General features: G+C 65.5%; 57 protein-coding genes and 1 tRNA gene (1 of these 58 running past the window's edge). 19 read left to right on the forward strand and 39 right to left on the reverse strand.

Features of this window, described 5'->3' with window-relative positions; all coding sequences use genetic code 11:
* Positions 1–211 precede the first annotated feature (211 nt).
* The 7 genes from HNQ66_RS12795 to HNQ66_RS12825 all read right to left on the reverse strand — a co-directional run bounded on the left by HNQ66_RS12795 (position 212) and on the right by HNQ66_RS12825 (position 9,205).
* Positions 212–2,404 carry an esterase-like activity of phytase family protein gene (locus HNQ66_RS12795; protein ID WP_184144553.1) on the reverse strand — a complete coding sequence of 731 codons (2,193 nt, stop codon included), beginning with the start codon at positions 2,402–2,404 and terminating at the stop codon, positions 212–214.
* A gap of 270 nt (positions 2,405–2,674) precedes the next feature.
* Positions 2,675–2,950, reverse strand: a complete 276-nt coding sequence (hupB, locus tag HNQ66_RS12800; RefSeq protein ID WP_108001199.1) for a DNA-binding protein HupB — start codon at positions 2,948–2,950, stop codon at positions 2,675–2,677.
* Positions 2,951–3,151: 201 nt separating this feature from the next.
* Positions 3,152–5,575 (reverse strand): endopeptidase La, encoded by a 2,424-nt coding sequence (gene lon, locus HNQ66_RS12805; protein WP_184144554.1) that lies wholly within the window; start codon positions 5,573–5,575, stop codon positions 3,152–3,154.
* 571 nt (positions 5,576–6,146) lie between these two features.
* Positions 6,147–7,424: an ATP-dependent Clp protease ATP-binding subunit ClpX gene (gene clpX / locus HNQ66_RS12810; protein ID WP_184144555.1), complete on the reverse strand. Its 1,278-nt coding sequence runs from the start codon at positions 7,422–7,424 to the stop codon at positions 6,147–6,149.
* Between the two features lie 293 nt (positions 7,425–7,717).
* Positions 7,718–8,350, reverse strand: coding sequence for an ATP-dependent Clp endopeptidase proteolytic subunit ClpP (gene clpP / locus HNQ66_RS12815; RefSeq protein WP_184144556.1), 633 nt, complete (start codon positions 8,348–8,350; stop codon positions 7,718–7,720).
* Between the two features lie 223 nt (positions 8,351–8,573).
* A complete protein-coding gene (locus HNQ66_RS12820) occupies positions 8,574–8,960 on the reverse strand; it encodes a type II toxin-antitoxin system VapC family toxin (RefSeq protein ID WP_184144557.1) in 387 nt (128 codons plus the stop codon).
* Complete coding sequence (locus HNQ66_RS12825; RefSeq protein WP_184144558.1) at positions 8,957–9,205, reverse strand: type II toxin-antitoxin system prevent-host-death family antitoxin; 249 nt, start codon at positions 9,203–9,205, stop codon at positions 8,957–8,959. The genes HNQ66_RS12820 and HNQ66_RS12825 overlap by 4 nt, the downstream gene beginning before the upstream one ends.
* Positions 9,206–9,305: 100 nt before the next feature.
* Between HNQ66_RS12825 and HNQ66_RS12830 the strand changes: the two genes are divergently transcribed.
* Complete coding sequence (locus HNQ66_RS12830; protein ID WP_184144559.1) at positions 9,306–10,556, forward strand: cytochrome P450; 1,251 nt, start codon at positions 9,306–9,308, stop codon at positions 10,554–10,556.
* 18 nt (positions 10,557–10,574) lie between these two features.
* Here the strand turns inward: HNQ66_RS12830 and HNQ66_RS12835 are convergent, their stop codons facing one another.
* From HNQ66_RS12835 to HNQ66_RS12850, 4 genes are all read right to left on the reverse strand, one after another.
* A complete protein-coding gene (locus tag HNQ66_RS12835) occupies positions 10,575–10,919 on the reverse strand; it encodes a cupin domain-containing protein (protein WP_184144560.1) in 345 nt (114 codons plus the stop codon).
* Between the two features lie 200 nt (positions 10,920–11,119).
* Positions 11,120–12,403, reverse strand: coding sequence for an O-acetylhomoserine aminocarboxypropyltransferase (locus HNQ66_RS12840; RefSeq protein WP_184144561.1), 1,284 nt, complete (start codon positions 12,401–12,403; stop codon positions 11,120–11,122).
* A gap of 111 nt (positions 12,404–12,514) precedes the next feature.
* Positions 12,515–12,943 carry a CoA-binding protein gene (locus HNQ66_RS12845; protein WP_184144562.1) on the reverse strand — a complete coding sequence of 143 codons (429 nt, stop codon included), beginning with the start codon at positions 12,941–12,943 and terminating at the stop codon, positions 12,515–12,517.
* A 65-nt stretch (positions 12,944–13,008) separates the two neighbouring features.
* Entirely contained in the window at positions 13,009–13,446 is a 438-nt protein-coding gene (locus tag HNQ66_RS12850) for a CoA-binding protein (protein ID WP_184144563.1), read from the reverse strand.
* A 244-nt stretch (positions 13,447–13,690) separates the two neighbouring features.
* On the opposite strand from HNQ66_RS12850, the gene HNQ66_RS12855 reads away from it, so the two are divergent.
* Positions 13,691–14,527, forward strand: coding sequence for an EamA family transporter (locus HNQ66_RS12855; protein ID WP_184144564.1), 837 nt, complete (start codon positions 13,691–13,693; stop codon positions 14,525–14,527).
* A gap of 3 nt (positions 14,528–14,530) precedes the next feature.
* On the opposite strand, the gene HNQ66_RS12860 is transcribed toward HNQ66_RS12855, so the two are convergent.
* The 3 genes from HNQ66_RS12860 to HNQ66_RS12870 are packed head-to-tail and all read right to left on the reverse strand — an operon-like array spanning position 14,531 to position 15,960.
* Complete coding sequence (locus HNQ66_RS12860) at positions 14,531–14,809, reverse strand: HigA family addiction module antitoxin (protein WP_184144565.1); 279 nt, start codon at positions 14,807–14,809, stop codon at positions 14,531–14,533.
* A gap of 11 nt (positions 14,810–14,820) precedes the next feature.
* Complete coding sequence (locus HNQ66_RS12865; protein WP_184144566.1) at positions 14,821–15,099, reverse strand: type II toxin-antitoxin system RelE/ParE family toxin; 279 nt, start codon at positions 15,097–15,099, stop codon at positions 14,821–14,823.
* A 45-nt stretch (positions 15,100–15,144) separates the two neighbouring features.
* On the reverse strand, positions 15,145–15,960 hold the full coding sequence (locus HNQ66_RS12870; protein ID WP_184144567.1) for an enoyl-CoA hydratase: 816 nt from the start codon (positions 15,958–15,960) through the stop codon (positions 15,145–15,147).
* Between the two features lie 132 nt (positions 15,961–16,092).
* On the opposite strand from HNQ66_RS12870, the gene HNQ66_RS12875 reads away from it, so the two are divergent.
* The 5 genes from HNQ66_RS12875 to argC all read left to right on the forward strand — a co-directional run bounded on the left by HNQ66_RS12875 (position 16,093) and on the right by argC (position 19,967).
* Positions 16,093–16,524 (forward strand): PaaI family thioesterase, encoded by a 432-nt coding sequence (locus tag HNQ66_RS12875; protein WP_184144568.1) that lies wholly within the window; start codon positions 16,093–16,095, stop codon positions 16,522–16,524.
* A gap of 229 nt (positions 16,525–16,753) precedes the next feature.
* Positions 16,754–17,218: a 50S ribosomal protein L13 gene (gene rplM / locus HNQ66_RS12880; protein WP_023513729.1), complete on the forward strand. Its 465-nt coding sequence runs from the start codon at positions 16,754–16,756 to the stop codon at positions 17,216–17,218.
* 2 nt (positions 17,219–17,220) lie between these two features.
* A complete protein-coding gene (rpsI, locus tag HNQ66_RS12885; RefSeq protein ID WP_064329731.1) occupies positions 17,221–17,697 on the forward strand; it encodes a 30S ribosomal protein S9 in 477 nt (158 codons plus the stop codon).
* Between the two features lie 327 nt (positions 17,698–18,024).
* Positions 18,025–18,978 carry an agmatinase gene (gene speB, locus HNQ66_RS12890; RefSeq protein WP_184144569.1) on the forward strand — a complete coding sequence of 318 codons (954 nt, stop codon included), beginning with the start codon at positions 18,025–18,027 and terminating at the stop codon, positions 18,976–18,978.
* 56 nt (positions 18,979–19,034) lie between these two features.
* Positions 19,035–19,967 carry an N-acetyl-gamma-glutamyl-phosphate reductase gene (argC, locus tag HNQ66_RS12895; RefSeq protein ID WP_184144570.1) on the forward strand — a complete coding sequence of 311 codons (933 nt, stop codon included), beginning with the start codon at positions 19,035–19,037 and terminating at the stop codon, positions 19,965–19,967.
* A gap of 6 nt (positions 19,968–19,973) precedes the next feature.
* On the opposite strand, the gene HNQ66_RS12900 is transcribed toward argC, so the two are convergent.
* From HNQ66_RS12900 to HNQ66_RS12910, 3 genes are read right to left on the reverse strand one after another with little or no spacing between them, the layout of a single operon-like run.
* Positions 19,974–20,366 (reverse strand): type II toxin-antitoxin system VapC family toxin, encoded by a 393-nt coding sequence (locus HNQ66_RS12900; protein ID WP_184144749.1) that lies wholly within the window; start codon positions 20,364–20,366, stop codon positions 19,974–19,976.
* The gene (locus HNQ66_RS12905) at positions 20,366–20,620 is read right to left on the reverse strand and encodes a type II toxin-antitoxin system VapB family antitoxin (protein ID WP_184144571.1); all 255 of its coding nucleotides are present in this window, start codon (positions 20,618–20,620) and stop codon (positions 20,366–20,368) included. The genes HNQ66_RS12900 and HNQ66_RS12905 overlap by 1 nt, the downstream gene beginning before the upstream one ends.
* A 53-nt stretch (positions 20,621–20,673) precedes the next feature.
* A complete protein-coding gene (locus HNQ66_RS12910) occupies positions 20,674–21,753 on the reverse strand; it encodes a COX15/CtaA family protein (RefSeq protein ID WP_184144572.1) in 1,080 nt (359 codons plus the stop codon).
* A 182-nt stretch (positions 21,754–21,935) separates the two neighbouring features.
* Between HNQ66_RS12910 and HNQ66_RS12915 the strand changes: the two genes are divergently transcribed.
* Together HNQ66_RS12915 and HNQ66_RS12920 are read left to right on the forward strand one after the other, a co-directional pair.
* Positions 21,936–22,154, forward strand: a complete 219-nt coding sequence (locus HNQ66_RS12915) for a DUF2842 domain-containing protein (protein ID WP_184144573.1) — start codon at positions 21,936–21,938, stop codon at positions 22,152–22,154.
* A gap of 150 nt (positions 22,155–22,304) precedes the next feature.
* On the forward strand, positions 22,305–23,549 hold the full coding sequence (locus HNQ66_RS12920; RefSeq protein ID WP_184144574.1) for a GNAT family N-acetyltransferase: 1,245 nt from the start codon (positions 22,305–22,307) through the stop codon (positions 23,547–23,549).
* Between the two features lie 3 nt (positions 23,550–23,552).
* On the opposite strand, the gene HNQ66_RS12925 is transcribed toward HNQ66_RS12920, so the two are convergent.
* Positions 23,553–25,796 (reverse strand): GumC family protein, encoded by a 2,244-nt coding sequence (locus tag HNQ66_RS12925; protein ID WP_184144575.1) that lies wholly within the window; start codon positions 25,794–25,796, stop codon positions 23,553–23,555.
* A 200-nt stretch (positions 25,797–25,996) separates the two neighbouring features.
* On the opposite strand from HNQ66_RS12925, the gene HNQ66_RS12930 reads away from it, so the two are divergent.
* The 5 genes from HNQ66_RS12930 (at position 25,997) to HNQ66_RS12950 (ending at position 31,784) form a co-directional block, all read left to right on the forward strand.
* On the forward strand, positions 25,997–26,572 hold the full coding sequence (locus HNQ66_RS12930; RefSeq protein ID WP_184144576.1) for a polysaccharide biosynthesis/export family protein: 576 nt from the start codon (positions 25,997–25,999) through the stop codon (positions 26,570–26,572).
* Positions 26,573–26,577: 5 nt separating this feature from the next.
* Positions 26,578–27,744: a glycosyltransferase family 4 protein gene (locus HNQ66_RS12935; protein ID WP_184144577.1), complete on the forward strand. Its 1,167-nt coding sequence runs from the start codon at positions 26,578–26,580 to the stop codon at positions 27,742–27,744.
* 79 nt (positions 27,745–27,823) lie between these two features.
* The gene (locus tag HNQ66_RS12940; RefSeq protein ID WP_184144578.1) at positions 27,824–29,389 is read left to right on the forward strand and encodes an undecaprenyl-phosphate glucose phosphotransferase; all 1,566 of its coding nucleotides are present in this window, start codon (positions 27,824–27,826) and stop codon (positions 29,387–29,389) included.
* 5 nt (positions 29,390–29,394) lie between these two features.
* Positions 29,395–30,633, forward strand: coding sequence for an O-antigen ligase family protein (locus tag HNQ66_RS12945; protein WP_184144750.1), 1,239 nt, complete (start codon positions 29,395–29,397; stop codon positions 30,631–30,633).
* Positions 30,630–31,784 (forward strand): glycosyltransferase, encoded by a 1,155-nt coding sequence (locus HNQ66_RS12950; RefSeq protein ID WP_184144579.1) that lies wholly within the window; start codon positions 30,630–30,632, stop codon positions 31,782–31,784. Before HNQ66_RS12945 ends, HNQ66_RS12950 begins: the two co-directional genes overlap by 4 nt.
* Positions 31,785–31,836: 52 nt before the next feature.
* On the opposite strand, the gene HNQ66_RS12955 is transcribed toward HNQ66_RS12950, so the two are convergent.
* The 8 genes from HNQ66_RS12955 to HNQ66_RS12990 all read right to left on the reverse strand — a co-directional run bounded on the left by HNQ66_RS12955 (position 31,837) and on the right by HNQ66_RS12990 (position 36,753).
* Complete coding sequence (locus HNQ66_RS12955; protein ID WP_184144580.1) at positions 31,837–32,088, reverse strand: GlsB/YeaQ/YmgE family stress response membrane protein; 252 nt, start codon at positions 32,086–32,088, stop codon at positions 31,837–31,839.
* Between the two features lie 116 nt (positions 32,089–32,204).
* Positions 32,205–32,281 (reverse strand) — tRNA-Pro (locus HNQ66_RS12960).
* A gap of 103 nt (positions 32,282–32,384) precedes the next feature.
* On the reverse strand, positions 32,385–32,915 hold the full coding sequence (locus HNQ66_RS12965; RefSeq protein WP_184144581.1) for a MerR family transcriptional regulator: 531 nt from the start codon (positions 32,913–32,915) through the stop codon (positions 32,385–32,387).
* A 120-nt stretch (positions 32,916–33,035) separates the two neighbouring features.
* Complete coding sequence (locus HNQ66_RS12970) at positions 33,036–33,374, reverse strand: integration host factor subunit alpha (RefSeq protein ID WP_064329714.1); 339 nt, start codon at positions 33,372–33,374, stop codon at positions 33,036–33,038.
* 100 nt (positions 33,375–33,474) lie between these two features.
* Entirely contained in the window at positions 33,475–34,446 is a 972-nt protein-coding gene (locus HNQ66_RS12975) for a beta-ketoacyl-ACP synthase III (protein ID WP_184144582.1), read from the reverse strand.
* A gap of 5 nt (positions 34,447–34,451) precedes the next feature.
* On the reverse strand, positions 34,452–35,507 hold the full coding sequence (gene plsX / locus HNQ66_RS12980) for a phosphate acyltransferase PlsX (RefSeq protein ID WP_184144583.1): 1,056 nt from the start codon (positions 35,505–35,507) through the stop codon (positions 34,452–34,454).
* A 118-nt stretch (positions 35,508–35,625) separates the two neighbouring features.
* Entirely contained in the window at positions 35,626–36,180 is a 555-nt protein-coding gene (locus tag HNQ66_RS12985; protein WP_184144584.1) for a YceD family protein, read from the reverse strand.
* An 18-nt stretch (positions 36,181–36,198) separates the two neighbouring features.
* Positions 36,199–36,753: a ubiquinol-cytochrome C chaperone family protein gene (locus tag HNQ66_RS12990; protein WP_246434299.1), complete on the reverse strand. Its 555-nt coding sequence runs from the start codon at positions 36,751–36,753 to the stop codon at positions 36,199–36,201.
* A gap of 152 nt (positions 36,754–36,905) precedes the next feature.
* Between HNQ66_RS12990 and HNQ66_RS12995 the strand changes: the two genes are divergently transcribed.
* Positions 36,906–37,373, forward strand: coding sequence for an outer membrane protein assembly factor BamE (locus HNQ66_RS12995; RefSeq protein ID WP_184144751.1), 468 nt, complete (start codon positions 36,906–36,908; stop codon positions 37,371–37,373).
* A 73-nt stretch (positions 37,374–37,446) separates the two neighbouring features.
* Here the strand turns inward: HNQ66_RS12995 and HNQ66_RS13000 are convergent, their stop codons facing one another.
* From HNQ66_RS13000 to HNQ66_RS13055, 12 genes are all read right to left on the reverse strand, one after another.
* Positions 37,447–39,582, reverse strand: coding sequence for a sodium-translocating pyrophosphatase (locus HNQ66_RS13000; protein WP_184144586.1), 2,136 nt, complete (start codon positions 39,580–39,582; stop codon positions 37,447–37,449).
* Between the two features lie 171 nt (positions 39,583–39,753).
* Entirely contained in the window at positions 39,754–40,980 is a 1,227-nt protein-coding gene (locus tag HNQ66_RS13005) for an MFS transporter (RefSeq protein ID WP_184144587.1), read from the reverse strand.
* Between the two features lie 12 nt (positions 40,981–40,992).
* On the reverse strand, positions 40,993–41,475 hold the full coding sequence (nusB, locus tag HNQ66_RS13010) for a transcription antitermination factor NusB (protein ID WP_184144588.1): 483 nt from the start codon (positions 41,473–41,475) through the stop codon (positions 40,993–40,995).
* Positions 41,472–41,933 carry a 6,7-dimethyl-8-ribityllumazine synthase gene (ribH, locus tag HNQ66_RS13015; RefSeq protein WP_184144589.1) on the reverse strand — a complete coding sequence of 154 codons (462 nt, stop codon included), beginning with the start codon at positions 41,931–41,933 and terminating at the stop codon, positions 41,472–41,474. The genes nusB and ribH overlap by 4 nt, the downstream gene beginning before the upstream one ends.
* A 112-nt stretch (positions 41,934–42,045) precedes the next feature.
* Positions 42,046–43,182, reverse strand: a complete 1,137-nt coding sequence (locus HNQ66_RS13020; RefSeq protein WP_184144590.1) for a GGDEF domain-containing protein — start codon at positions 43,180–43,182, stop codon at positions 42,046–42,048.
* A gap of 131 nt (positions 43,183–43,313) precedes the next feature.
* The gene (locus tag HNQ66_RS13025; RefSeq protein ID WP_184144591.1) at positions 43,314–43,931 is read right to left on the reverse strand and encodes a riboflavin synthase; all 618 of its coding nucleotides are present in this window, start codon (positions 43,929–43,931) and stop codon (positions 43,314–43,316) included.
* Positions 43,931–45,235 carry a bifunctional diaminohydroxyphosphoribosylaminopyrimidine deaminase/5-amino-6-(5-phosphoribosylamino)uracil reductase RibD gene (gene ribD / locus HNQ66_RS13030; protein WP_184144592.1) on the reverse strand — a complete coding sequence of 435 codons (1,305 nt, stop codon included), beginning with the start codon at positions 45,233–45,235 and terminating at the stop codon, positions 43,931–43,933. The genes HNQ66_RS13025 and ribD overlap by 1 nt, the downstream gene beginning before the upstream one ends.
* A gap of 2 nt (positions 45,236–45,237) precedes the next feature.
* Positions 45,238–45,717, reverse strand: coding sequence for a transcriptional regulator NrdR (gene nrdR, locus HNQ66_RS13035; RefSeq protein ID WP_184144593.1), 480 nt, complete (start codon positions 45,715–45,717; stop codon positions 45,238–45,240).
* Between the two features lie 9 nt (positions 45,718–45,726).
* Entirely contained in the window at positions 45,727–47,025 is a 1,299-nt protein-coding gene (gene glyA / locus HNQ66_RS13040) for a serine hydroxymethyltransferase (RefSeq protein WP_184144594.1), read from the reverse strand.
* A gap of 199 nt (positions 47,026–47,224) precedes the next feature.
* Positions 47,225–48,550, reverse strand: coding sequence for a L,D-transpeptidase family protein (locus HNQ66_RS13045; RefSeq protein WP_184144595.1), 1,326 nt, complete (start codon positions 48,548–48,550; stop codon positions 47,225–47,227).
* A gap of 271 nt (positions 48,551–48,821) precedes the next feature.
* On the reverse strand, positions 48,822–49,334 hold the full coding sequence (gene ldtR, locus HNQ66_RS13050) for a transcriptional regulator LdtR (protein WP_184144596.1): 513 nt from the start codon (positions 49,332–49,334) through the stop codon (positions 48,822–48,824).
* Between the two features lie 129 nt (positions 49,335–49,463).
* Complete coding sequence (locus HNQ66_RS13055; RefSeq protein ID WP_184144597.1) at positions 49,464–49,901, reverse strand: DUF6163 family protein; 438 nt, start codon at positions 49,899–49,901, stop codon at positions 49,464–49,466.
* 154 nt (positions 49,902–50,055) lie between these two features.
* Between HNQ66_RS13055 and hemB the strand changes: the two genes are divergently transcribed.
* The 4 genes from hemB (at position 50,056) to HNQ66_RS13075 (ending at position 53,525) form a co-directional block, all read left to right on the forward strand.
* Positions 50,056–51,060, forward strand: a complete 1,005-nt coding sequence (gene hemB, locus HNQ66_RS13060; RefSeq protein WP_184144598.1) for a porphobilinogen synthase — start codon at positions 50,056–50,058, stop codon at positions 51,058–51,060.
* Positions 51,061–51,251: 191 nt separating this feature from the next.
* Positions 51,252–51,716, forward strand: a complete 465-nt coding sequence (locus tag HNQ66_RS13065; RefSeq protein ID WP_184144599.1) for an RDD family protein — start codon at positions 51,252–51,254, stop codon at positions 51,714–51,716.
* Between the two features lie 106 nt (positions 51,717–51,822).
* Positions 51,823–52,593 (forward strand): arginyltransferase, encoded by a 771-nt coding sequence (locus HNQ66_RS13070; RefSeq protein WP_184144600.1) that lies wholly within the window; start codon positions 51,823–51,825, stop codon positions 52,591–52,593.
* A gap of 68 nt (positions 52,594–52,661) precedes the next feature.
* On the forward strand, positions 52,662–53,525 hold the full coding sequence (locus HNQ66_RS13075; protein ID WP_380779453.1) for a DMT family transporter: 864 nt from the start codon (positions 52,662–52,664) through the stop codon (positions 53,523–53,525).
* A gap of 217 nt (positions 53,526–53,742) precedes the next feature.
* On the opposite strand, the gene parC is transcribed toward HNQ66_RS13075, so the two are convergent.
* On the reverse strand, positions 53,743–54,803 hold the 3' end of the coding sequence (gene parC, locus HNQ66_RS13080) for a DNA topoisomerase IV subunit A (RefSeq protein WP_184144602.1). It continues 1,192 nt past the right edge of the window; only the last 1,061 of its 2,253 coding nucleotides appear in the window; its start codon lies beyond the right edge, outside the window; the stop codon is at positions 53,743–53,745.

Genomic DNA, 54,803 nt, shown 5'->3' on the forward strand with positions numbered 1-54,803 from the left:
ACAATGCGAAAACTCCTCACCATCCTCAACGCAATCATCCGCGACGGCAAACCATGGAAAAACGCTTGACCACAAAGACAGTCGCTCTCCCCGCAGGCGGGGCGAAGGGAACAGGATGCACCGTTTTCCTCAAGCAATGCCGGTTCGCAGGGCAAGTCCCCTCTCCCCGCTTGCGGGGAAAGGGTTAGGGTGAGGGGCAACCGCCACCGACTTACATCGCGTTGAGCGGGCCGATGCCGAAGAACAGGGTCTCGCCGGAGGAATCGTCGACGCCGTCGTTGTCCGTCACGACGAAACCGTTGCCGGCGGCGTCGATGGCAAAGCCCTCGACCTTGTCGACGACATAGCCGTTGCCGGCCTTGAGGTCGGGGATGAGGTCGCGGACCTCTTCCTTCCTCACCACCGGTAGTTCCCCGCCGAGCTTGGCCGGCTTCAGGTCGGCGAGCGCCACGCGATAGAGCTTCTTCAGCTTCGCGGCCGTGCCGATCAGGTTGTCGCGCTCGATGATATAGGCGTGGTCGCCATGGGCCGCGATCTCCGAAAGGCCGACCCAGCCTTCCGCCGTCGTGTCGAGCGGATAGCGCACCGCACCCCATTCCTTCGAGGAAGGCTTGTAGGAGACGAGCTTCACGAAGCCCTTCTCGTCGTCGCCCCATTCGCGCTGCATGGCCATCCAGAGGACCTCGTCGTCGCCTTCGCCGACGCGGGTGATGCCCTCGAAGCCGAAGCGCTTCTCATGCGCCCGCAGCTCGGCGGGGATGGCGATCTCCCTGTCGATCTCGCCCTTCTCGTTCACATGGAGGATGGCATGGGGAACGAGCTTGTCGGCATCGCCCTCGTTGGCGAGCCAGAAGCCGCCCTTCCCGCCCGGCGTCAGGCCTTCGCTGTCAAGCTTCTGGGCGGGTGCGCCGTTGCGGGTGATGCGCAGCGCATCGACGATCTTCGCCGGCTTGGCCGTCGCGTCGATCGTGAAGATCGTCGGCTGCGCGGCGTAGAAGGAATCGTTGACGGCATAGAGCATGCCCGGCTTGCCCTCGACCGGTGCGAGGCCGGAGAGCGCGCCGAAGCCGATCAGCTCGCCGTCCTTTTCCGTGGAGACGATCTGCGGATAGGCCGCCTCGCCTTCGGCGCGCTCGTAGATCATGACATGCGAGCGGGCGCCGCCGTCTTCCACGAGGTCCGTCTCGTTGGCCGTTACCAGCAGGTTGCGGCCGGGGATGGCGACCGCACCTTCCGGGCCGATGCCCGACGGCAGGAGCTGGAGAAGCTCAGGCTCGGCGCCCGTATCCTCGTAGACGCCGACCACCGAGGCACGCTCCGCCAGCACGAAGAAGAGGTTGTCGTCGCCGAATTTCGCCGCCTCCAGGCCTTCCGGCTCGATGCCCTTCTTGTTGCGCTTGTCGGGATAGTGGCCGATCTTCGCCACCTCGCGTTCGAAGGACGCACCGCTCTCGTAGAGAACCTTGCCCTGCTTGTCGAAGATGGTGAAGCCGCGCGCGCCGCCCTTCCAGTCGCCTTCGTTGGCGACGACGAGGCGGTCGTCGTCCAGCCACTTCACGGCGTCGGGCTCGCGGGCGGCGTCCTTCATCTCGCCGGTGAACGTCAGCGCACCGTCCTTCCTGGTGTCGATGCCTTCGAGGCTGACGGTGCCGGCGGAGAAATGCGTCTTCACGGCGCCCGTCCTGCCGTCGACGATGACGATGTGGTTGTTCTCCTGAAGCGTGAGCGCCACTTCGTCGAGGCTGTTGAAGGAGACGAATTCCGGTTCCGGGTCGTCGCCGGCGATATCGGCAAGCCCGGTCAGCGCGACATGCCGGATCGAGCCGCAATCGACGACGCCGTCCTTGAGCGGGAGAAGAACGAGGTCGCCGGCCGGCATCTGCGGCAGATCGCCGTCATTGACCTCCTCGTCGCGCTCGTTTTCGATGGCGATGGCGGCGAGCGTCTTGTCCCTGTTGAGCGCGATGGAATCCGGCTGGCCGCCGAGATCGCAGGTCGCTTCCACTTTCCTCGTGGCGATATCCACCTGGGCGAGGATGCCGGAAGGCTTGGTAAAGCTCTCGCGCGTGTTGACGGCGACGAGCGCCTTGCCGGCGGCGATGGTCACCGAGGTGGGCTCGCCGTCGAAGGGGACGATGCCGCCGGCCATCGGGGCCTTCGCGTCGGTGATGTCGATGAAGCCGATCGCCTTCAGCGGGCTGTCGGAATAGACGAGCGTGTTGCCGTCCTCGCTCGTCGCGATGATCTCGGACGAGGTGGGCGTCGCCTTGTCCTTGCCGTCCGGCAGGTTGTCGGCGACGGCGAAGGATGCAATGCGGTTGAATACGGGCTCGGCGCTGGCGGCGGGCGCCGCCGATGCGGCGAGGACCGCCGCGAGCGCGGCGGTGAGCGAACGGGTCTTCATGAAAGCCTCCGGAATCCGGTTTCAAGGAACCCGGCGGTTCTGCGGCCTTCGTGTAACAGCCGCATGACAGGCGGCCGTTCCTTGGCTCAATAAAAAGGGGCCCGGAAAACCGGGCCCCGATCCTGAAATCCAGGATTTTGCGGCGGAGTGGATAACCGCTCTGCCCTGCAGCGCAGCGCGCCATGAATGACACATCAGGCGCTGCACGACATCGATATGCCGCGTGATCCCTAAACCGCTTCCGACTTAGGGATCATGCGGCACGAAGGATCAGCCGTTGACGGCGTCCTTCAGGCCCTTGCCGGCCGAGAACTTCGGCACGTTGCGAGCCGGGATATCGATCTCGGCGCCGGTCGAAAGGTTGCGGCCCTTCGAAGCTTCGCGACGCGATACGGAGAAATTGCCGAAACCGACGAGACGAACGTCGCCACCGTTCTTGAGTTCGCCCTGGATCGTCTCGAAAACGGCGTCGACAGCCGATGCTGCGTCCGTCTTGGAGAGGCCGGACTTCTCAGCGACCGCGGATACGAGTTCATTCTTGTTCATGTTTCCACCCCTTTCTTACGGTTTGAAACGACTCATACAAGTCGGGGGCAGAATACGCATCGCCCTTCGACCCGCAAGAATATTTCGCCGCAATCCCCTGAGAATCCGGGGTTTACACACGTTTTCAACGAAAAAGACCGGCCCGAAGGCCGGTCTTTCGCTTTTCCGCGCCGAAAACGCGGCAATGCGGGAGGCGAAGGCTCAGTGCGCGACGGCGCCTGCGCCCTCCTCGGACGATTCGACGGCAGGCACCTTGGCCGCCTCGAGAGAGCCGTCCCATTCGATCGGCTCGGGCTTGCGCAGCAGCGCATGTTCGATGACCTCGCCCATGCGGGAGACCGGGACGATCTCCATGCTGTTCTTCACGTTGTCCGGAATATCCGCCAGATCCTTGGCGTTTTCTTCCGGGATCAGCACCTTCTTGATGCCGCCGCGAAGGGCTGCGAGCAGCTTCTCCTTGAGACCGCCGATCGGCAGGACCCGGCCGCGCAGCGTCACCTCGCCCGTCATCGCGATGTCCTTCGAGACCGGGATGCCGGTCATGATGGACACGATGGCGGTCGCCATGGCGATGCCGGCCGACGGGCCGTCCTTGGGCGTCGCGCCTTCCGGAACGTGGACGTGGATGTCCGTCTTGTCGAAGCGCGGCGGCTCGATGCCGAAATCGACGGCGCGCGAGCGGACATAGGAGGCCGCCGCCGAGATCGATTCCTTCATCACGTCCTTGAGGTTGCCGGTCACCGTCATGCGGCCCTTGCCACCCGGCAGGCTGACGCCTTCGATGGTGAGCAGCTCGCCGCCGACTTCCGTCCAGGCAAGGCCCGTGACGACACCGACCTGATCCTCGCGCTCGGCTTCGCCGTGGCGGAAGCGCGGAACGCCGAGGAAGTCGTGGATGTTCTCCGCCGTGACCTCGACCTTCTTCGCCTTGCCCTTGATGATCTCGGTGACCGCCTTGCGGGCGAGCTTCATCAGTTCACGCTCGAAGTTACGAACGCCCGCCTCGCGGGTGTACTGCTGGATAACCGCCATCAGCGCGCCGTCGGTGACCGAGAATTCCTTCGGCTGCAGCGCGTGGTCGCGGATCGCCTTGGGCAAGAGGTGCCTTTTGGCGATTTCCAGCTTTTCCTCTTCCGTGTAGCCGGCGATGCGGATCACTTCCATGCGGTCCATGAGGGGCGCGGGAATGTTCAGCGTATTCGCCGTCGTCACGAACATGACGTTGGAGAGATCGTATTCGACTTCCAGGTAGTGGTCCATGAAGGTCGAGTTCTGTTCCGGGTCCAGCACCTCAAGCAGGGCCGAAGACGGGTCGCCGCGGAAGTCCATGCCCATCTTGTCGATCTCGTCGAGCAGGAAGAGCGGGTTGGACTTCTTCGCCTTCTTCATCGACTGGATGACCTTGCCGGGCATCGAGCCGATATAGGTGCGGCGGTGACCGCGGATCTCGGCCTCGTCCCGCACGCCGCCGAGCGCCATGCGGACATATTCGCGGCCCGTCGCCTTGGCGATGGATTTCGCAAGCGAGGTCTTGCCGACGCCCGGAGGGCCGACGAGGCAAAGGATCGGGCCCTTGATCTTGTTGGACCGGGCCTGCACGGCGAGGTACTCGACGATGCGCTCCTTGACCTTGTCGAGGCCGAAATGATCCTCGTCGAGGATCTTTTCCGCGTTGTTGAGGTCGGTCTTGATCTTCGACTTCTTGCCCCACGGAATGCCCGTCAGCCAGTCGAGATAGTTGCGCACGACGGTGGCTTCGGCCGACATCGGGCTCATCTGGCGCAGCTTCTTGAGCTCGGCGTCCGCCTTCTCGCGGGCCTCCTTCGAGAGCTTGGCCTTGGCGATCTTCTCTTCCAGTTCGGCCATCTCGTCGCGGCCGTCCTCGCCGTCGCCGAGCTCCTTCTGGATCGCCTTCATCTGTTCGTTGAGGTAGTACTCGCGCTGGGTCTTCTCCATCTGGCGTTTTACACGCGAGCGGATTCTCTTCTCGACCTGCAGGACGGAGATTTCTCCTTCCATGAAGCCGAGCGCCTTTTCAAGGCGCAGCTTCACGCTCGTCGTCTCCAGCATTTCCTGCTTCTCGACGATCTTGATGGAGAGGTGCGAAGCGACCGTGTCGGCGAGCTTCGAGTAGTCCTCGATCTGGCTCGCGGCGCCGACGACCTCGGGCGAGATCTTCTTGTTGAGCTTCACATAGTTCTCGAACTCGGAGACGACCGAGCGCGACAGCGCCTCGATCTCCACCGGGTCCTCTTCCGGCTCGGCCAGCACATGGGCCGTCGCCTCGTAGAATTCCTCGCGGTCGGTATAGCCGTCGATCTCGGCGCGCGCGCGGCCTTCGACCAGCACCTTGACGGTGCCGTCGGGCAGCTTGAGGAGCTGGAGAACGTTGGCGACGGTGCCGATGCGGTAGATGGCGTCGGTCTCCGGGTCGTCGTCGGAGGCGTTGATCTGGGTGGCAAGCATGATCTGCCTGTCGGTGCCCATCACCTCTTCCAGCGCGCGGATCGACTTCTCGCGACCGACGAACAGCGGCACGATCATATGCGGGAACACCACGATGTCGCGCAGGGGCAGGACCGGGAAAGCGGTCGATTCGTGCGGCGCAGACGTCTTCTTCGTCATGTCATTTCCTTTCAAACGTCCCGTTTCCGGGAACCGGACCGATCGGTGCTTGGGCTCACCGGGCCGGCGATCTTTTCCACCCACAAGTGGCGTGCGGTTAACGCTTTTTCAAGTACGGCCGCGGAGTGCCCCACCTCGCGGCGGACCGGATATGCGCTCACATGGAGAAAGCCTAGCCTGCGGCCCTGTCGCGGAACTTGCGGCCTTCTTCCGGCAAGACCGCCGGAGCATACGCGAGACAGAATCGAAGTCTTCCATTCTGGCGTGGCGCGCATCGTTTCGCAACGGCGCGCCAAAGCAGCGGAAGGTTGCGCATCATGCCCCTTCCCCCGGCGAACGACCAGTCACGAAATGTCGCTAGGCGGCTCACACGAAAAGACCCGCCGCAGCGGGTCCCGGACCGTCGGCAAACAGCCCCTCATCCGCCTGCCGGCACCTTCTCCCCGCAAGCGGGGCGAAGGGAAAGGATGCCGGGGCTTCGCGAAACCGGAAACCGGTTCGGCATTCCCCTTCTCCCCGCTTGCGGGGAGAAGGTCGCGGCAGCGGGATGAGGGGCCGTTCCGCCAGCCGGTCAGGCCGAAACGTTGGCCTTCTCTTCGGAGCGCTCCGAGTAGATGTAGAGCGGACGGGCCGCGCCCTTGACCACCTCGTCGGAGATGACGACTTCGCGCACGCCTTCCAGCGTCGGCAGCTCGAACATCGTGTCGAGCAGGATCTTCTCCATGATCGAGCGAAGGCCGCGGGCGCCGGTCTTGCGGACGATCGCCTTGCGGGCGATCTCGCGCAGCGCGTCCTCGTGGAAGGTGAGCTCCACGTCTTCCATCTCGAACAGGCGCTGGTACTGCTTGACGAGCGCGTTCTTCGGCTCGGACAGGATCTGGATCAGCGCGTCCTCGTCGAGATCCTCCAGCGTCGCCAGCACGGGCAGACGGCCGATGAACTCGGGGATGAGGCCGAACTTGACCAGGTCTTCCGGCTCCAGTTCGCGCAGGACCTCGCCGACGCGGCGGTCTTCCGGCGCACGCACCGTCGCGCCGAAGCCGATGGAGGTCTTCTCGCCGCGGGCGGAGATGATCTTGTCGAGGCCGGCGAAGGCGCCGCCGCAGATGAACAGGATGTTCGTCGTGTCGACCTGCAGGAATTCCTGCTGCGGATGCTTGCGGCCGCCCTGCGGGGGAACGGAAGCGACCGTGCCTTCCATGATCTTCAGAAGCGCCTGCTGCACGCCCTCGCCCGACACGTCCCGCGTGATGGACGGATTGTCGGACTTGCGCGAGATCTTGTCGACTTCGTCGATATAGACGATGCCGCGCTGGGCACGCTCGACATTGTAGTCGGCCGCCTGCAGGAGCTTGAGGATGATGTTCTCCACGTCCTCGCCGACGTAACCGGCTTCGGTCAGCGTCGTGGCGTCGGCCATGGTGAAGGGCACGTCGATGATGCGGGCGAGCGTCTGGGCGAGGTAGGTCTTGCCGCAGCCCGTGGGGCCGACCAGCATGATGTTCGACTTCGCCAGTTCCACGTCCGAGCCCTTGGCGGCATGCGCCAGGCGCTTGTAGTGGTTGTGCACCGCGACCGACAGGATGCGCTTGGCCTGCTGCTGGCCGATGACGTATTCGTCGAGGACCTTGATGATATCCTGGGGCGTGGGAACGCCGTCGCGGGATTTCACCATCGAGGTCTTGTTCTCTTCGCGGATGATGTCCATGCACAGTTCGACGCATTCATCGCAGATGAACACCGTCGGTCCGGCAATCAGCTTGCGGACCTCGTGCTGGCTCTTGCCGCAGAAGGAGCAGTAAAGGGTATTCTTGGAGTCGCCGCCGTTGCTGCCGCTGACCTTGCTCATATCACTTTCCTTCCAGCACGCCGCCCATTCCTTGCGGAAGATGGCCGGACCACTCAAACCGCCCTTGCCGGAACCGCTCGCGCCATCCGTCAAAGGCTCCAGGGGTACTGACCGGAAAAGGGGCTGGGCCCCAGACCCGGTGGCAACGAATCCCCCACCGAAATACCGAATGCTAGGCTGTCACAAATCAACATAGCATTAACGGCCAATATTACCGCCTTTGCCGGGCGGATAAAGCCCCGTGGACCTTACAAATGTGTCACAATAGCTTCATCCGCGGCAAAACCATGACCTTACGCTGCGTCAGGTCCTTCGACCGCTTCGCGGCTCGTGATGACGCGGTCGACGAGGCCCCAGTCCTTCGCCTCGTCCGCGCTCATGAAATGGTCGCGGTCGAGCGTCTGCTCGACTTCCTCGTAGGTGCGCCCGCAATGCTTGACGTAGACCTCATTCAGCTTGCGCTTCATCTTGAGGATGTCCTTGGCGTGGCGCTCGATGTCCGAGGCCTGGCCCTGGAAGCCGCCGGAGGGCTGGTGCACCATGATGCGGGCGTTCGGCGTGGCAAAGCGCATGTCCTTGTGGCCGGCGGCCAGAAGCAGCGAGCCCATCGAGGCGGCCTGGCCGATGCACAGCGTCGAGACGGCCGGCTTGATGAACTGCATCGTGTCGTAGATCGCCATGCCGGAGGTGACGACACCGCCCGGCGAATTGATGTAGAGCGCGATCTCCTTCTTCGGGTTCTCCGCCTCGAGGAAGAGAAGCTGCGCGCAGACGAGCGTGGCGATATGGTCCTCGACGGGACCCGTCAGGAAGATGATGCGCTCCTTCAGGAGGCGCGAATAGATGTCGTAGGAACGCTCGCCGCGGTTGGTCTGCTCGACGACCATCGGCACCAGAGCCATGGCGGTATCTACGGGATTTGTCATGTCAATCCTTCATCTCAAGTGGCCCTGAAACCCGTCGCAAGCGTTGGGAATCAGCAAGTTTCGTCCTCCCTACATAGAGTGTCAGGGTATCGGACTTCAAGACGGCCGCATGTTTTGCGGCGCTCTATGCCAGAATGCGGTTAACCGGCGCGCGGCCGAAGCGCGGATTTCCACAAGCGGATGGCGGACAGGGTGAAGGAAGGGTGAATCCTGCCGGGCAGGATCACACGAGGCGGATCGGGCCGGGATAGGACGCCAGACGCCGGTCTGCGGTCAGTAGCAGGAGACCCTCGGTTCGCGCCTGGGCGACGAGCATGCGGTCGAAAGGATCGGCGTGAATGGCCGGCAGGTCCGCCACCGCAACCGCGTGCGCGGCATTGATCGGCAATTCCTCGTAGCCGTTTTCGAGGAGGCCGCGCCGGACAAGGGACGCATCGGCCGAGAAATCATGCCGGTTCAGAGCCTGCTTGATCGCGATTTCCCAAATGCTTGCGGCACTGAAAACCAGCAGGTTATCCTCGTCGGCCATCAAGGAGACCGCCTCGGCGCTGAGGCGTTCAGGCCCTTCGGCGGCCCAGATCAGGAGATGGGTATCGATCAGCAGCCTCATTCGTCACCGCTGAACAGTTTTTCGATTTCCCCCTCGCCCATCCTGTCGAAATCCGCGGGAACCTTCAGTTGCCCCCGAAGGAACCCGAAGCGACGCGGAGCCGCCCTGGCAGTGCCGCTCTCCAACGGCACGACGCGCACCATCGGCTTTCCCGCCTTGGCGATGACGAAGGCCTCGCCCTCTGCCGCCTGCTCGACAAGGCGGGAAAGGTGGGTCTTGGCTTCATGGATGTTGACGACACGCACGGGCGCCCCCTCATGGACTTAGTCCACTAAACTTAGTTCACTTCATCCTCATTGTCGAATCGCTCTTTCCGACGGGCGCCAAATGGATTAGCTCTCGGCCATGACGACGACGCACCTGCCCTTCCTCAACATCGATCCCGCCAGCCGCCGCGTTTCGCTCGACGGCCGCAATCCCGATTTCTACCGCGATCCGAATCCGGCCTATGCGGCGCTGCATGCGCACTGTCCCACCTTCTGGTGGGAAGAGCAGAAGATGTGGTATTTCACCGGCTACGACCATGTGAACGCGCTCCTGCGCGACCGCCGCTTCGGCCGGCAGATCCTGCATGTGGCGACGCGCGAGGAACTCGGGATGCCGGCGCCCCAGCCGCATCTTGCCCATTTCGACGCCGCCGAGGCCTGGTCGCTGCTGGAGCTGGAGCCGCCGGAGCACACGCGGCTGCGCACCCTCGTCAACCGCGCCTTCGTCTCGCGCATGATCGAGAAGCTGACGCCGGAGATCGCCGCGCTCTGCCATGAGGCGATCGACCGTTTCGAGAGGGACGGCAGGGTCGAACTGCTGTCCGCCTTCGCCGATATCCTGCCGGTGACGATGATCGCCCGCATGATCGGCATTCCCGACGCGATGGGGCCGCAGCTCCTGAAATGGTCGCATGCCTATGTGCGCATGTACATGTTCGGCCGCACCCGCGAGGACGAGGTCAATGCCGACAGGGCGGCCGAGGAATTTTCCGACTACGTGCGCGGCGTGATCGCCGAGCGCCGGGCCGAGCCGCGCGACGACCTGCTCTCGCACATGGTGCACACCGAGCACCGCGGCCAGCTCCTCACCGAGGACGAACTGGTCTCCACCACCATCGTGCTGCTCAATGCCGGCCACGAGGCGACGGTGCACCAGATCGGCAATGCCGTGCGCACCATCCTCGAAAACGGCGCCGATCCGGCCATGCTCTTCGCCGATGCGAAAACGACGGAGCGCACGGTGGAGGAATGCCTGCGCATCTCCGCGCCGGTGCACATCTTCCAGCGCTATGCGCTCGAGGACGTCGAACTCGACGGCATCCGGTTCCGCCGCGGCGAGAAGGTGGCGATGATCCTCGCCGCTGCCAATCTCGACCCGAAGAAATTCACCGACCCGCTCACCTTCAGGCCGGATCGCGACGAGGGCGCGAACCTCTCCTTCGGCGCCGGCATCCATTTCTGCATCGGCGCGCCGCTTGCCCGTCTGGAGCTGAACGTCGCCCTGCCGATCCTCTTCCAGCGCCTGCCCGGCCTCAGGATCGAGAAGAAGCCCGTGGTGAAGGACGTCTATCACTTCCACGGGCTGGAGGCGCTGGAACTCGCATGGTGATCACGGCATGCGAAAAACCTAAAGCCGGATGACGTAATCCTTGCGAGTCGTTTCAACGACTTCCCAGGTTCCCTTGAAGCCGGGCCTGAGGATCAGGCGGTCGCCGGCCTTCAGGTGCGTGGTCTCGCCGTTTTCCGAAACGATGATCGATTGTCCTTCGAGGATGTGGAAATATTCCCACTCGTCGTACTGGATGCGCCATTTGCCCGGCGTCGACTGCCAGATGCCGGCATAAAGGCCGCCATCGGCTTCTTCGATGTTCCAGGTGGTGAAGACCGGGTCGCCCGCGATCAGCCGGTCGGCGGCAGGGCGGCCCGTCTCGGGCTCGATGCCGGTAATGTCGAAATCGCGTATCTTGGTCATAAGGCTATCCGTTCCTTCGTGAGCGAAGCGCCCCTCGTCCGGCTGCCGCTACCTTCTCCCCGCAAGCGGGGCGAAGGGGATGTTGCGCCGGCCTCCTCAAGCATTGCAGGCGATGAACGGGAAAGGCGCCCCGCATGTTTCCTTCTCCCCGCCCCGCGGGGAGAAGATGGCCGGCAGGCCGGATGAGGGGCGATCCCGCCTCAAGCCTTGGCCAGCGCCTGCTCGATATCGGCGATGATGTCGGCGACGTCCTCAAGACCGATGGACAGGCGCACGACATCCGGGCCCGCGCCGGCGGCCACCTGCTGCTCCTCGGAAAGCTGGCGGTGCGTGGTGGAGGCCGGGTGGATGACCAGCGAGCGCGTGTCGCCGATATTGGCGAGGTGCGAGAGCATTTCCAGCCCCTCGACGAAGCGCTTGCCCGATTCGTAGCCGCCCTTGAGGCCGAAGGTGAAGACGGCCCCCGCCCCCTTCGGCGAATAGCGCTGCTGGAGGGCGTGGTTCTCGTTGTCCTCAAGGCCGGCATAGTTGACCCAGGCCACCTTGTCATGGGTCTTCAGCCACTTGGCGACGGCAAGCGCATTGTCGCAATGGCGCTGCATGCGAAGCGGCAGCGTCTCGATGCCGTTGAGGATCTGGAAGGCGTTGAACGGCGAGATGGCCGGGCCGAAATCGCGCAGGCCCAGCACCCGGCAGGCGATGGCGAAGGCGAAGTTGCCGAAGGTGGCGTGCAGCACGATGCCGGCATAATCCGGCCGCGGCTCGGACAGCGCCGGATATTTCCCGGAGGCCGACCAGTCGAAGGTGCCGCCGTCGACGATGATGCCCCCCATCGACGTGCCGTGGCCGCCCATGAACTTGGTCAGCGACTGCACGACGATGTCGGCGCCGTGCTCCAGCGGGCGCAGGAGATAGGGCGTCGCCATGGTGTTGTCGACGATGAGCGGCAGGCCGTGGCGATGGGCGATCTCGGCGATGGCCGCGATATCGACGAAGGTGCCGCCGGGATTGGCCGGGCTCTCGATGAAGATAGCCTTGGTTTTGTCGTCGATCTGGCTTTCGAAGGCGGAAAGATCGAGCGGATCGACCCAGCGCACATGCCAGTCGAAGCTCTTGAAGGCATTGCCGAACTGGTTGATCGAGCCGCCATAGAGCCGGCGCGCGGCGATGAAATTGTCGCCGGGCCGCATGATCGTGTGGAAGACGAGGAGCTGGGCGGCATGGCCCGAGGCGACGGCGAGCGCCGCCGTGCCGCCTTCAAGCGCCGCGACGCGCTCTTCGAGCACCGCCTGCGTCGGGTTCATGATGCGGGTGTAGATATTGCCGAAAGCCTGCAGGCCGAAGAGCGCGGCGGCATGGTCCGTGTCGTTGAAGACGAAGCTGGTGGTCTGGTAGATCGGCGTCGCCCGCGCGCCGGTCGTCGGGTCCGGCTGGGCGCCGGCATGGATGGCGAGCGTGGAAAATCCGGGCTTGTTCTTCGTCATGAATGGGGCCTCCCTGGCTGAGTTCCGGCACTATTTCAGAGAGATAGGGGGCGGTCAAAGAAAGATTTTCCGCCAGGAAGGCAAGGCGCAGGGCGCGCTTTGCGGAAATCTTCAGGCGACGAGGCGCGGATATTCGATCGCCGGGCAGCGGTCCATCACCACCTTGACGCCGGCGGCCTCGGCCTTGGCGGCCGCCGCATCGTTGCGCACGGAGAGCTGGCCCCAGATCGCCTTGGGCAGAGGGTCGAGCGCCAGCGCCTCATCGACGACGGAGGGCAGCGCATCGGCCGCGCGGAAGACGTCGATCATGTCGATCGGCTCGAGGATATCGGCAAGGCGGGCGACGACGGGCTGGCCGAGGATCTCCTTGCCGGCCTGCCCCGGATTGACCGGGATGACCCGGTAGCCCTTGCGCAGGAGGAAACCCATGACCCGGTAGCTCGGCCGCTCGGGGTTCGGCGAGGCGCCGACGAGCGCGATCACCTTGGTCGAGCGCAGGATGTCGGCGAGATAATAGTCCGGATAAGAATCGTGATTCATGGCGTTACCCCGTTTCTCGGCGGAGAATTGGGATAACGCAACGTGAAGTCAATATGCGCCCTGCGTCACGACGCCTTGAGCATCAGCACCGGATATTCCGTCACCGGGCAGCGGTCCATGACGACCCGGATGCCCGCCGCTTCCGCACGGGCGGCGGCGGCATCGTCGCGCACCGTGAACTGGCCCCACAGCACGGACGGCAGCGGGCAGAGCGCCAGCACCTCGTCGACGACGGAGGGGAACTGGCTTGCCGCGCGGAAGACGTCGACCATGTCGATCGGCTCGGGGATGTCGGCAAGGCGGGCATAGACGGTCTGCCCGAGGATCTCTCTGCCGGCATGGCCGGGATTGACCGGGATGACATGATAGCCCTTGCCGAGCAGGAAACCCATGACGCCGTGGCTCGGTCGCGCATCGTTCGGCGAGGCGCCGAGCACGGCGATCGTGTGCACGGATTTCAGGATCTGGCGGATATAGCCGTCGGGATAGTGATCGTGGTTCATCGCTGCCTCCTTCGGCGTTGGCGACTGTCTCTCACACGTCTTCCAGGCCGATACCCTAGCGCAAAACCTTAAAGAAGCGGACCGCGCCGCCAGCCGTTGGGGCGGGCAGATTGTGCCAATCCGGGGCACATCCGGCCGTTTTCACCGCACTTGACCGGCCTTGGCGGAAAATTCCGGATTGCAAATCGCCGGCTTTGGGCGGAAGAAGGGCTTCCCTTCGCCTGCCCGCCCCCGAGGTTCCAGATTGCCGCTCGACGTCCTCTTCCTCGTGCTCTTCGGCGCGGCCCTGCATGCGACCTGGAACGCCATCGTCAAGGCCGGCACGGACAAGTCGCTGGATGCGGCGATGGTGGCGCTCGGCGCGGGCGCCGTCGGCCTTTTCTTCCTGCCCTTCGTGCCGCTACCGAAGCCGGAGGCCTGGCCGTTCATCCTCGTCTCGGCCTTCCTGCAGTTCGCCTATTTCCAGCTCGTGGCGGGCGCCTACCGGGCCGGCGACATCGGGCTCGTCTATCCGCTGATGCGCGGCACCGCCCCCCTTCTCGTCGCCATGACGAGCGGCGTGGTGCTCGGCGAGCACCTGACGCCCGCGGCCATGGCCGGCGTCCTCGTCATCTCGGCCGGCGTCCTGACGCTCGCCTTCGAATCGCGCCGCGGCGGGCGGCACGCCATCCTGCTCGCGCTCGCCAATGCCGTGGTGATCGCCACCTACACCTTCGTCGACGGCGCGGGCGCGCGCGTCTCCGGCAATGCCGTTTCCTATACGCTGTGGATGTCGCTGCTGCCGCCGGTGCTGCTCTTCGGCTGGGCCGTTATGCGCCGCGGCAAGGCCACCGTCTGGAACCACGTCCGGCGCAACTGGGCACGCGGCCTCTTCGGCGGCGCCGGCTCCATCGCCTCCTACGGCCTTGCCCTCTGGGCGATGACGAAGGCCCCCGTCGCCACCGTCGCGGCGCTGCGCGAGACCGCCATCGTCTTCGCCCTCCTCATCTCGGTCTTCGTGCTGAAGGAGAAAGCCAGCGTCTGGCGCTACCTCGCCGGCGCGGTGATCGCAGCCGGCGTGCTGGTGCTGAAACTGGCGTGACGATCAGGCGGCGGGCAGAACTTCCCTCGATATCCGTTCGCCGCTTTCCCGCCGCACGACAGCCAGGTCATAGGCGGCCTGCAGTCCCAGCCAGAACTGCGGGTCATTGCCGAAATACCGCCCAAGGCGGAGCGCGGTATCGGCGGAAATTCCCCGCTTGCCACTCAATATCTCCGATACGCGGCCGGAATTGATCCGTAGCGCAAGCGCGAGCGCATTTCCGCTCATCTGCCGCGCCTCAAGCTCTTCCTTCAGGATGGAACCGGGATGAACCTCGAACATCCGTTTTCTCCTCAATGATAATCGACGATTTCAACGTCATAGGCGTCGCCGTTCTCGAAACGGAAACAAAGCCGCCATGGCCCGTTGATCGTCATCGCCCACTGCCCCTTGCGATCACCCGTCAGCTTGTGAAGCCCGATCGAGCGCAGGGGAGATATGTCGTCCAGGCTCCGCGCTGCGTTCAGCACGTTCAAACGCGCCATCGCCTTCGCAGGATCAAGCCCGGAAAACCGTGACTTGCCCGTCTCCACGAATTGTCGTGTCGCCGTGTCCGCAATGGACTTGATCATCCGCCAAGCATACTCCGCTTTCCGGAGTACGTCTAACGCAAAACGTTAGTTCCACTCCGGCATGCGCTTGCCGAGGAAGGCGCCGATGCCTTCCTTCGCGTCGTCCACCAGCATGTTGTCCGTCATGGTGGCGACGGCGATGTCGTAGGCTTCGGCGAGCGGCAGGCCGGCCTGGGCGCGGAAGGCGGCCTTGCCGATGCGCAGGGCCTGCGGCGATTTCGAGGCGATGACGGCGGCGTATTTGTCGACCACCTGACGCAGATATTGCTGCGGCACGATACGGTTGACGAGGCCGAAATCCTTGGCGGTGGAGGCGTCGATCGTCTCACCGGTCAAAAGCATCTCCATCGCCTGCTTGGGGTGGGCCGCGCGGGAGACCGCAACCATCGGCGTCGAGCAGAAAAGGCCGATATTGACGCCCGGCGTGCAGAAGGCCGAAGTATCGGTGCAGACGGCAAGATCGCAACTTGCGACGAGCTGGCAGCCGGCGGCCGTGGCGAGCCCGTCGACCTCGGCGACCACGGGCTGCGGCAGCGCGGCGATCTTCAGCATGATATCTGCCGCCATGCGCATGGTCTTCTCGAAGAAGGCGCGCCCGCCGTCGGCATCCGCGCGCCGTGCGGTCATTTCCTTGAGGTCGTGGCCGGCCGAGAAGACCTTGCCCGTCGAGGCGAGCACGACGACGCGGATGGCATCGTCGGCCGCGGCGGCATCGAGGGCCGCGCCGAGCGCTTCCATCGTGGCGATGGAAAGGGCGTTCGCCGGCGGATTGTCGAGGGTGATCCTGAGGATCGGCTCCGCGCGCTCGACGCGCACCAGGCCGGCCGCTTCCTCTTTCCTGAACGTCACCACATCCGCCATGATCGCCTCCTTTCCGTTCTCTCCTTGCGGTCTACGCTTCACCGCCAAGGCTTTCAAGCGCAACGGCATAGACTTTGAGAGGGCTTGCCGCGCCCGCCGGACCGACTGTAAAGCAGGCGGGAGGAGATGCCCATGCAACTGACGCCGATCATGGACCCGGAGGCGCTGAACCGCTTCCTCGAAGCCGACTTTCCGCAGCTTCATACGGACGGCAAGGTCTTCGAGGTGATGGAGGTCGGCCCCGGCACGGTGATCATGCGGCTTATGCCCAACGAGCGGCACCTGCGCCCCGGCGGCACGATTTCCGGGCCCACCCTCTTCGCGCTCGCCGATGTCGGCGCCTGGTGCGCGGTGCTCGCCCATATCGGCCCGGTGGCCCTCGCCGTCACCACCAATCTCAACATCAATTTCCTGCGCAAGCCCGCGCCCGGCCCCCTCTCCTGCACCTGCCGGCTCCTCAAGCTCGGCAAGCGGCTGGCTGTGGTGGAGGCCTCGATCTTCGATGCTGACAGCGAGGATCTGGTGGCCCATGCCACCGCAACCTACTCGATTCCGCCGCGATAATTTGCGGTATTGAGATACCACACAATTAAGCCATTGTTTTTGCTTATCTATCTTTAGCGCTTCCCGGATCGCATCTCTTGACGCCCCATCCGCTCTCGCTTATAAGCCGCCGAGATCGCGGTCCCCTCGGGCCGCGTTCGATTTTTGGCATCCGCAAGGGAGCCAAACCAAGCAACAAGAAACGCCCGCGGCCCGCAAGGCTCCGGGACCCAAGGAAAGAGCTACTCCCATGGCAACCTTCGTACAGAAGCCCGCCGAGGTAGAGAAGAAGTGGATCCTCATCGACGCCGAAGGCCTCGTTGTCGGTCGCCTCGCTACCCTCATCGCGAACCGCCTGCGTGGCAAGCATAAGGCCACCTTCACGCCCCACGTCGACGACGGCGACAACGTCATCGTCATCAACGCCGACAAGGTCGTCTTCACCGGCAAGAAGTACTCCGACAAGAAGTACTACTGGCATACCGGCTACCCGGGCGGCATCAAGGAGCGTACGGCTCGCCAGATCATCGAAGGCCGCTTCCCGGAGCGCGTCCTCGAAAAGGCCGTCGAACGCATGGTTCCGCGCGGCCCGCTCGGCCGTCGCCAGATGAAGAACCTGCGCGTCTACGCCGGCTCCAACCATCCGCATGAAGCCCAGCAGCCCGTCGCCCTCGACGTCGCCAAGCTGAACAGCAAGAACACAAGGAGCGCCTGATAATGGCCGACCTCTCCTCGCTCAAGGACCTCGGCGTCGCCGCTGCAGCTCCGGCCGCTTCCGCCCCGGTTCACGTCAAGAAGGTTGACGCCCAGGGCCGTTCCTACGCCACCGGCAAGCGCAAGGACGCCGTTGCCCGCGTGTGGGTCAAGCCGGGCTCCGGCAAGATCACCGTCAACGGCAAGTCTTTCGAAGCCTATTTCGCACGCCCGGTCCTGCAGATGATCCTGCAGCAGCCGATCGTCGCGGCTGCCCGTGACGGCCAGTTCGACATCGACGCCACCGTTGCCGGCGGCGGCCTTTCCGGCCAGGCCGGTGCCGTTCGTCACGGCATCTCCAAGGCGCTGACCTACTTCGAGCCGGGCCTGCGCTCGATCCTCAAGAAGGGCGGCTTCCTGACCCGCGACTCGCGCGTCGTCGAACGCAAGAAGTACGGCAAGGCCAAGGCCCGTCGTTCGTTCCAGTTCTCCAAGCGCTGATCGCTCGGAAGACGTGTTCTTCAGGAAAGGCCGGGGTTCGCCCCGGCCTTTTCGTTTTGGGGACAGGCGCTTGCCCCTCATCCGCCTGCCGGCACCTTCTCCCCGCATGCGGGGAGAAGGGCATTGTGGCAACGTCCTGCCAAACGGGCGGAAGGCAGCGCGGCAGTGTTCCTTCTCCACGCTTGCGGGGAGAAGGTCGCTGCAGCGGGATGAGGGGCAGCCTTGCCACGGCCTGAAAGTGACCCATCCTTGCCCGCCGCCCCATTTACCCCCTTGCCTAAAACGCCGCGATTGGCGAACGTCCGCCAGATTTCGGAGGGGATTTTCATGGCCAACAAGACCATCGACCACGCCATTACGGCCAGAACGCTGAAGAGCGCCGCATCGGACCCGACCCATGCCGGCATCCTCTCCTTCATGCGCCGGCGCTATACCAAGGTGCTGAAGGACGTGGACGCGGTGGTCTGGGGCATTCCCTTCGATGCCGCCACCTCCAACCGGCCCGGCGCGCGCTTCGGACCGCAGGCCATCCGCCGCGCCTCGGCAATCATGGACAACGACCCGCAATACCCCTTCGAGCGCGACCTCTTCGAGGACATGGCCGTCATCGACTACGGCGACTGCCTGCTCGACTACGGCAACCACCAGAAGACGCCGGCGACCATCGAGCGGGAAGCCCGCAAGATCCTGAAATCCGGCGCCTATATGCTGACGCTCGGCGGCGACCATTTCGTCACCCTGCCGCTGCTGCGGGCGCATGCGGAAAAATACGGCCCCCTCTCCCTGGTGCAGTTCGACGCCCATCAGGATACCTGGCCGGACGAGAAGGGCCGCATCGACCACGGCTCCTTCGTCGGCACCGCCATGCGCGAGGGCCTGATCGACGCAGAAAGCTCGATCCAGATCGGCATCCGCACCCATGCGCCGGAAGATTGCGGCGTCCGCATCGTCTACGGCTACGAGGTGGAGGAGATGAGCGCGGGCGAGCTTGCCGACACGATCGTGCGTCATGTCGGCGCGCACTCGACCTACCTCACATTCGATATCGACTGCCTCGACCCGGCCTATGCGCCCGGCACCGGCACGCCGGTCTCCGGCGGGCCTTCCAGTGCAAAGATCCTCTCGGTGCTGCGCAAGCTCGGCGCGCTGCATGTGGTGGGCTCCGACGTCGTGGAGGTGGCGCCGGCCTACGACCATGCCGACATCACCGCCATCGCCGGCTCGACCATTGCCATGTACATGCTCGGCCTTCGCGCCGAATGGCTCGCCGAACGGCGTTGAATGCGACACGGCAAGGGTCTATATCGGCGGCAAATCATGAAAAGGATGGATGGCAGATGAAACCGAAGATCTTCATCGATGGCGAACACGGCACGACGGGTCTGCAGATCCGCACGCGCATGGCCGGCCGCAGCGATGTCGAGCTCCTGTCCATTCCCGAAGCCGAGCGCCGCAATGCGAAGCTGCGCGAGGACATGCTGAACAGCGCCGACGTCGCGATCCTCTGCCTGCCGGACGACGCCTCGAAGGAAGCCGTCGCCATGGTTTCCGGCAACAACCAGGTGCGCATCATCGACACCTCGACCGCGCACCGCGTCAATCCGGACTGGACCTACGGCTTTGCCGAGATGGACCGCGAGCAGGCGAAGAAGATCGCCGGCGCCCGCTGCGTCGCCAATCCCGGCTGCTATCCGACGGGCGCCATCGGGCTCCTGCGTCCGCTCCGCCTTGCCGGCATCCTGCCGGAGGACTATCCGGTCACGGTCAACGCGGTCTCGGGCTATACGGGCGGCGGCAAGCAGCTCATCGCGCAGATGGAGAACGCCGACCATCCCGAGCACATCGACGCGCCGCACTTCCTCTACGGCCTTTCCCTCAAGCACAAGCATGTGCCGGAAATGCAGGTGCACGGCCTTCTCTCCCGCACGCCCCTCTTCTCGCCTTCGGTCGGAAAATTCGCGCAGGGCATGATCGTCCAGGTGCCGCTCTACCTTGCCGACCTCAACGACAATGCCTCGCTCGGCTCGATCCACGAGGCGCTGGCCGATCATTATGCCGGCCAGGACATCGTCGAGGTGGTGGGTCTTAAGGAAAGCGCGGCGCTCCCGCGCGTCAACGCCGTGGAGCTGGCCGACACGGACCGCATGAAGCTCTACGTCTTCGGCACCGCCGGCACCCCGCACGTCAACCTCGTCGCCCTCCTCGACAATCTCGGCAAGGGCGCCTCGGGCGCGGCGGTGCAGAACATGGACCTGATGCTGAACGGCTGAGGCGGTTCAGCCGAGAGCGGAGCGCAAGTCGGTCTGGCCGAAATCGTTGCCCTTGAAGAGCAAGGGCTCGTCGAGAGCCTTTGCCAGCGCATAGGAAAAGCAATCGCCGATATTGAGGCCGGCGGGATGCCGGCCTTTTCCGTAGGCGCGGAACGCCTCTATGGCGAGAGCGGCTTGTCTCGAATCGACAGGTATCGTTTCCGCATCGAGCGCCTCGAGCAAGGCCTCCAATGCCGTGCGTCCGGCTTCGCCCCTGCGTCCCTCGACCACGAACGCGATTTCAACGAGCGTGACCGTGGACAGGAAGCTTTTTCGTGCGCCGGCCAGCGCCTCCGCATAGCGTTCGGCATCGTCTTCCATGAAAAGAATGGCCGCGATTGCCGAGGTATCGACGACCATCACCAAAGCCCGTCTTCGTCATATCCGATAATCTCGTCCGCGGAGCGGCCGTCCCGTTCCGGCAGGGCGGCGCAGGCCGCACCGATCGCAAGCAGACGGCCTTTCAGGTCGGTCGAACGCCCGCGGCGGCGGCGTTCCCGATCGAGCCGCTCGGCAAGAGCGTTGCGGATCGCCGTCGTCAGGCTTTCGCCGGTCAGCGCCGCCACTTCCCGGGCGAGCCGATCCGTTTCCGTATCCTTCAGGCTGAGCGCCATAGGGCACCTCTTCTATAAAATCATCGAGATTATAGAAGAATTCGCTCCTCAAGTCACGGACGTTCCATTTCCCCGTAGAACCCGCGCCAATGCGCGACGGCGAAGCCAAGCACGATGAGAGCGCCGGCCTGGTGGGCGAGCGCCCAGCCGAGGGGGACCTGCCAGACCAGCGTGAGGATGCCGAGCGTCGCCTGGAGACAGACGAGGGCGAAGAGGACGAGCGAGCGGCGGGCATGGGTCGTCTGCGGCGCGGCGCGGAGCGAGACGATCAGGTTGACCAGCACCAGCGTGAAGAGCACGTAGGCGCCGACGCGGTGCACGAACTGCACGGTCTTCGGGTTCTCGAAGAGGTTGATCCACCACGGCTGCTGCACGAAGAGACCGCCCGGCACGACCGCGCCGTCCATCAGCGGCCAGGTGTTGTAGGAAAGGCCGGCATCGAGACCGGCGACGAGCGCGCCGAGATAGATCTGGAAGATCGCCATGCAGGCGATGATGCCGGCCATGCGCCGGGAGCTCGCCGCAGGCGCCGGATCGTCGCTGTGCGGCGCAAGCGCGCGCATCAGCCACATCGTACCGGTGAAGATGAGACAGGCGATGGTGAGGTGCGTGGCAAGCCTGTACTGGCTGACCGAGACGCGGTCGGCAAGGCCGGAGGAGACCATCCACCAGCCGATGAAGCCCTGGAAGCCGCCGAGCGCGAGAAGGCCGACGAGCGGCCAGCGCATCTTCTTCTCGATGCGGCCGGTCAGCCAGAAGAAGGCGAGCGGCACGGCGAAGACGAAGCCGATGGAGCGCGCGATCAGCCGGTGCGCCCATTCCCACCAGAAGATCGTCTTGAACGCCTCGATGGTCATGCCCTTGTTGATCTGCTCATATTGCGGGATGCGCTTGTAGAGGTCGAATTCCTCCTGCCAGTCCTTTTCGCTGAGCGGCGGGATGGCGCCGTGGATGGGGTTCCACTCGGTGATGGAAAGGCCCGATTCGGTGAGCCGCGTCGCGCCGCCGACGAGCACCAGCACGAACAGCGTGAAGAGGACGAAGCCCAGCCAGATGCGGATCTGCCGGCGGTTGCGGTCGATCCTGTCCGTCTCGTTGCCGCTGCGATAGGCGGTGGCGGTCGTGGCGCTCATTTCCTCGGCTCCTCTGTCCGGAAGGCGGATGGCCGGCCGGCATTTGACGCGATTGCAACGGCAAAACCGCAGATGCGGCGCCGCCAGCGTTGATTTGCCCGACCAGCCCGTGCAAAACAAGGCCCGAACCTTTGCGGCATGCCGTCGCGGCCATGCCCTCCCCTGAATCCGGAAGACCGTCCATGCCTCCTCGCCTCAGAAAGCTGATCGGCACGATCCTCATCATCATCCTCGTGCTCGCCTATGCGCTGATCGCGACGACCGTCGCCTCGGCCACGCTCGGGCAATCGGCCTGGTACATCCATCTTCTCTATTTCGCGGTGACGGGGCTTTTGTGGATCCTGCCGGCCATGCTCATCATCAAGTGGATGGAAAAGCCGGGCAAGCCGCGCGGCAGGTAGGCCGGCCCTCCCCCCGCGTTATCCAATCGCTAACCGCACCCGGCGATTCCCGCCGGCCCAAAGCCGGGGTTAAACCAATCGGCAGGCCCTGCGGCTATGCTTGTCCTGCGGCGATACGGCCGCGGACAAAAGGCGCATGGGCCGCTAGCGATGCAACTCCATTTTCAGACCGCGCCATCCGAGCAGGCCTTCACGGGTGCGGCGGACGCTTCTCGCGGCTCGGCCGCCCCCGGGCCGCTCTCCTTCCGCCTGCACGAGCGCATGGAGCCGCTGGAAGCCGCCTGGCGGGCACTGGAAGCGGAGAACGGCCTTTCCCTTCACCAAGGCTACGACTGGTGCCGTGCCTGGACCGGAAGCCATGGCGGGCGGATCCTCGTCGTCGAAGGGGTTTGCGCCGGGCGCACCCATCTTCTCCTGCCGCTCGGCATCACCCGCCTCGGCCCCTTGCGTATCGCGCGCCTGCTCGCCAGCGATTTCAGCAACATCAACACGGGGCTTCATACGCCCGCCTTCCGCTCCCTTGCCGCGTCGGGAGAATTCGGAAAGGCGCTGCGGCAGGCGCGCGGCCTCTTCGCCCGCCATTTCGACCTCCTGCTGCTGGACAAGGTGCCGCTTGCCTGGCGCGGGCAGCAAAGCCCCTTCTCCGCGCTTGCCGGCCTGCGCAACCAGAATGCCTCGTTCCAGTTGCCGATCTTTGCGGATTTCGACGAGACGCTGGCGCAGCTCAACGCCAAGCGCCGTCGCAAGAAGTTCCGGGCGTCCGAGCGACGGATCGCCGCCGTCGGCGGCTATGAGCACATCGTTGCGGAACCCGGCGCCGAAGCCGTCGCGCTTCTGGAAACCTTCTTCCGCCAGAAAGCCGCGCGCTTCGAGGCGATGGGCCTGCCGGACGCCTTCCGCAGCGAGGAAACGCGCAACTTCTTCCGCGCGCTCGTCGCGGTGCCGCACGCGCGCGAAACCTATCCGCTCCGCCTTCACGCCGTGCGCCTCAAGGGCGAACACGAGGGGCATATCGTCGCCATCGCCGGCATGTCGCGCAAGGGCGACCATGCGATCTGCCAGTTCGGTTCCATCGACGAGACCGTCGCGGCGGATGCAAGCCCCGGCGAGATGCTGTTCTTCCTCATCATCCGCCAGCTCTGCGAGGACGGCGCGCGCCTCTTCGATTTCGGCATCGGCGACCAGCCTTACAAGCGGTCCTGGTGCACGCTGGAAACGACGCAGCACGATCTCTTCTGGGCGGCCTCCACCGCCGGACAGGCGGCCGCCGCCCTCCACCGCATGAAGACGGGGGCAAAGCGCCTCATCAAGCAGAACGCGGCGGTCTATTCCTTCGTGCAGCGCCTCCGCTCCGGCCGGCGACAGCCGGCACCGGCGGACGCCGAGACGGACTGACCGTCAGGCCGCGTGGCGGCCGGGACGGCGCGGCGGCTCGCCCGCCTCGCCCGTCATCAGCACGATCTCGCTGTAGCCCGCCTCGCCGAACGCGCCGATCAGGTCGACGATCCGGTCCTCGTCGGCACCGGGGATGGAGAGGATGATATTGGTCTCCTGCCCGCGGGTCAGGCGGCGCACGCCCTCCACGTCCGCCGGGCCGCATTCCACGATCACGGTGTCGTAGGCGTCGGAAAGCGAGCCGATCACCATGGCGAGCCGGTCGATACCGCGCATGGCCCGCTTGATGTCGGCATTGCCGCGCGGGATGATATGGGCGGCGGAGAGCCGGTCGCCGTGGATGATGTCGCCGAAGGCGGCGTCGCCGACGAGAAGATCGGTGATGCCGGGCACGTCGGTCGACTGCGCCATCAGCCGCGTCGGGCAGGCCGAGCCGGTCAGGTCGATAACCAGCGTCTTGCGCTCGTCCCCGGCGATCCGCCGGGCGAGCATCACGGTGGCCGTGGAACCGCGGTCGCCGGAGGGCGAGACGGAAACAGCGATGGCGATATCGTTGTCGATCATGTGCCGGGCGACCGCGGCGACCGAGAAATTGTCCTCGTCGCCGAGGGCGGAGGCGGGCGATGCCTCGGATGCTTCCGCCTCTTCCTCTTCCAGGTCCTCTTCCGGGCCGACATCGGCAAGGAGGGAGCGCGCCGGTGCGGGCACGTCGCGAACGCTCGCAAGGTTCTCGCGAACCGCAGGCTTGCGGATGAGGACCGGCCCCTCGACCGTCACGGCGGGCTCGATTTCCTCCTCGGTCCCGTCTTCCTCGCGGCGGCCTTGCACGGCCGCAACGCCGCCGACCGGCCTCAGGGCGCGGCCGCTGAAGAGCTCGGCCAGCAGGATGGCGATGGCGCTGAGGACGAAGCCCGCGACGCCGCCGACGATGGTGATCGGCATGACCTTCGGGAAGGAGACCTCCGTGGGCTCGACGGCGGCGGAAATGACGCGGGCATCGGCCGGCGTCGCGCCGCTGCTGGTGCGCGAGGTCGCCTCGCGGTAGCGGGCAAGATAGGTTTCGAGAAGCTGGCGCTGGGCGGCCGCCTCGCGCTCCAGCGCCTTGAGGCCCACCTCGTCCTCGCCCGCGCGCGCCGTGTCCGCCTTCAGCGTGTTGAGCTGCTGGACGAGCTGTTTCTCGCGAAACTGCGCGGTCTTTGCCTCGGTCTCCAGGCTCGTCAGGATCTTCTGCGTTTCCGTCTTGATCTGCGTGCGGATGCCGGCGAGCTGCGAGCGCAGGCCCTTCAACCGCGGATGGCCTTCGAGCAGCGATGTCGAAAGGTCCGATATCTGCGACTGGATCTGCGCCTCGTTTTCCTTGAGGCGCTGGATCATCTGGGAATCGACGACGGCCGGAAGGGTATCGGGTGCCCCGCCGCTCTTCAGCACGGTGCGTACGCTCTCCGCGCGCGCTTCCGCGCTGGCGCGCTCGCCGCGAACCCGCGCCAGTTCGGTCGAGATATCGTTGAGCTGGCGCACGGCGAAGGTGGAATTGTCGCCGGTCGGCAGGAGATCGGATTGCGAGCGGTATTCGGCGACCTTCTGCTCGGCCTCGCGCACCTTCTCGCGCAGGTTGGCGATTTCCGGCTCCAGCCAGCGCGTCGCCTCCGAATTGGTGTCGAGCTTGGCGCCGCTCTGCAGGGAAAGGTAGACCTTGGCCATCTCGTTCGGGATGTCGGCGGCAAGCCGCGGGTCCTTCGAGCTGAACTCGATGCCGATGACGCGCGACTTCTCCACCTGGTAGACGACCAGCTTGTCGTTGAACTCCTTCAGCACGCGCTCTTCCGGCGGCAGCTCCAGCGGGTTCTTCTTGAGGCCGAGGAGGACGAGGAGGTCGGAGATCGCGGAGGGCTTGGCGGTCGGGTCGAATTCCTCAAGCTCATAGAGCTTCATGTTGCGGGCGACCTGCTTGATGAGGTCGGCGGACTTCAGGAGCTGGACCTGGCTGGCGATGCCCAGTTCGTCGAGGGCCGGCCGTTCGCGGTCCTGGGTGCGGTCCTGCCCTGTCGTGAAGGCCGGCTCGCGCGTCTCGATGAGAAGGCGCGCCTCGCCCTTGTATTTCGGCGTGATCAGGTTCGCCGCCACGAAGGCGACGCCCGCGCAGGCGACCGTCGCCATGAGGACACGCATGCGCCTGCGCCAGATCGCGCCGAACAGACCGCCAAGGTCGATATCGACATCCTGCTGGCTCCCGTGAACGCCCGACATATCCCTGCTCCAAACACGATGATTTCCCCGCAAGGTAAACAAAGATGGTAACCCAAGCGTTAATCACTTTCGGTTGTCTTTCTAAATACATGCGCTCTTGAAGAGAAAACCGCCGCCGGCAGCAAGGGCCCTTTACCAGCCATTAACCCTAACGGATCGATAACAGGCCCACACATCTGATTTGCGGGATTGGACAGCGAATGACATTCGCATCGATCAACAAGGGCTTACTGCTCGCGCTGGCGCTCGTCGTGCTGGCGGTTTCGGGCTGCAGCGGCTACCGCCCTGCCCCAAAGGCCTTCCACGAGGCGACCATCCAGCCCTACCGGCTCGATAGCGGCGATCGCCTGCGCATCACCGTCTTCGAGCAGACCGGCCTCAGCAACACCTACACCATCGACCAGGCGGGATACATCGCCTTCCCGCTCATCGGCCCCGTGCCGGCGCGCGGCAAGTCGATCCAGGAGCTCGAAAGCATCATCGCGGCGAAGCTGCGCCAAGGCTACCTTCGCGATCCGGACGTCTCCATCGAGGTCGACCGCTACCGCTCGATCTACATCATGGGCGAGGTCGGCCAGGCCGGGCAGTACAGCTATGTCGCCGGCATGACGATCCAGAACGCCATTGCGGTAGCCGGCGGCTTCTCGCCGCGCGCCAACCAGCGCGACGTCGACGTCACCCGCAAGATCAACGGCAAGATCATCACCGGCCGCGTCTCCATCTCCGATCCGGTGCTGGCCGGCGACACGATCTATGTCCGCGAACGGCTGTTCTAAGCATCATGGCGGACGATGGGCCTCTGCGCATCATTCACTGCTTCCGGTCGCCCATCGGCGGGATTTTCCGCCATGTGCGCGACCTTGCCGAATTCCATGCCAAGGCCGGCCATGACATCGGCATCATCTGCGACAGCCTCACGGGCAGCGCCTTCGAGGATTCGCTCTTCGACGAGATCCGCCCCTATCTCTCGCTCGGCCTCGTGCGCCTGCCGATCAGCCGGTCGATCAGCCCGCGCGACCTCTTCGCCTTCCGGGAAAGCTATCGTGAAATAAAAGGTTTGCGGCCGGACGTGCTGCACGGGCACGGCGCCAAGGGTGGCGCCATCGCCCGGCTCATCGGCTCAGCCCTGCGGGTCAACAGGTATCGCGTAGCCCGCCTCTATTCGCCGCACGGCGGCAGCCTGCACTACAGGCGCAACACCGCGTCGGGTCTTGCGATCCTGACCGCCGAACGGCTGCTCGAACCGCTCGGCGACGGGCTCACCTTCGTCTGCGACTACGAGCGCGACGTCTACGAGGCCCGGGTCGGCAAGCCGCGCGTGCGCGCCGAGCGCATCTACAACGGCATCCACGATCGCGACTTCGAGACCGTCCATCCGCGCGAGGATGCCGTCGACTTCCTCTATATCGGCATGCTGCGCGACCTGAAGGGGCCGGACCTCTTCGTCGACGCCTTCGCCCGCACGGAGCGCCTCGTCGGCCGCCCGCTCTCGGCGCTGATGGTCGGCGACGGGCCGGACAGGGAGAAATACGCGCAGATGATGCTCCAGCGCGGGCTCGCCCGCCGCATCGGCCTGCTGCCCGCCATGAAGGCGCGGGAGGCCTTCGCCCTCACCCGCAACGTCGTGGTGCCCTCGCGCGCCGAGGCGATGCCCTATATCGTCCTGGAAGCACTCGCCGCGCGCAAGCCGGTCATCGCCAGCCGCGTCGGCGGCATTCCCGAAGTGCTCGGCCCCGGCAGCATCGCGCTGACCGAGCCGGGCGATGCACAGTCGCTCGCCGCCGTCATGGCCGAGGCTATCAGCGACCATAACTGGTTCGGCAAGGCGATGCCGGAGCCCGCCGCCTTCAAGCAGGCCTTCTCGGCCTCCGCCATGTCGAGCGCGCTCCTTGGCCTCTACCGCGACATCCTCGCCGGCCAGGATGGCGGAAAACGGCACGCCCGGTAAAGCTCGCTCCTCCCGCTACGTAAACGTTTCTTAGGGCCTTCATGCTATCTCCGGCAGAAACCTCCTGCAGAGGCCTGCCATGAACCATGTCGACAAGCACGAGTCCTTCGATCCGGAAGCCCTGAGGCGCAAGGCCTCGGAAATCCGGACGATCTCGGCCGAATCCCCGCCGGACAACGCCAACGGCGAGAAGGTGGCCGCGCTCAACCCGCTTGCCCGCAAGATCGCCCAGCAGTTCCGCGACGACAGCTATTCGCCGGCGATGATCACCGGCCTCCTGCGCCTTGCCGAATTCGCCGCGCTCCTGGCCATCGGCTATTGCATCCATGTGTTCTACGTCAGCATGGCGATCACGGTGTTCTATGTCGCCGTGCTCGTCGGCGGCGCGGCCATCGGCGTGCTGCTGCTCCAGCTTGCCGACGCCTACCAGGTCCCTGCGCTCCGCTCGCCGCTGCGCATGACGCCGCGCATCCTCGCGGCCTGGGCGATCGCGTTCGCCACCATGGCGCTCGCCCTCTTCTTCTTCAAATCGGGCGGAGAATATTCCCGCGTCTGGTTCGCCTCGTGGTTCGCGGTCGGCGCCGTCTACCTCGCCGTCGAGCGGCAGGTGATCGCCTATGCCATCCGCCGCTGGGCGCGCAACGGCACCATGGAGCGCCGCGCCGTCATCGTCGGCGGCGGCGAGCCCGCCAAGGAACTCATCCGCTCGCTCGAGCACCAGCCGGAAAACGACATCCGCATCTGCGGCATCTTCGACGACCGCGACGAGCGCCGCTCGCCCTCGATCATCGCCGGCTATCCCAAGCTCGGCACGGTGGCCGAGCTCGTGGAATTCGCCCGCCTCGCGCGCATCGACATGCTGATCATCTCGCTGCCGCTCTCGGCCGAGGCACGCATCCTGGCGCTGCTCAAGAAGCTCTGGGTGCTGCCCGTCGACATCCGCCTTGCCGCCCATGCCAAGGGCCTGCGCTTCCGCCCGCGCAGCTATTCCCAGGTCGGCAACCTGCCGATGCTCGACATCTTCGACAAGCCGATCGCCGACTGGGACAATGTCGCCAAGCGCATCTTCGACCTCTTCTTCAGCGTGGTCGCGCTGGTGCTGCTCTGGCCGCTCATGCTCGGCGCGGCGGCGGCGGTGAAACTCTCCTCGCCGGGGCCGGTCATCTTCAAGCAGAAGCGCCACGGCTTCAACAACGAGGTCATCGAGGTCTACAAGTTCCGCTCGATGTACACGCACCTTTCCGACCCGACGGCCCGTGCCGCGGTGACGAAGGGCGACCCGCGCGTGACCCCCGTCGGCCGCTTCATCCGCAAGACCTCCATCGACGAGCTGCCGCAGATCTTCAACGTGCTGAAGGGCCAGCTTTCCCTCGTCGGCCCGCGCCCGCACGCCGTCGAGGCACAGACCCACGACCGCAGGTATGTCGACGTGGTCGACGGCTACTTCGCCCGCCACCGCGTCAAGCCGGGCGTCACCGGCTGGGCGCAGATCAACGGCTGGCGCGGCGAGATCGACCATGACGACAAGATCCGCTTCCGCACGGAATTCGACCTTTACTACATCGAGAACTGGTCGCTCTGGCTGGACCTGAAGATCCTGTTCCTGACGCCGTTCCGCCTGCTCAACACGGAAAACGCCTATTGAGCGACATGGCCCTCCCCCACGCCCCGGTGTTCCGGCCGCAGCTTGCGGCCGTCGGCGTTGCCGGCTCGGCGCTGGTGACGGTGGGCGTGTTCCTGTCGGGCTTCGTCATCAGCGAGCCCGCGCCCTACGAAGTCTTCATGGCCGCGCTCATCGGCCTGTGGGCGATCGTCGGCCTGCGCATCTCGCGGGGCGTCGCGCCCCTCCTCATCCTGCTTCTTCTCTTCAATCTCGGCGGCATGCTCTCGCTGACGGTGATGGACGATATTGCCGACGGGCCGATGTACATCGCCGTCTCGACCTTCCTCGCGCTCTCCTGCGTCTTCTTCGCCGCCATCGTCGAAGCGCGGCCGGCGCGGCTCGACCTCATCTTCCGCGCCTGGGTGGCGAGCGCCCTCATCACCTCCATCCTCGGCATCCTCGGCTATTTCCATGCCTTTCCGGGCTCGGAGGTGTTCACGCTCTACGACCGCGCCAAGGGCGCGTTCCAGGATCCGAACGTCTTCGGCCCCTTCCTCGTCGCGCCCTCGCTCTACCTGGTGCACGGGCTGCTGGCCGGGCGCCTTGCCGGCGCGCCGCTGAAGGTCGCCGGCGTCCTCATCCTGGCGCTCGGCCTCTTCCTCTCCTTCTCGCGCGCGGCCTGGGCGCTCTATCTCTTCTCCGTGATGGCGCTCGTCTTCGTCATGCTTTTGAAGGAGCGCACCGGCGCCTTCCGGCTGAAGATCCTCGTCCTCAGCCTCCTCGCCGCCGTCATCCTCGTCCTTGCCCTCGTCGTCGCGCTGCAATCGGACAAGGTCTCCGACCTCTTCTCCAACCGCACCCAGCTCGTGCAGGAGTATGACGGCGGCCATCTCGGCCGTTTCGAGCGCCACCGCATCGGCTTCCTGATGGCGATGGAAAAGCCGCTCGGCATCGGCCCCATGGTCTTCAGCACCATCTTCCCGGAGGACGAGCACAATATCTGGCTGAAATCGCTGACGACCTACGGCTGGCTCGGCTTCTCCTGCTATTTCGCCCTGATCGTCTGGACGCTTTGCGCCGGCTTCAAGGCTCTGTTGCGCAACCGCCCCTGGCAGCCCTACCTGATGATCGCCTACATCTGCGTCGCCGGGCACACCGCCATCGGCTTCGTCATCGACACCGACCACTGGCGGCACGCCTATCTGCAGATCGGCATCGTCTGGGGGTGCCTTGCGCTGGAGCGCCGCTACAACCGGCAGGCAGCGCCGGCCGCGAGCCCGTCATGACCGAGACGCCCGAACGGACCCAGCGACCGCTCCGCCTGATGCAGGTGCTGGAGCCGAGCGGCGGCGGCTCGGGCCGCCATTTCATCGACCTGTGCCGGGGCCTGCAGGCGCGCGGCCATGTCGTGCACGCCGTCTATTCGCCGGTGCGCGCGGAGGACCGCTTCGTCGCGGAACTGCGAAGCCTCGATCTTGCCGGCATTCATGTCGTCGCCATGGCGCGCTCGCCCGGCCCTTCGGATTTCGGCGCATGGCGGGCGCTGCGCGGCCTCATGCGGCAGGCCGGTCCCTTCGATGTCGTCCACGGCCACAGCTCCAAGGCGGGCGCGCTCCTGCGCCTTCATCTTCCCGGCCGGCATGTGCCGCGGGTCTATACGCCGCACGCCTTCCGCACCATGGATCCCGGCCTCGGCAATCTCGGCAAAAAGGTCTACGGCTCGATCGAGAAACTGCTCGCGCGCGGCTTCACCGACCGGCTGATCTGCGTGTCGGCGGACGAATACGCCCATGCCCGCGCGCTCGGCGTGCCGCGCCGCAAACTTTCCATCGTCATCAACGGGGTGGAGACGCCGCCGGACGATTGCCGTGCGGCCGTGCGCGATGCGCTCGGCATTCCGGCCGATGCCCTCACCTTCGGCTTCGTCGGCCGCCTCTGTCACCAGAAGGCGCCGGAGCGCCTCGTTGCCGCCTTCGACCTTGCGGCGCGCAGCCTGCCGGATGCCCATCTGCTGATGGTCGGCTCGGGCGAGGCGGAAGGCGATGTCCGCACGCGGATCGCGGCCTCGGCCCATCCGGAGCGCATCCACCTGACGGCCGGCTTCACCGGCGCGAAGGCCATGGCGGCCATCGACGCGCTCGTCATGCCGAGCCGCTACGAGGCGATGTCCTATGTGATGCTGGAAGCGGCGGCCGCCGGAAAGCCGATGATCCTCACCGATGTCGGCGGCGTCTCGACGGTGCTCAGGCACGGCGAGAACGGCGAGGTGCTGGAAAACAGCGACGACCCGCAGCCGCTGGCCGATGCGATGCTACGCCTTGCCGAGCCGGACCGGCTCGCCCGCCATGCCGACGCCGCCCGCGCCCGCAGCCGGGACTACGGCCTCGAGCGCATGATCTGCGATACCGAGGCGATCTACCGGAGCCTCATCGCGTAAAGGCCGCCTCCCCCCAAGGGGAAGCGGCCTGAAACAGTCCATGCCGGCGATGCTATCGCCGGATCGCCCGTCCGATCGCGATGAGGATGCAGGCGCCGATGAAGCCGGCCACCAGATAGCCGAGCCAGCCGCCGAGCGAGACGCCGATCAGCCCCAGCAGAATGTTCGCCACCGCTGCGCCGACGATGCCGAGCACGATGTTCATCAGCACGCCCATGTTGCTTTTCATGAACATTTCGGCGAGCCAGCCGGCGATGCCCCCGATGATGATGGCTGCGATCCAGCCGATACCTGCGTCTTCCATTCCCGTCTCCTCACGTTGGGATGCCGCCGCCCCAAATGGCCGGCGGGAGGAAACGCAAAAACCGCCCCAAAGTTCCATGACGGAACCGGGCGGGCATTCGGCGGGTGAAGAGAAAATGGTCGGAATGGCGGGATTCGAACCCACGACCCCTTGACCCCCAGTCAAGTGCGCTACCGGGCTGCGCTACATTCCGGACCGCGCAAACCCCTATAGTCTCGGACACTTGGATGCAAGCCAAAAAATCGGCGGGCGGGAACAAATACGGTGTTTTCGCCCGCCCCTGGGGATAGTGCCGCCTACCGCACCTGATCGAGCAGGCGCTTGCATTCGAGGAGATCGTAAAGGGCCTCCTGCAGGAGGGCGCGGTCCTCCTTGCCGACGCTCGTCTTGCCGATGGAGATTTCCGGCGCCTCGTCCGTGCCGCCAACGAAGGAGAAGAAACGGCGGCTGGCGGGCGCCTTGGCGCGGCCGACGATCTGGTCCTCGTCGCTGCCGGCCTTGGGCGGCGGCGGCTCCTCGTGGCTTGCGGCCGCCAGCGCCTCGACGGTCGCAAGGTCGCCGCTCGCGATGGCGGCGACGAACTTGTTGCCGTTGACCTTGAGCAGCTTCTGCACGCCCTTGATCGTATAGCCGTGATCGTAGAGGAGATGGCGGATGCCCTTGAGGAGGTCGACGTCCTCCGGCCGATAGTAGCGCCGGCCGCCGCCGCGCTTCATCGGCTTGATCTGCGTGAAGCGCGTCTCCCAGAACCGCAGCACATGCTGCGGCAGGTCGAGATCGTCTGCGACTTCGCTGATGGTGCGGAACGCGTCCGGACTCTTGTCCATTCTACCCTCGATGAAAAGCCAGCGGCGGCATTCTGACACGAATGCCGCCGAATCGCATTCATTTCAGCGGGTTGCCGAACAATATTCAAGCATCGATTCGCCTTTGGCAGGCCGAAGCGCTCAGGAAGCGGGGGATGCCGGCTTCTGTTTCGCCTTGCGCGCGAGATGGGCCTTCAGCACGCGCTGCTTGAGAACGTTCGAGGCCTTGAAGGTCATGACGCGGCGGGGCGAGATCGGCACTTCCTCGCCGGTCTTGGGATTGCGGCCGATGCGCTCGTTCTTGTCGCGCACCTGGAACGTGGCGAAGGAGGAGAGCTTCACGCTCTCGCCGCGCACGATGGCGTTGCAGATCTCGTCGATCACGGTCTCGACGAGCTCTGCCGATTCGGTCCTGGAAAGGCCGACCTTCCGGAAAACCGATTCGGCCAGATCTGCGCGTGTCACCGTTTTGCCGCTCATCGTTCCTCACCGATTTCTTATTGAAAGCGCATGGTTAAGTGGCGGAAGAGTATTGTCCTTGCCCCCCGTGGTCAAGCGGCGCGACGGGCGCGCCGTTCACCTACCAGCGAAGCAGCACCGCGCCCCAGGTGAAGCCGCCGCCCATGGCCTCCAGGAGGACGAGGTCGCCTTCCTTGATCCGGCCGTCGGCAGCCGCCGCGGCAAGCGCCAGCGGGATGGAGGCGGCCGAGGTGTTGCCGTGCTGGTCGACGGTGACGACGACCTTCTCCAGCGGGATGCCGAGCTTCCTGGCGGAGCCGTCGATGATGCGCTTGTTGGCCTGGTGCGGCACCAGCCAGTCGATGTCGTCGGCGGAAAAGCCCGTCGCATCGAAGGCCGAGACGATGACGTCCGTGATCATGCCGACGGCATGCTTGAAGACCTCGCGGCCTTCCATGCGAAGGTGCCCGACGGTGCCGGTGGTGGACGGGCCGCCGTCGACATAGAGCTTCTCGCGGTGCGCGCCGTCGGAGCGCAGCTGCGCCGTCAGCACGCCGCGGTCGGCGGTGGTGCCGCTGCCCTCCTGCCCTTCCAGCACGATGGCGCCGGCGCCGTCGCCGAAGAGCACGCAGGTCGTGCGGTCGGTCCAGTCGAGGATGCGCGAGAAGGTCTCCGCGCCGATGACGAGGACGCGTTTGGCAAGGCCGCCGCGGATATAGGCGTCCGCCGTCGCCACCGCATAGACGAAGCCGGAACAGACGGCCTGCACGTCGAAGGCGAAGCCGTGGTGCATGCCGAGGCGGTTCTGGATGTTGACGGCGGTGGCCGGGAAAGTGTTGTCCGGCGTGGAGGTCGCGACGATGATGAGGTCGATGTCGGCCGGCGTCAGCCCGCCCTTGTCGAGCGCGGCGCGCGCGGCGGCCTCGCCGAGCGAGGCGGTCGTCTCGCCCTCGCCGGCGATGTAGCGCTGGCGGATGCCGGTGCGCTGCACGATCCACTCGTCGGACGTGTCGACCATGCTTTCCAGCTCGGCATTGGTGAGCACCCGCTTGGGAAGCGCCGTCCCGAAACCGCGGACCACTGAACGAATCATTCTGTCTATACCTCGTCGCTCACGCCCTGCGCGCCTTCGACAGGCCGGCCCGCGTGATACTTCTGCAAATCTCTTTCGATCTTGTCCTTGAGGCCGTTGCGGACCATGTCGTAGCCGACATCCACCGCCGCGGCGAAGCCCTCGGCATCCGTGCCGCCATGGCTCTTGATGACGATGCCGTTGAGGCCGAGGAACACGCCGCCGTTGACCTTGCGCGGATCCATCTTCTCGCGCACCCGGTCGAAGGCGCTCTTGGCGAGCACGTAGCCGAGCTTGGCGAGCCAGGTGCGCGACATGGCCGCGCGCAGGTACTCGGCGATCTGCCGCGCCGTCCCCTCCGCCGCCTTCAGCGCAATGTTGCCGGCAAAACCTTCCGTGACCACCACGTCCACCGTGCCGCGACCGATATCGTCGCCCTCGACGAAGCCATAATACTCGATCGTGTCGAAATTGGCCTCGCGGATGAGCTGGCCGGCGGCCTTGACCTCTTCCTGTCCCTTGATCTCCTCGACGCCGACATTGAGCAGGCCCACCGTCGGCCGGTCGATCTCGAAGAGGGCGCGCGCCATGGCGCCGCCCATCAGGGCGAAATCGAAGAGCTGGTTGGCGTCGGCGCCGATGGTCGCGCCGATATCGAGCACGATGCTTTCACCCCTGAGGGTCGGCCAGATGCCGGCGATCGCCGGGCGCTCGATGTTCGACATCATGCGCAGGCAGAACTTCGACATGGCCATCAGCGCGCCGGTATTGCCGGCTGAGACGGCGACATCCGCCTCGCCCTTCGCCACCGCCTCGATCGCCAGCCACATGGAGGATTTTCCCCGCCCGCGGCGCAGCGCCTGGCTGGGCTTCTCGTCCATGGCGACGGCGATCTCGCAGTGATGGAAGGTGCTGGCCGCCTTCAGCTTGGGATGCTGCGCCAGAAGCGGCTCGCATTCGGCGGCATTACCATAAAGCGCAAAGCGGACTTCGGGGTGGCGCTCCAGAGCCTTGGCTGCGCCTGGGATGGCGACCTTCGGGCCGAAATCGCCACCCATGACATCGACGGAAATTCTGACCACGCGTGCTTTGCCTTAATTCTTGTTTCCAACGGCAGAAGAGCCGCCGCGGCGGGGGTTGCGCCAAAATAGCGCTTTTCGCCGGGGGCACAACTGAATTATCGGGCGCCTCAAAGGCCGTTCAGTCTTTTTTCCAGTCCTTGAGAGCCGCGAAAGGCGAAGGCTTGCGGTCGTCCGCCTCGGTGCTTTCGATATGGCCGGAAAAGGCGACGTCGGCCCTGCGCGGATAGGGATCTATGGCGAGCGCCGCATGCTCGGCGGCGACCGCGCCGGCATCGATCGTGTCGCCCGTGAAGACTTCCGGCGCGTCCGGGCCGTCCGGGTCTAGCAGCATTTCGCCGGTCTCGTTCGTCACCGCCATGCGCGCCAGCTTCGAGCCTTCCGGCACGAAGACGACCTCGACCGGCTCGTCGATATGGGACGAGACGGGATCGAGCGTGACGACGCAGGCCTGCACGATATCCGCCGTGACGCGGCCCTTGAGGCGCACGCCGTCGCGCTTCCAGCGCCGGATCTCGAAGGTCGCCGAAAGGGCCTTCACCTCCAGCACCGACCAGAGTTCGGCGAGCCCCGCACGCTCCTGCGCGTCGGCGCTGATCGTCACCTCGACCGGATTGGCCGAGATGTGCCCCACCTTGACCGGGTAGGAGAACGGCGTGTCGTCGTCTTGTCTCATCTTTCGCCTTCCGCCGCCTCAGGCGGCCTGTTCTGCCGGGCCGGGCGCGATGACGTCGAGCGCGCCGACCGCCACCTCGTCCTCGCCCACCTCGGCCATCGCCCTCTCGGCGGTGAAGAGATAGGCGGCAAGGCCCTCCATCGACGGCGCGCCCTCGCCCGCCTGCGGATGGATATTGCGCCGGAGCGCCCCGGCAAGCGCCTCGCGGTCGCCGCCATCGAGCGCGGCCGCGTAGGATTCCAGCCGGCCGTAGAACATGCCGGCGAATTTCTTCATGCGCTTGGGCACGCCGACATCGCCGACGCCGAGTTCGCGAATCGAGTGGTCCACGTCCTCGAAGAAGGCATCGATGATCTCCTGGGCGATCTCCTGGCCCGACGTGGCGCTGGCGCGCGTGCGGCGGAAGTAGAGGATCAGCATGGCCGAGAGCATCTCGAAACGGCCCATCACCGTGTCGGGAACATCAAGCGCTTCATAGAGATAGGGGTGGCGCGCCGCCTTTGTAAGCGTCGCGTACTGCTTTTCGACGATGCGCCGGTTGCCGTTTTTTTTGCCGAACAGGCCGAAAATCATCATAAAGCCTAGTTTTGCCCGATTCAAACCATGGAGCCATTGCAAGCCATGTTGCATGACGCTCGAAGCTGGTTTACCGAAGCAGGCACGAATTGCAATGGCTGCGCAGCCATCATCGTCCCGGGGATATTGTGAAGAGAGATGCCGTGAATATGAAGCTGTTGCGTAATGCCGCCGTTGCCGTCACCCTCTCCGCATCCGTGCTCGCAGCCTGCCAGGGCCCCAGCGAAGTGCTCTACCAGGGCTATGTCGTCGACGAGGAAACGCTGGCGCTCGCTCCGGTCGGTTCTTCGCGCGAACAGGTGCTGCTCTCGCTCGGCACGCCGTCCTCGACCGCGACCTTCGACAACGAAGTGTTCTACTACATCTCGCAGAAGCGCAAGCGCCCCGTCGCCTTCATGAAGCCGAAGCTGGTGGAGCAGAGCGTGCTCGCCGTCTATTTCGACAAGGACGGCAACGTGGCGCGGCTTGCCCATTACACGCTGCAGGACGGCAAGGTCTTCGACATGATCTCGCGCGTCACGCCGACGGGCGGCGCCGAAACCACCTTCCTCGGCCAGTTGCTGCGCGGCGGCGCGAACCCCGGCTCGGTCATCAAGAACGTTTTCGGCAACAACTGATCGCCGCCTTCGCAAGAAGGCAAAAGGAAACCGCGGGGATCGCTCCCCGCGGTTTTTGTTTGTGCCGTCAGGCTCAGGCGAGAACGGCGAGCAGAAGCAGCGCGACGATATTGGTGATCTTGATCGCCGGGTTCACCGCGGGGCCTGCCGTATCCTTGTAGGGGTCGCCGACCGTGTCGCCGGTGACGGAGGCCTTGTGGGCTTCCGAGCCCTTGAGGTGCCGCTGGCCGTCCTTGTCGACGAAGCCGTCCTCGAAGCTCTTCTTCGCATTGTCCCATGCGCCCCCGCCGGAGGTCATGGAGATCGCCACGAAGAGGCCGTTGACGATGACGCCGAGCAGCGATGCGCCGAGCGCGGCGAAGGCCGAGGCCTTGGAGCCGGAAATGGCGAGCACGCCGAAATAGACGACGAGCGGCGCCAGCACCGGCAGCAGCGAGGGCACGACCATTTCCCGGATCGCTGCCTTGGTGAGAAGGTCGACCGCGCGGCCGTAGTCCGGCCGCTCAGTTCCGGCCATGATGCCGGGCTTCTCGCGGAACTGCCTGCGCACCTCCTCGACGATCGAGCCCGCCGCACGGCCGACGGACGTCATCGCGATGCCGCCGAAGAGGTACGGGATGAGGCCGCCGAAGATGAGGCCGGCAACGACATAGGGGTTGGAGAGGTCGAACGAGATCGTGCCGATATCCACGAAATACGGATACTTGTCGCCATTGGCGGCGAAGTAGGCAAGGTCGTTCGAATAGGCGGCGAAGAGCACCAGCGCGCCGAGGCCGGCCGAGCCGATGGCATAGCCCTTGGTGACGGCCTTGGTCGTGTTGCCGACGGCGTCGAGCGCGTCGGTGGACTTGCGCACCTCGGGGTCGAGGCCGGACATCTCGGCGATGCCGCCGGCATTGTCCGTCACCGGGCCGAAGGCGTCGAGCGCCACGATCATGCCGGCAATGCCGAGCATGCCGGTGACGGCGATGCCGGTGCCGAAGAGGCCGGCGAGCTGGTAGGTGGCGATGATGCCGCCGACGATGACGATCGCCGGCAGGGCCGTCGATTCCAGCGAGACGGCAAGGCCCTGGATGACGTTCGTGCCGTGGCCGGTGACGGAGGCCTGGGCGATGGAGTTCACCGGGCGCTTGTTGGTGCCGGTATAGTATTCGGTGATCACCACGATGAGCGCCGTCACCAGGAGGCCGACGAGGCCGCAGATGAAGAGGTGCGTGCCGGTGATCTCCTTGCCGGCGACCGTGCCGACCGTATCCCAGCCGATGGTGAGCGACGTCGCCGCGCCGAGGCCGAGGATGGAGAGCACGCCCGTGACGATGAGGCCCTTGTAGAGCGCGCCCATGATCGATCCGTTCGCGCCGAGCTTGACGAAGAACGTGCCGATGATCGAGGTGATGATGCAGGCGCCGCAAATGGCCAGCGGATAGATCATCGCGCTGGCAAGGGTCGGCGTGCCGGCGAAGAAGATGGCCGCGAGAACCATGGTGGCGACGACCGTCACCGCATAGGTCTCGAAGAGGTCGGCCGCCATGCCGGCGCAGTCGCCGACATTGTCGCCCACGTTGTCGGCGATGGTCGCCGGGTTGCGCGGGTCGTCTTCCGGAATGCCGGCCTCCACCTTGCCGACGAGGTCGCCGCCGACGTCCGCGCCCTTGGTGAAGATGCCGCCGCCGAGGCGGGCGAAGATGGAGATCAGCGAGGCGCCGAAGCCGAGCGCGACGAGCGCGTCGATGACCTCGCGGGAAGCCGGCTCGTGGCCGAGCGGGCCGGTGAGGACCCAGTAGTAGATCGAGACGCCGAGAAGGGCGAGGCCCGCCACCAGCATGCCGGTGATGGCGCCTGACTTGAAGGCGATGTCGAGACCCGAGGACAGGCTGACGGACGCGGCCTGCGCCGTGCGCACGTTGGCGCGGACGGAGACATGCATGCCGATGAAGCCGGCAACGCCCGACAGCACGGCGCCGATCAGGAAGCCGACGGCAGCCGTAGCGGAAAGCAGCAGCCAGGCGCCGACGAAGACGACGACCCCGACGATGGCAATGGTTCTGTACTGACGGGTGAGATAGGCCTGCGCCCCTTCCCGGATATAACCTGCAATTTCCTGCATGCGGGCATTCCCCTGGTCGGCGGCAAGCACCGACCGCGTCGCCCAGATGGCATAGACCACCGAGAGCAACCCGCATGCGACAACGCCAAACAATATGGTCATTTCGCTCTGTCCTCCTTGGAGGCCGCAGGGTCCTCTCCCCGCAGCCGATACGCGTCCGCTCCCGTTTGCCTCCTCACAAGCCGGGCGCCGGCGCGCGGCCAGAGTGCGATTGCGAATCGGTTGCGTCAAGCCGCTGCACCGCGGCAAGCGCTTCTGGGAAACGGATTTTTTTCAGGCGGCCGCGCGGCGGGAGCGCACAAGCAGCAGAAGGACGAGAACGAGGCTGACGCCGGTGATCGGCCAGAACACCAGGTTGATGGTCTGCCAGCCATAGGCGTTGAACACCTTGCCGGAGGAGAAGGAGGCGAGCGCCACGGCGCCGAACAGGATGATGTCGTGGAAGCCCTGCACCTTGTCGGCCTCGTGCGGGCGGTAGCTGGAGGCGACGATGGCGGTGGCGCCGATGAAGCCGAAGTTCCAGCCGATGCCGAGAAGGATGAGCGCGCCCCAGAAATTCCAGAGCGCGATGCCGGCATGGGCGACGGCCGCGCAGCCCATGAGGATGAGGAGACCGGCGGCGACGACCTTCTCCGTGCCGAGGCGCTGGATCAGCATGCCGGTGACGAAGCTGGGGGCGAACATGGCGAGCACATGCCACTGGATGCCGAGCGTCGCCATTTCCGGCGAGAAGCCGCAGCCGATCACCATGGCGAGCGGCGCGCCGGTCATCATGAAGGTCATCAGCGCATAGGAGGAGATGCCGCAGAACATGCCCGTCAGGAAGCGCTGCGTCAGCACGATCTCGCGCAGCGGACGGACGGCCTCGCCGCCGGCCATCCCGGCCGCCTTGTGGTCGGGCAGGCGCAGGAAGAGGAAGAGGACGATGGCGGCAAGGGAGAGCGGGGCGAGCGCCACGAAGGCGCCGGCGAAGAGTACCGGCTCGAAGAGGTCCTTGGTGAAGATCACCACCTGGGGGCCGAGCACCGCCGAGATGACGCCGCCGGCAAGGATCCAGGAAATGGCGCGCGGCTTGTAGAAGGAGGGCGAGGCATCGGCTGCGGCGAAGCGGATCTTCTGCGCGAAGCCGCTCGAAATGCCGATCAGCACGAAGCCGGCGGCAAAGAGCCAGAAATCGCTGCGGAAGAGTGCGATGGCGGCGAGCAGCCCGCCTCCTGCCCCGACGAGCGCGCCGACGATGAAGCCATGGGCCCGCCCGAGCATGCGCGCGGCAATGGCGACGAGCACGGCGCCGAGCGCCACGCCGATGTTGAAGCCGGTGAGCGGGGCGGTGGCGAGCGACTTGTCCGGCCCGAGCAGGTCGTAGCCGGCAAGGCCGCCGACGGAGAACGCGATGGGACCGGAGGAGCCGAGCAGCGCCTGCGCGAACATCAAAAGGGAGACGTTCCGGCGCGCGGCCGAAAGCTCCCGTTCAAGACCTTCGACCGTTCCCGTGCTCATCGCGCCTACCGTTTACTTGCGGGTGTCGGGCCGGACCTGCCTGGCGATGCGGTCGAGCACCGCGTTCACCAGCTTCGGCTCCTCGTCCTCGAAGAACGCCTTGGCGATCTCGACATATTCCGTGACGATCACGGCGACCGGAACATCCTTGCGCTCGCGCAGCTCGAAGGTGCCGGCGCGCAGGATGGCGCGCACGGTGGAATCGAGCCGGGACAGCGCCCAGTCGTCCTGCAGCGCGGAACCGATCATCGGGTCGAGCAGGCGCTGGTCGCGCACGACGCCCGAGACGATCGAGCGGAACCACGAGGGGTCCGCCTTGAGATAGGTGTCGCCGTCGAGTTCCTGGCCGAGGCGGTGCGCCTCGTATTCGGCGACGATCTCCAGCACGCCGGTGCCGCCGATATCCATCTGGTAGAGCGCCTGCACGGCGGCGAGGCGCGCCGCGCCGCGCTGGTTGGCCGGCTTGACCGGCTGCTGGTTCTTCTCGTCGGTCACTGTTCGCCGCCCAGTTTCTTCTTCAGCCCGATCATGGTGAGGGCCGCGCGCGCGGCGAAGCCGCCCTTGTCGCCTTCCGAGCGGCGGGCGCGCGCCCAGCCCTGCTCGTCGTTCTCGACCGTCAGGATGCCGTTGCCGATCGGCAGAGCCTCGCTGACCGAGAGGTCCATCAGCGCGCGGCTCGATTCGTTGGCGACGATGTCGAAATGGTAGGTCTCGCCGCGGATGACCATGCCGAGCGCGACGAAGCCGTCATACCAGGTGCCGCCGTTTTCCATGCCGTCGAGCGCCATGGAGATGGCGGCCGGGATTTCCAGCGCGCCCATGACGGTCACGATGTCGTAGGTGGCGCCGGCGGCATCGAGCGCGTGCTTGGCGCCGTCGAGCATCGCATCGGCCATGTCGTCGTAGAAGCGGGCTTCCACGATGAGGAGATGGGCATTGTCGGTGTTGGCCATGTATCACCTGAAAATTGGAGGCGTGCCGCCATCATGGGGGATAAGGCGGCGGTCAAACCACGACGGGCGGGGCTTGGCAAGCCTTTTCCGTTTTACGAGGCCATTTCAGGGCTCAGGCGGCGAGCGAGACGCAGTTGCGGCCGTTGCGTTTCGACAGATAGAGCGCATTGTCGGCATTGCTGAGGAGGCAATCGAAGCTCGCACCCTCCGCGCTGCCGAAGGCGATGCCGGCGCTGACCGTGCAGGTGATCGACCGGCCCCCGGCGGGAATGAGCTTTGCCGCGAAATCGGCGCGGATGCGCTCGGCGATGCGGTGCGCGCGGTCCGGCAGGGTGCGGTCCAGCACGACGACGAACTCCTCGCCGTCGAGGCGCGCCATGCAGGCCGCATGGCCGCAGGCATCGCGCACGACCCCGGCGAAGACCTTCAGCACCGCATCGCCCGCGGCATGGCCGTAGCGGTCGTTGACGGACTTGAAGGCATCGAGGTCGAAGGCGATGGCCGCCGTCTGGTCGCTCATCGCCTGCTCTCCGTAGCGGTCGAACAGGGCGCGGCGGTTCAGGAGGCCCGTCAGCGCGTCCGTATTGGCGGCGCGCTGGTGGCTGGCGGCGACACGCCACTGGTTGAGCGCCAGCGACATGGCGCCGATGCCGGTGATGCCAACGATCGCCACGACGAGGTTCAGGGTCTCCGCCCAGTTCTGCGGCGCATGGCCGAGCACCGCCCGTCCGTCATGAATGAGCGCGGCCGCGCAGAGGATGAAGGACAGAGCGGTCAGCAGGTAGAGGATGACGATGCCGGTGAGCGGCAGGGGCGCTTCCGCCCGGCCTCGCCAGTATTCCGAGGCCGTCGCGGCAAGCGCGGCGGCGATCAGCAGGTTGAGCAGGATGAAGGCGATACCGTCATAGCCGGCGGCAAGCCACGGCAGGGCGACGGCCGAGCTTGCCGTGAAGACGAGGAACACGCGCCGGCGCCCGCGCAGGCCGGTGCGGAACCGATAGGCCGCGCCATAGATGAAGGCGAAGCCGAGGAACTGCAGCATGAAGGCAAGGCAGCCGAGGCGGAAGCCGGGGGCCTCGATATAAAGGCTGTAGACGATGACGGCCGGCACGATGCAGCCGATGCCGAGCGACCAGGAGAGCAGGAAGCGCTCGACCCTCGCGGACATCCACGAGGCGAAGAGCGTCGCCGAAAGACAAAAACCGGACAGCCCTATCGCCAGAAGCAGGGTCGTGTAGTCAGGCGTCATGCTGGACGGTCTCCAATCATCGGATGGTGCACCCTAGAGATGGAGAGGTATCGATATCGTTACCATCGACCGGGCCCAGCGGCCCGATCCTGTGCCGATACGAGGCGTATCACCCGCCTGTCACGCCCGCGTCACGCCTTGGGCGCAGGGAACTCCGCCAGCCGCGCCGCATAGCGCGCCATGGTGTCGACCTCGAAGTTGACGAAGTCGCCCGCCCTGCGCTCGCCCCAGGTGGTGACTTCCAGCGTATGGCGGATGAGAAGCACGTCGAAGACCGCGCCGTCGACCGCGTTGACGGTGAGCGAGGTGCCGTCGAGCGCGACGGAGCCCTTCGGCGCGACGAAGCGCTCGAAGCCCTCCGGCGCGCGGATGCGGAAGCGGGTGGCGTCGCCCTCGGCCTCCACGGAGAGGATTTCCGCCCTGCCGTCGACATGGCCGGAGACGATGTGGCCGCCAAGTTCGTCGCCGATCTTCAGCGAGCGCTCGAGATTGATCTTCGTGCCCGCCTTCCAGCCGGAAATCGTCGTCAGCCGCAGGGCCTCTTCCCAGGCCTCGACCTCGAACCAGCGGGCGTTCGTGCCCGCCTCCGGCAGCGCCGTGACGGTGAGGCAGGTGCCGGAATGGGCGATGGAGGCGCCCATGTCGATGGTGGCGGGGTCATAGTTGGTGCGCACGCGCAGGCGCACGCCCTCGTTCATGGGCTCGACCTTCTCGACCGTTCCGATATCCGTGACAATGCCGGTGAACATCACTCGTCTCTTTCGTATTCTTCGAAAATATCCGCGCCGTAGCGCGCCGTATGGCGAAGCGCAAAGCCCTGCGGCATCCGCCCGGACACACATGGGGATGCGATCCCGCCCTTGCCAATGGCCTTCGGGCCGGTGAACAGCATTATCCGGTCGACAAGGCCGGCGTCGAGGAAGGACCGCGCCGTCCGCGCCCCGCCTTCCACCAGCAGCGAGGAAATACCGCGCGTCGCCAGCGCCGCGAGAAGATCGTCGAGCCGGCGCGGATCGCAGATCAGCACCTCGACGCCCAGGGCCTCCAGCGCGGCGGCGCGGGCACGCCAGTCGCCGGGCACGGCGGCCGGGTTATCCCCCTCTGGCCTGCCGGCCATCTCCCCCTCAAGGGGGGAGATCGATGGAGAGATGGTTTCCTTCCCATCGCTCCGCGGTGCGGCAGATTCTTCGTTTTCTGAAGAGGAAAACGATGACTCCCAGCCAATCTCCCCCCTTGAGAGGGAGATGGCCGGCAGGCCAGAGGGGGGTGTTCCGGGCACATCCGCCTCCCCCTCCCGCGCCGCCACCACGATCACCGGCACGTCCCGCGCCGACCGGGCCAGGTTCGACGCCGACGGTAATTCCACCCGCGGGTCGAGCACGATGCGCACCGGCGAGCGGCTTTCCAGTCCCGGCAGGCGGCAGGTGAGCTCCGGATCGTCGGCGAGCGCCGTGCCGATGCCGATGAGGATCGCGTCCGTCTCGGCGCGCGCGACATGCACCTGCCCGCGCGAGACCGGGCCGGTAATCGCCACCTGCCCCTCGCCCAGCCGGCCGAGCATGCCGTCGCTCGAAACGGCAAGCTTGAGAGTCACATGCGGCCGCTTCTTCGTCTGGCGCGTCAGGTAGGCGGCAAGCGCCGCGCGGCCTTCCGCCTCCAGAACGCCCGTCTCGACCGCGATGCCGGCATCGCGCAGCATGGAAAGCCCCCTGCCCGCCACGCGCTCGTCCGGATCGGTGACCGAGACGACGACGCGCGCAACGCCGGAGGAAATCAGCGCGTCGGCGCAGGGCGGCGTCTTGCCGTGGTGCGAGCAGGGCTCGAGGGTGACATAGGCCGTCGCCCCGCGTGCCGCCTCGCCGGCCATGGCCAGCGCCTGCGTTTCCGCATGCGGCCGGCCGCCCGGCGCGGTGACGGCCGAGCCGACGACCACGCCGTCCCTGACGATCAGGCAGGCGACGGAAGGATTGGTGGCTGTAAGACCGAGATTGCGGCGGCTGAGGCGGATCGCCGCCGCCATGAAGCGCTCGTCGTCCGGCACGACGGCGGACATCCTCAACTATCCGCGCCCGGATCGCGGGCGATCTTGGCGGCGACTTCCGAAAGGATCTTCTCGAAGTCGTCGACATGGGAGAAGTCGCGGTAGACCGAGGCGTAGCGCACAAAGCCCACGTCATCCAGCGCCTTCAGCGCCTCCAGCACCTGGAGGCCGATTTCCTCGGAAGCGATCTCCGTCTCGCCGGAGCTTTCGAGCCGGCGGACGATCCCTGAGACCGCGCGCTCGATGCGGTCGCGGTCGACGGGCCGCTTGCGAAGCGCGATCTCGAAGGATTTCAGGAGCTTGTCGCGGTCGAAGGGAGCCTTTCGGCCCGTCTTCTTGACAACCATCAACTCGCGGAGCTGCACCCGTTCGAAGGTCGTGAACCGACCGCCGCAATCCGGGCAGATGCGCCGGCGGCGAATGGCGGCCCCGTCCTCTGCCGGACGGGAATCCTTCACCTGCGTATCTTCCGAACCGCAATAGGGGCAGCGCATCGGTTTTCCTTACATATAGGGGTACATCGGGAAGCGGCCCGTCAGCGCGACGACCTTTTCCCGCACGCCCGCTTCCACGGCCGCGTTACCCTCGTCGGAGTTGGCGACCTTCAGGCCATCGAGGACCTCGACGATCAGGTTGCCGATTTCCTTGAACTCGGCTTCCTTGAAGCCGCGGGTCGTGCCGGCCGGCGTGCCGAGGCGGACGCCCGAGGTGACGAAGGGCTTTTCGGGGTCGAACGGGATGCCGTTCTTGTTGCAGGTGATGTAGGCGCGGCCGAGGGCGGCTTCCGCACGCTTGCCGGTCGCGTTCTTCTTGCGCAGGTCCACCAGCATCAGGTGGTTGTCCGTGCCGCCCGAAACGATGTCGAGGCCGCCGGCCTTCAGCGTCTCGGCGAGCGCCTTGGCGTTCTTGACGATCTGCGCGGCGTAGTCCTTGAATTCCGGCTGCAGCGCCTCGCCGAAGGCGACGGCCTTGGCGGCGATGATGTGCATCAGCGGACCGCCCTGCAGGCCGGGGAAGACGGCCGAGTTGATCTTCTTGGCGATGTCCTCGTCGTTCGTCAGCACGACGCCGCCGCGCGGGCCGCGGAGCGACTTGTGCGTGGTGGTCGTGGCGACGTGGCAATGCGGGAACGGCGAGGGATGCTGGCCACCGGCGACGAGGCCGGCGATGTGGGCCATGTCGACCATGAGATAGGCGCCGACTTCGTCGGCGATCTCGCGGAAGCGCTTCCAGTCCCAGATGCGCGAATAGGCCGTGCCGCCGGCGATGATGAGCTTCGGCTTGTTCTTGCGGGCCTTCTCGGCAACGTCGTCCATGTCGAGCAGGTGGTCGCCCTCACGCACGCCGTAGGAGACGACGTTGAACCATTTGCCGGACATGTTGACCGGCGAGCCGTGCGTCAGGTGGCCGCCCGAGTTGAGGTCGAGGCCCATGAAGGTGTCGCCCGGCTGGAGCAGCGCGAGGAAGACGGCCTGGTTCATCTGCGAGCCGGAGTTCGGCTGCACGTTGGCGAAGTTGACGCCGAACAGCTTCTTGGCGCGCTCGATGGCGAGCTCTTCCGCGATGTCGACGAACTGGCAGCCGCCGTAGTAGCGCTTGCCCGGATAGCCTTCGGCGTACTTGTTCGTCATGATCGAGCCCTGGGCTTCGAGCACGGCGCGCGAGACGATGTTCTCCGAGGCGATCAGCTCGATCTCATGGCGCTGGCGACCGAGTTCCTTCTGGATCGAGCCGAAAATCTCCGGATCGGTATCGGCAAGGGAACGCGTGAAGAAAACGTCGGTGGCGGAAGACTGGCTCATCCTCGAGGCTCCTTAGGGCTGGTGGCACGGTGTTTATCGTCCTCGCATGGCAAGGGCAATATCCGCTCCACGGTTTGCGCCATTTCCGCGCAGCTTATGGGATAAAAACGACATGGCCGCTGCCCGCGGGCGAGCAAAGCAAAAGACCGCGCTCTCGTTTGCGAAAGCGCGGCCTCGGGAAGTCGTCTTGCGGCGTGTCTTATTGCGGCAGCAGGTCTTCGTCCGGGGAGCCGGCGGGCTTTTCCATGCCGTAGCCGGTCTGGAGCGCGAGTTCCGTGGCGCCGTCCATGCCGTAGATGTCGTCGCGGAACTGGACGATACGGTCGCGGGCCGACCAGGCGGAGATGTAGACGAAATAGACCGGGACCTCGACGGCCAGCTTGATCGGCGTGTTGACACGCTCGCCGATCACCTTCTCGATCTGCTGGCGCGACCAGCCGGGCGTGTCGCGCAGGAGCCAGGTCACCAGGTCGCGCACGTTCTGCACGCGCACGCAGCCGGACGATTCGAAGCGCATCAGCTTGTTGAACAGGCCCTGCTGGGGCGTGTCGTGCATGTATTCGTTGTTCTGGTTGTAGAAGTTGATCTTCGTCGAGGCCATGGCGTTGATCTTGCCGGGGTCCTGGCGGAACATCAGGTTCGGCGCCTTGTCGGCGAACCAGTCCACCGTCTCCGGCGCCACTTCCTGGCCGTTGCCGTCGAGAAGACGGATATTGTTGCGCGTAAGGTAGGTCGGGTCCTTGCGCATCAGCGGCACGATGTCCTTCTCGACGATCGAGCGCGGCGCGGTCCAGTAGGGATTGAGGATGACCTCGTAGATCTTGGAATTGAGGATATGCGTCGGGCGGCTGCTGCGGCCGACGACGGCGACGTGGTGCAACGCGACGCGCCCGTCCTCCACGGCCTCGACGGAGGCGGCCGGGATGTTCACCATCACGTAGCGCTGGCCGAGATCGCCGGACATGGTCTGCAGGCGCACCAGGTTGGTGTTGAGCTGGCTGAGGCGCGTGGTGGCGGGCACGTTCATGGCCTTCAGCGTGTATTCGCCGAGCACGCCGTCCTGCGGCAGGCCGTGGCGGGCCTGGAAGCGCTTCACGGCGCCATCGACGTAGGAATCGAAGGAATCGGAAATGCCGGCCGAGCGCGCAAGGTCGCCGGAGATCATCAGGCGCTGGCGCAGCGCCTGCACGCCCGGATCGACCACGCCGATCCGCAGCTTCTGCTCCGAGCCGACCTGCGGCCAGCCGCCGGCGGAGACGATCTGCTGGTAATCGGCGATCGCCTGCTGGATGTTCGGGACGGCGCCGGCGCCGAGGGTGGGATTGTTGGAGCTGACGGCGGCGGCGGCGCGCGAGGCCTTGGCGTCGAACTGGTCGTCCCAGTTGCCGCGGCGCGGAGCGTTGAGAATGTCGTCGAGTGTCGACTGCGCGAAGGCCTGCCCGGCCACGGCGGCAGCGCCGAAGGTTGCGGCAGAGCGCAGGAACGCGCGGCGCGAGAACACATCAATTCCGGTTTTGCGAGACATCTATCCTACCATCTCCTGAACGCCGCTATGGCGGCGCGGTGCATGCAGCACGGCGACCAAGGGGTCCTTACCCGATGCAGCTATCACGAACAGGGTTAATAAACGCAAACCGGCCCCGCCGCCCGCGCATACCTTAAGCCCAGGGTCCGGGTGTCACAGCAATATGGCCAATTCGTGTCTCGGGCCCGGGAGGCGGGGTCAGAACGCCGAAAGCCGGACGCGCAGGGAACGCGGCCGGCTTTTCTGGAGGAGGTCGGGAAAACGCCCGGAATTACAGGCGATAGAGGATGCTGTCGTTCCAGAAGCGGTCGAGGCGCTGGAGCAGCTTGTTCATCTGGCTGAACTCGCCCTCGCCGATGCCGCCGACCTTCTGGATCGAGCCGATATGGCGCTCGTAGAGGCCTGCGACCGTCTCGGCGACTTCCTGGCCGCTTTCCGTGAGCGAGATGCGGACGGAACGGCGGTCGATGCGCGAGCGCTGGTGGTTGATGAAGCCGAGGTCGACCAGCTTCTTGACGTTGTAGGAGACGTTCGAGCCGAGATAGTAGCCGCGCGAGCGCAGTTCCCCTGCCGTCAGTTCCGAGTTGCCGATGTTGAAGAGCAGGAGCGCCTGGACGGCGTTGACGTCGGAGCGGCCGGCGCGGTCGAACTCGTCCTTGATGACGTCGAGCAGGCGGCGGTGCAGGCGTTCGACGAGGTGGAGGGATTCGAGGTAGAGGTTGCGGATCGCGTCTTCCTGCGGATCGATGGCGGGAGCCGCCTGCGGCTTGATCTTGGTGTTCATGTTACTGCCTCACTGTTTCGTTTGGCGGTGTTGGTTTGTTTCCCGCCTTGAGTGAGAACCTAGCGAATGCATCTAAAATTCTACTTAAACCGCAGCCTTAACAGCGCCTTACCGGAAGGCGACCCTGTCTCAGGGTGAATCAGTCCTTACCGTGCGGGCCTGCCGGCGGCGCTGGAGGAAGAGCGCGATGCGGAAAAGGACGAAGACGGCGGCGACTGCAAGGTGCGTCACGACCAGCAGCCGGTTGATGCCGAAGATCGAGGGATAGACCTCGTGCATGGCGATCTCGGTGGCGGCCGCAAGCAGCCAGATCACCGGCCCCCAGGAGACGAGGAGCCAGAGGCCCACGGCGGCGACGGGAAAGAGCACGGCCAGCACCGTGGAGGCCGCCTTCCAGGCCGGCGGCAGGAGATCGAACCGCCCGCGCCCGTCGAAGGAGAAGCCCGTGAGCATCGCCCAGTATTGCAGGGCGAACCACAGGGACGCCACCGCCACCAGCCGCAGGAACAGCGCGAACAGCGTTTCGGTCAGGCTTGGTCTCGGGCCCTTGGCAGAATCAGCAACCATCCGGGGACAGTAAGGGCAAGGCCGGCGCGCATAAAGCCTTCAAAGCGCGTCATGCACGGCCATATGCCGCAGCGCCCCCTTCCCCCACGCGATTTGATTGGCCCGCCCGGCATGATAAGGAGGCGAAAAAACATCCATGCAAGGAAATGGCATCATGAACATCGTCGATGAGATCACCGGCCATCGCCGCATGCGGCGCAACCGGAAGGCCGACTGGACGCGCCGGATGGTGCAGGAGAACCGCCTGACGGTGGACGACCTTATCTGGCCGGTCTTCGTGGTGCCGGGCGAAAATATCGTCGATCCGGTCGCCGCCATGCCGGGCGTCGACCGCATGAGCGTCGACAGGCTGGTGGAGGCGGCGAAGGAAGCGGCCGATCTCGGCATCCCGGCCATCGCCACCTTCCCCAATATCGACATGAACCTGCGCGACGAGACAGGCTCCAACAGCCTTGCGGCCGACAACCTCATCAACGAAGCCACGCGGGCGATCAAGAAGGCCGTGCCGAACATCGGCGTCATCACCGACGTCGCGCTCGACCCCTTCACCAGCCACGGCCATGACGGGGTGCTGCGCGGCGACGTCATCGTCAACGACGAGACGGTCGAGCTGGTGGCCAAGGCCGCTGTCCTCCAGGCCGATGCCGGCTCGGACATCATCGCCCCGTCCGAGATGATGGACGGGCGCATCGGCGCGATCCGCCATGCGCTGGACGACGCCGGGCACCAGGACGTCGGCATCATGTCCTATGCCACCAAGTTCGCGTCCGCCTTCTACGGCCCCTATCGCGATGCCATCGGCACGGGCGGCCTGCTCAAGGGCGACAAGAAGACCTATTACATCGATCCCGCCAACGGCACCGAGGCGATGCGCGACGCCGCGCTCGACGTCGAGGAAGGGGCGGACATGATGATGGTCAAGCCCGGCCTTCCCTATCTGGACATCTGTTGGCGCATGAAGGAGGCGTTCGGCCTGCCGGTCTTCGCATACCAGGTCTCGGGCGAGTACAGCCAGATCAAGGCCGCCGCCCTCAACGGCTGGATCGACGGCGAGCGCGTCATGCTGGAAACCCTGCTCTCCTTCAAGCGCGCCGGCTGCGACGGCATCCTCACCTATTTCGCGATGGACGTGGCGCGGCTGCTGGCGAAGAAGGGGTAGGCAGAGGGACTTACATCGCGGCACCCTCTGCGGGAAAATGGGGAAGGAAGAGCAAGCCGCCAGCCTTTCTCCCCCCTTGTGGGTGAGATGCCGGCAGGCAGAGAGGGTCTTCGTGGCCCCACACCCTCACCCGTTGTTTTCCCCTAAAACATCCCCATATGTGAGCCATGTTCCATTCCGGAGACAATGAGATGAGCGCAGACTTCAACGAGACGCGGGTTCCGACGACGGACTGGCAGGCCTATCGCGGCGTGCTGTCGCGGCGGATCTTCGCCTTTCTGATCGACTACGCCATCATCGCGCTCCTGTGGGTCCCGGCGGCCGTGGTGGTGTTCTTCCTCGGCATCCTGACCTTCGGCCTCGGCTTCTTCCTCTATCCGGCGCTCTTCGCCATCGTCGCCATGCTCTACTTCGGCCTGACGATGGGCGGGCCGAGCCAGGCGAGCGCCGGCATGAACGTCATGGGCCTTGCCCTTGCGCGCGTCGACGGCCGGCCGGTCGATTTCCTGACGGCCATCGTCCATCTCGTGCTGTTCTGGATCGGCAATGCGCTGCTGACACCGTTCATCGTGCTCATCGGCCTCTTCACGGATCGCGGCCGCCTGCTGCACGACCTCCTGCTCGGCACGGTGATGGTTCGCCGCGGCCGGTATTGAGGACCGTCAAAAGCCGCGGGCGAAATCCTCCAGTTGACCTTTTGCCGAACTGCGCCATGGTATTGGCAGAGAAACGTCATACAGCGACGGAGTCGCCCCACGGCCGATGAACACGCAGGCAACATCCTCTCCCCAGTTCTATCTCACCGCGCCGGCGGCATGTCCCTACCTGCCGCAGGAGATGGAGAGGAAGGTGTTCACCCATCTCGTGGGTGAGCGCGCGCCGGAGCTCAACGACCTCCTGACCCAGGGCGGTTTCCGCCGCTCGCAGAACATCGCCTATCGCCCCGCCTGCGAGACCTGCCGGGCCTGCATCTCCGTTCGCATCCTCGTCAACGAGTTCGAGCCGCGCCGCACCATGCGCCGCGTGCTTTCCGCCAATGCCGACCTCGTCTCGCGCGAATACCCGGCCGAGCCCTCCAGCGAGCAATATTCGCTCTTCCGCCAGTATCTCGACGCCCGCCACCAGAAGGGCGGCATGTCGGACATGTCCGTGCTCGACTATGCGATGATGGTGGAGGACACGCATGTCCACACCAAGATCATCGAGTACCGCCTGCGCGAGGAAGGCTCCGGCCTCAAGGAGCGCCCGCAGGGCGAGCTCATGGCCGTGGCGCTGACCGACCGGATGGGCGACGGCCTGTCGATGGTCTATTCCTTCTACAATCCCGGCCTCGACCACCGCTCGCTCGGCACCTTCATGATCCTCGACCACATCCGCCGCGCCAGGGCGCTCGGCCTGCCGCACGTCTATCTCGGCTACTGGGTCAAGGGATCGCGCAAAATGGACTACAAAACAAAGTTTTTGCCGCAGGAGCACCTGATGCCGCGTGGCTGGGAGCGCTATGACGGGGAAACGCCTGAAACCCAGCCCTAGAATCGGTCCCCGCCTTGTCCCAGACGAACGACCCCGCCCTGCACCGCAAGGGCCTTCTCATCACCGCCATGGGCGGCCTTGCCCTTTCCTTCGACATTCCGCTGATCCGCTCCGCCGCCGGCGAGGTCTGGTCGGTGCTGGCGACCCGCAGCATCGCCACCTTCGTAACGGCCATGGTCGCCTGGTCGGTCCTGCGCTTCGTGCTCGGCAGGCGCACGGCGCTGATCCCCGGCCCCATGGGCCTCCTGATCGGCATCTTCTACGGCATCAATTCGCTGACCTTCATGCTGGCGGTGTTCAACACGACGACGGCCAACGTCGTCTTCATCCTCGCCTTCACGTCGATGTTCGCGGCGATCCTCTCCTGGGTCTTCCTCGGCGAGCGGCCCGCCAACGCCACGCTCCTCACCATGGCGGCGATGGTCGCCGGCGTTGCGCTGATCGTCCATGACGGCCTTGCGAGCGGCAACATCTTCGGCGATGCCATGGCGGCCTGTTCGGCCCTCCTGCTCGCCTCCGCCATCACGCTGAGCCGCCGCAGCGGCCTCGACATGGGCTTCGTGCCGCTCGTCACCGCCCTCGTTCCCGGCATCGCCGCGCTGTTCCTCCTGCCCGATACCGGGTTCGAGATCGCCCATCCCGGCTTCATCCTGTTCAACGGGCTCGTCATGATCCCGTTCGCCTTCTTCTGCCTGGCGACGGGCCCGCGCTACCTCTCCGCGCCGGAAGTGGGCATGTTCTACCTGCTCGAAACGGTGCTCGCGCCCATCTGGGTGTGGATCGTCTTTGCCGAGACGCCCACCACGCAGACCCTCATCGGCGGCTCCATCCTCATCCTCGCCCTCCTCGCCCACTCGCTCTGGCAGATGCGCTCGAAAGCCCGCGCCGCCCGCGAAAGCGACGCAGCGGCGGAGTTTCCGTTCACGGGATGAGGTGGTAAGCTGCGGCTCCGCCGCCAACATGAGGTGCGACCGTGACGCAGAAAGACGAAAAGCGCGATCCTCCGCCACCTGCCGCTGACGAGGATGTGGAAAGGCAACTGGCAGCGGCTTGGCTTTTCATGGAGAAGTACAAGGAAGCTCTGCGAGAACTTGCAAAGCACTAACGACGCGCTTCGTGCGCGACGTCAGCGTCCCCTATTCCGGCTGATCAGCCGCTGAACTTGCCGCTGCGCGGAAAACCCTTCGGAACGGTACGGCCGGCGCCGGCGCGGTCGGCGAGCCATTCGGTGAGCTCGTCCTTCGTGCGCACGAAGGTGCGGCCGGCGCTGTCGTCCCAGGAAAGGCCCTCGGCCAGCGTGAAGCAGCGGATGTCGGAGACGCCGCCGTCCTTGTAGCGCTGGAGGCGCACGCCCTTGCCGCGCGACATTTCCGGAAGCTGCGCGAGCGGGAAGATCAGCATCTTGCGGTTCTCGCCGACGACGGCGACATGGTCGCCGCGCACTGGCACGACCAGTTTCGCCTCGTCCGGCATGCCGACATTCATCACCTGCTTGCCCTTGCGGGTATTGGCGACCATCTCGCTCTCGGCCACCACGAAGCCGTTGCCGGCCTGCGAGGCGACGATGACCTTGAGCGCGGGATCGTGGACGAAGGCCGTCAGCACGTCCTGGTCGTTCTCCATGTCGACCATGATGCGCAGCGGCTCGCCGTGGCCGCGCCCGCCCGGCAGCTTGTCTGCGCCGAGCGTATAGACCTTGCCGCCCGTCGTCATGACGAGCACCTTGTCCGTCGTCTGTGCCGGGAAAGCCACCTTCAGCGCGTCGCCCTCCTTGAACTGGAGGCCGGACGTGTCGGCGATATGGCCCTTCAGCGCGCGGATCCAGCCCTTTTCCGAGATGACGACCGTGATCGGCTCCTTCTCGATCATCGCCTGCTGGATGGCCTCGACATCGGCCTCGGGCGCGCTCGCGAACTGGGTGCGGCGGCGGCCGATCTCGGTCGCCTTGGCGAAGGTCTTGCGGACCTCGCCGATCTCCCAGGCGACGGTCTGCCACTGCTTCTCGTCGGAGGCAAGCAGCGCCTCGATCTCCGCCTTCTCCTTCGACAGGTTGTCGAATTCGGTACGAATCTCGAATTCCTCGAGCTTGCGGAGAGACCGCAGGCGCATGTTGAGGATCGCTTCGGCCTGCACATCGGTGAGCGAGAAGGTCTCCATGAGGACGGCCTTCGGCTCGTCGTCCTCTCGGATGATGCGGATCACCTCGTCGA

This window comes from Shinella fusca (assembly GCF_014203155.1).
Lineage (GTDB): Bacteria > Pseudomonadota > Alphaproteobacteria > Rhizobiales > Rhizobiaceae > Shinella > Shinella fusca.

Excerpts from the sequence above, each read along its gene's own strand:
- HNQ66_RS12900 (WP_184144749.1), bottom strand. The coding sequence starts at position 20,366 with ATGGTCGTCGATACCTCGGCAATCGCGGCCATTCTTTTCATGGAAGAC.
- HNQ66_RS12840 (WP_184144561.1), bottom strand. The coding sequence starts at position 12,403 with ATGACGAAGAACAAGCCCGGATTTTCCACGCTCGCCATCCATGCCGGC.
- ribH (WP_184144589.1), bottom strand. The coding sequence starts at position 41,933 with ATGGCCAACACCGACAATGCCCATCTCCTCATCGTGGAAGCCCGCTTC.
- HNQ66_RS12875 (WP_184144568.1), top strand. The coding sequence starts at position 16,093 with ATGCAACTGACGCCGATCATGGACCCGGAGGCGCTGAACCGCTTCCTC.
- HNQ66_RS13005 (WP_184144587.1), bottom strand. The coding sequence starts at position 40,980 with ATGAGCACGGGAACGGTCGAAGGTCTTGAACGGGAGCTTTCGGCCGCG.
- HNQ66_RS12925 (WP_184144575.1), bottom strand. The coding sequence starts at position 25,796 with ATGTCGGGCGTTCACGGGAGCCAGCAGGATGTCGATATCGACCTTGGC.
- HNQ66_RS12865 (WP_184144566.1), bottom strand. The coding sequence starts at position 15,099 with ATGATCAAGTCCATTGCGGACACGGCGACACGACAATTCGTGGAGACG.
- HNQ66_RS12930 (WP_184144576.1), top strand. The coding sequence starts at position 25,997 with ATGACATTCGCATCGATCAACAAGGGCTTACTGCTCGCGCTGGCGCTC.
- HNQ66_RS12940 (WP_184144578.1), top strand. The coding sequence starts at position 27,824 with ATGAACCATGTCGACAAGCACGAGTCCTTCGATCCGGAAGCCCTGAGG.
- speB (WP_184144569.1), top strand. The coding sequence starts at position 18,025 with ATGGCCAACAAGACCATCGACCACGCCATTACGGCCAGAACGCTGAAG.
- rplM (WP_023513729.1), top strand. The coding sequence starts at position 16,754 with ATGGCAACCTTCGTACAGAAGCCCGCCGAGGTAGAGAAGAAGTGGATC.
- HNQ66_RS12870 (WP_184144567.1), bottom strand. The coding sequence starts at position 15,960 with ATGGCGGATGTGGTGACGTTCAGGAAAGAGGAAGCGGCCGGCCTGGTG.
- HNQ66_RS13000 (WP_184144586.1), bottom strand. The coding sequence starts at position 39,582 with ATGACCATATTGTTTGGCGTTGTCGCATGCGGGTTGCTCTCGGTGGTC.
- lon (WP_184144554.1), bottom strand. The coding sequence starts at position 5,575 with ATGACGAAGAAGACGTCTGCGCCGCACGAATCGACCGCTTTCCCGGTC.
- HNQ66_RS13055 (WP_184144597.1), bottom strand. The coding sequence starts at position 49,901 with ATGGTTGCTGATTCTGCCAAGGGCCCGAGACCAAGCCTGACCGAAACG.
- HNQ66_RS13045 (WP_184144595.1), bottom strand. The coding sequence starts at position 48,550 with ATGTCTCGCAAAACCGGAATTGATGTGTTCTCGCGCCGCGCGTTCCTG.
- HNQ66_RS12990 (WP_246434299.1), bottom strand. The coding sequence starts at position 36,753 with ATGATTTTCGGCCTGTTCGGCAAAAAAAACGGCAACCGGCGCATCGTC.
- rpsI (WP_064329731.1), top strand. The coding sequence starts at position 17,221 with ATGGCCGACCTCTCCTCGCTCAAGGACCTCGGCGTCGCCGCTGCAGCT.
- ldtR (WP_184144596.1), bottom strand. The coding sequence starts at position 49,334 with ATGAACACCAAGATCAAGCCGCAGGCGGCTCCCGCCATCGATCCGCAG.
- HNQ66_RS12910 (WP_184144572.1), bottom strand. The coding sequence starts at position 21,753 with ATGAGCGCCACGACCGCCACCGCCTATCGCAGCGGCAACGAGACGGAC.
- HNQ66_RS12860 (WP_184144565.1), bottom strand. The coding sequence starts at position 14,809 with ATGTTCGAGGTTCATCCCGGTTCCATCCTGAAGGAAGAGCTTGAGGCG.
- HNQ66_RS13075 (WP_380779453.1), top strand. The coding sequence starts at position 52,662 with ATGGGCGGCCTTGCCCTTTCCTTCGACATTCCGCTGATCCGCTCCGCC.
- hemB (WP_184144598.1), top strand. The coding sequence starts at position 50,056 with ATGAACATCGTCGATGAGATCACCGGCCATCGCCGCATGCGGCGCAAC.
- nrdR (WP_184144593.1), bottom strand. The coding sequence starts at position 45,717 with ATGCGCTGCCCCTATTGCGGTTCGGAAGATACGCAGGTGAAGGATTCC.
- HNQ66_RS12920 (WP_184144574.1), top strand. The coding sequence starts at position 22,305 with ATGCAACTCCATTTTCAGACCGCGCCATCCGAGCAGGCCTTCACGGGT.
- ribD (WP_184144592.1), bottom strand. The coding sequence starts at position 45,235 with ATGTCCGCCGTCGTGCCGGACGACGAGCGCTTCATGGCGGCGGCGATC.
- HNQ66_RS12995 (WP_184144751.1), top strand. The coding sequence starts at position 36,906 with ATGAAGCTGTTGCGTAATGCCGCCGTTGCCGTCACCCTCTCCGCATCC.
- HNQ66_RS12915 (WP_184144573.1), top strand. The coding sequence starts at position 21,936 with ATGCCTCCTCGCCTCAGAAAGCTGATCGGCACGATCCTCATCATCATC.
- HNQ66_RS12835 (WP_184144560.1), bottom strand. The coding sequence starts at position 10,919 with ATGACCAAGATACGCGATTTCGACATTACCGGCATCGAGCCCGAGACG.
- HNQ66_RS13070 (WP_184144600.1), top strand. The coding sequence starts at position 51,823 with ATGAACACGCAGGCAACATCCTCTCCCCAGTTCTATCTCACCGCGCCG.
- clpX (WP_184144555.1), bottom strand. The coding sequence starts at position 7,424 with ATGAGCAAGGTCAGCGGCAGCAACGGCGGCGACTCCAAGAATACCCTT.
- argC (WP_184144570.1), top strand. The coding sequence starts at position 19,035 with ATGAAACCGAAGATCTTCATCGATGGCGAACACGGCACGACGGGTCTG.
- HNQ66_RS12795 (WP_184144553.1), bottom strand. The coding sequence starts at position 2,404 with ATGAAGACCCGTTCGCTCACCGCCGCGCTCGCGGCGGTCCTCGCCGCA.
- HNQ66_RS12845 (WP_184144562.1), bottom strand. The coding sequence starts at position 12,943 with ATGAATCACGATTCTTATCCGGACTATTATCTCGCCGACATCCTGCGC.
- HNQ66_RS12935 (WP_184144577.1), top strand. The coding sequence starts at position 26,578 with ATGGCGGACGATGGGCCTCTGCGCATCATTCACTGCTTCCGGTCGCCC.
- hupB (WP_108001199.1), bottom strand. The coding sequence starts at position 2,950 with ATGAACAAGAATGAACTCGTATCCGCGGTCGCTGAGAAGTCCGGCCTC.
- HNQ66_RS13020 (WP_184144590.1), bottom strand. The coding sequence starts at position 43,182 with ATGACGCCTGACTACACGACCCTGCTTCTGGCGATAGGGCTGTCCGGT.
- HNQ66_RS12975 (WP_184144582.1), bottom strand. The coding sequence starts at position 34,446 with ATGATTCGTTCAGTGGTCCGCGGTTTCGGGACGGCGCTTCCCAAGCGG.
- HNQ66_RS13025 (WP_184144591.1), bottom strand. The coding sequence starts at position 43,931 with ATGTTCACCGGCATTGTCACGGATATCGGAACGGTCGAGAAGGTCGAG.
- HNQ66_RS13065 (WP_184144599.1), top strand. The coding sequence starts at position 51,252 with ATGAGCGCAGACTTCAACGAGACGCGGGTTCCGACGACGGACTGGCAG.
- clpP (WP_184144556.1), bottom strand. The coding sequence starts at position 8,350 with ATGACAAATCCCGTAGATACCGCCATGGCTCTGGTGCCGATGGTCGTC.
- glyA (WP_184144594.1), bottom strand. The coding sequence starts at position 47,025 with ATGAGCCAGTCTTCCGCCACCGACGTTTTCTTCACGCGTTCCCTTGCC.
- HNQ66_RS12950 (WP_184144579.1), top strand. The coding sequence starts at position 30,630 with ATGACCGAGACGCCCGAACGGACCCAGCGACCGCTCCGCCTGATGCAG.
- HNQ66_RS12830 (WP_184144559.1), top strand. The coding sequence starts at position 9,306 with ATGACGACGACGCACCTGCCCTTCCTCAACATCGATCCCGCCAGCCGC.
- HNQ66_RS12905 (WP_184144571.1), bottom strand. The coding sequence starts at position 20,620 with ATGGCGCTCAGCCTGAAGGATACGGAAACGGATCGGCTCGCCCGGGAA.
- HNQ66_RS12850 (WP_184144563.1), bottom strand. The coding sequence starts at position 13,446 with ATGAACCACGATCACTATCCCGACGGCTATATCCGCCAGATCCTGAAA.
- HNQ66_RS12965 (WP_184144581.1), bottom strand. The coding sequence starts at position 32,915 with ATGGACAAGAGTCCGGACGCGTTCCGCACCATCAGCGAAGTCGCAGAC.
- HNQ66_RS12970 (WP_064329714.1), bottom strand. The coding sequence starts at position 33,374 with ATGAGCGGCAAAACGGTGACACGCGCAGATCTGGCCGAATCGGTTTTC.
- HNQ66_RS12985 (WP_184144584.1), bottom strand. The coding sequence starts at position 36,180 with ATGAGACAAGACGACGACACGCCGTTCTCCTACCCGGTCAAGGTGGGG.
- HNQ66_RS12820 (WP_184144557.1), bottom strand. The coding sequence starts at position 8,960 with ATGAGGCTGCTGATCGATACCCATCTCCTGATCTGGGCCGCCGAAGGG.
- HNQ66_RS12955 (WP_184144580.1), bottom strand. The coding sequence starts at position 32,088 with ATGGAAGACGCAGGTATCGGCTGGATCGCAGCCATCATCATCGGGGGC.
- HNQ66_RS12945 (WP_184144750.1), top strand. The coding sequence starts at position 29,395 with ATGGCCCTCCCCCACGCCCCGGTGTTCCGGCCGCAGCTTGCGGCCGTC.